The 57671-nt window shown below is 45.7% G+C and carries 59 protein-coding genes and 2 riboswitches (2 of these 61 only partly in view); of the genes, 20 read left to right on the top strand and 39 right to left on the bottom strand.

Annotated elements, in window-relative coordinates:
• Positions 1–183, bottom strand: the 5' portion of a protein-coding gene (locus QRD89_RS04055; protein WP_286096383.1) for a DUF2188 domain-containing protein. Its footprint begins 282 nt before the window's first position; 183 of the gene's 465 nt are visible here — the first part of the coding sequence; it begins with the start codon at positions 181–183; its stop codon lies beyond the left edge, outside the window.
• 209 nt (positions 184–392) lie between these two features.
• Between QRD89_RS04055 and pxpB the strand changes: the two genes are divergently transcribed.
• Genes pxpB through QRD89_RS04030 form a run of 5 tightly spaced genes read left to right on the top strand, consistent with a single transcriptional unit; the run spans position 393 to position 4909 of the window.
• A complete protein-coding gene (gene pxpB / locus QRD89_RS04050; protein ID WP_286096382.1) occupies positions 393–1106 on the top strand; it encodes a 5-oxoprolinase subunit PxpB in 714 nt (237 codons plus the stop codon).
• Entirely contained in the window at positions 1103–2104 is a 1002-nt protein-coding gene (locus QRD89_RS04045; RefSeq protein WP_286096381.1) for a 5-oxoprolinase subunit C family protein, read from the top strand. The genes pxpB and QRD89_RS04045 overlap by 4 nt, the downstream gene beginning before the upstream one ends.
• Positions 2105–2120: 16 nt before the next feature.
• A complete protein-coding gene (locus tag QRD89_RS04040; protein WP_008632861.1) occupies positions 2121–2894 on the top strand; it encodes a LamB/YcsF family protein in 774 nt (257 codons plus the stop codon).
• A gap of 21 nt (positions 2895–2915) precedes the next feature.
• Positions 2916–4109 carry an NRAMP family divalent metal transporter gene (locus QRD89_RS04035; RefSeq protein ID WP_026578634.1) on the top strand — a complete coding sequence of 398 codons (1194 nt, stop codon included), beginning with the start codon at positions 2916–2918 and terminating at the stop codon, positions 4107–4109.
• A gap of 11 nt (positions 4110–4120) precedes the next feature.
• Positions 4121–4909 carry a putative hydro-lyase gene (locus QRD89_RS04030; RefSeq protein ID WP_286096380.1) on the top strand — a complete coding sequence of 263 codons (789 nt, stop codon included), beginning with the start codon at positions 4121–4123 and terminating at the stop codon, positions 4907–4909.
• A gap of 43 nt (positions 4910–4952) precedes the next feature.
• Here the strand turns inward: QRD89_RS04030 and QRD89_RS04025 are convergent, their stop codons facing one another.
• The 9 genes from QRD89_RS04025 to QRD89_RS03985 form a co-directional block, all read right to left on the bottom strand.
• Entirely contained in the window at positions 4953–5492 is a 540-nt protein-coding gene (locus QRD89_RS04025) for a GNAT family N-acetyltransferase (protein ID WP_008632867.1), read from the bottom strand.
• Between the two features lie 137 nt (positions 5493–5629).
• Positions 5630–6604 carry a quinone oxidoreductase family protein gene (locus QRD89_RS04020; RefSeq protein ID WP_026578636.1) on the bottom strand — a complete coding sequence of 325 codons (975 nt, stop codon included), beginning with the start codon at positions 6602–6604 and terminating at the stop codon, positions 5630–5632.
• A 5-nt stretch (positions 6605–6609) separates the two neighbouring features.
• Complete coding sequence (locus QRD89_RS04015; RefSeq protein WP_008632870.1) at positions 6610–7392, bottom strand: enoyl-CoA hydratase/isomerase family protein; 783 nt, start codon at positions 7390–7392, stop codon at positions 6610–6612.
• Positions 7393–7409: 17 nt separating this feature from the next.
• Complete coding sequence (locus tag QRD89_RS04010) at positions 7410–9182, bottom strand: acyl-CoA dehydrogenase FadE (RefSeq protein WP_286096379.1); 1773 nt, start codon at positions 9180–9182, stop codon at positions 7410–7412.
• Positions 9163–9909 (bottom strand): 2-phosphosulfolactate phosphatase, encoded by a 747-nt coding sequence (locus QRD89_RS04005; protein ID WP_286096378.1) that lies wholly within the window; start codon positions 9907–9909, stop codon positions 9163–9165. The genes QRD89_RS04010 and QRD89_RS04005 overlap by 20 nt, the downstream gene beginning before the upstream one ends.
• Position 9910: 1 nt before the next feature.
• Positions 9911–10966, bottom strand: a complete 1056-nt coding sequence (locus QRD89_RS04000) for a phosphotransferase family protein (RefSeq protein WP_286096377.1) — start codon at positions 10964–10966, stop codon at positions 9911–9913.
• A 15-nt stretch (positions 10967–10981) separates the two neighbouring features.
• Positions 10982–11383 (bottom strand): acyl-CoA thioesterase, encoded by a 402-nt coding sequence (locus QRD89_RS03995; RefSeq protein WP_062515384.1) that lies wholly within the window; start codon positions 11381–11383, stop codon positions 10982–10984.
• 11 nt (positions 11384–11394) lie between these two features.
• On the bottom strand, positions 11395–12261 hold the full coding sequence (locus QRD89_RS03990; protein ID WP_201029322.1) for a 3-hydroxyacyl-CoA dehydrogenase family protein: 867 nt from the start codon (positions 12259–12261) through the stop codon (positions 11395–11397).
• A 22-nt stretch (positions 12262–12283) separates the two neighbouring features.
• On the bottom strand, positions 12284–13063 hold the full coding sequence (locus QRD89_RS03985) for an SDR family oxidoreductase (protein WP_286096376.1): 780 nt from the start codon (positions 13061–13063) through the stop codon (positions 12284–12286).
• A gap of 388 nt (positions 13064–13451) precedes the next feature.
• Here QRD89_RS03985 and QRD89_RS03980 point away from each other — a divergent pair, with 388 nt between their 5' ends.
• Positions 13452–13973 carry a CotY/CotZ family spore coat protein gene (locus QRD89_RS03980; RefSeq protein ID WP_008632890.1) on the top strand — a complete coding sequence of 174 codons (522 nt, stop codon included), beginning with the start codon at positions 13452–13454 and terminating at the stop codon, positions 13971–13973.
• Between the two features lie 47 nt (positions 13974–14020).
• On the opposite strand, the gene QRD89_RS03975 is transcribed toward QRD89_RS03980, so the two are convergent.
• A complete protein-coding gene (locus QRD89_RS03975) occupies positions 14021–14479 on the bottom strand; it encodes a DinB family protein (RefSeq protein ID WP_008632891.1) in 459 nt (152 codons plus the stop codon).
• 164 nt (positions 14480–14643) lie between these two features.
• Between QRD89_RS03975 and QRD89_RS03970 the strand changes: the two genes are divergently transcribed.
• Positions 14644–15477 (top strand): STAS domain-containing protein, encoded by an 834-nt coding sequence (locus tag QRD89_RS03970; protein WP_008632892.1) that lies wholly within the window; start codon positions 14644–14646, stop codon positions 15475–15477.
• 54 nt (positions 15478–15531) lie between these two features.
• Here QRD89_RS03970 and QRD89_RS03965 read toward each other — a convergent pair whose 3' ends face one another.
• From QRD89_RS03965 to QRD89_RS03940, 6 genes are all read right to left on the bottom strand, one after another.
• On the bottom strand, positions 15532–16794 hold the full coding sequence (locus QRD89_RS03965; RefSeq protein WP_026578641.1) for a glutamate-5-semialdehyde dehydrogenase: 1263 nt from the start codon (positions 16792–16794) through the stop codon (positions 15532–15534).
• 20 nt (positions 16795–16814) lie between these two features.
• Positions 16815–17942 (bottom strand): glutamate 5-kinase, encoded by a 1128-nt coding sequence (proB, locus tag QRD89_RS03960; protein WP_026578642.1) that lies wholly within the window; start codon positions 17940–17942, stop codon positions 16815–16817.
• 42 nt (positions 17943–17984) lie between these two features.
• Complete coding sequence (gene proC, locus QRD89_RS03955) at positions 17985–18827, bottom strand: pyrroline-5-carboxylate reductase (RefSeq protein WP_008636626.1); 843 nt, start codon at positions 18825–18827, stop codon at positions 17985–17987.
• Positions 18828–19142: 315 nt separating this feature from the next.
• Positions 19143–19481, bottom strand: coding sequence for a thioredoxin family protein (locus tag QRD89_RS03950; RefSeq protein ID WP_328700172.1), 339 nt, complete (start codon positions 19479–19481; stop codon positions 19143–19145).
• Positions 19482–19535: 54 nt separating this feature from the next.
• Positions 19536–20144: a DUF421 domain-containing protein gene (locus QRD89_RS03945; RefSeq protein ID WP_008636631.1), complete on the bottom strand. Its 609-nt coding sequence runs from the start codon at positions 20142–20144 to the stop codon at positions 19536–19538.
• A 413-nt stretch (positions 20145–20557) separates the two neighbouring features.
• On the bottom strand, positions 20558–21217 hold the full coding sequence (locus QRD89_RS03940; RefSeq protein WP_064503513.1) for a kinase: 660 nt from the start codon (positions 21215–21217) through the stop codon (positions 20558–20560).
• 192 nt (positions 21218–21409) lie between these two features.
• Here QRD89_RS03940 and QRD89_RS03935 point away from each other — a divergent pair, with 192 nt between their 5' ends.
• Positions 21410–21934: a ribonuclease H-like YkuK family protein gene (locus tag QRD89_RS03935; RefSeq protein ID WP_008636648.1), complete on the top strand. Its 525-nt coding sequence runs from the start codon at positions 21410–21412 to the stop codon at positions 21932–21934.
• A gap of 66 nt (positions 21935–22000) precedes the next feature.
• Positions 22001–22261, top strand: coding sequence for a DUF4190 domain-containing protein (locus QRD89_RS03930; protein ID WP_162129276.1), 261 nt, complete (start codon positions 22001–22003; stop codon positions 22259–22261).
• A gap of 39 nt (positions 22262–22300) precedes the next feature.
• Here the strand turns inward: QRD89_RS03930 and eutH are convergent, their stop codons facing one another.
• The 3 genes from eutH to QRD89_RS03915 all read right to left on the bottom strand — a co-directional run bounded on the left by eutH (position 22301) and on the right by QRD89_RS03915 (position 25045).
• On the bottom strand, positions 22301–23440 hold the full coding sequence (gene eutH / locus QRD89_RS03925) for an ethanolamine utilization protein EutH (RefSeq protein WP_286096375.1): 1140 nt from the start codon (positions 23438–23440) through the stop codon (positions 22301–22303).
• A gap of 62 nt (positions 23441–23502) precedes the next feature.
• Positions 23503–23976, bottom strand: a complete 474-nt coding sequence (gene msrA, locus QRD89_RS03920; RefSeq protein WP_008636656.1) for a peptide-methionine (S)-S-oxide reductase MsrA — start codon at positions 23974–23976, stop codon at positions 23503–23505.
• 117 nt (positions 23977–24093) lie between these two features.
• Positions 24094–24214, bottom strand: a riboswitch (SAM riboswitch).
• A gap of 135 nt (positions 24215–24349) precedes the next feature.
• Positions 24350–25045 (bottom strand): AIM24 family protein, encoded by a 696-nt coding sequence (locus QRD89_RS03915; protein WP_008636658.1) that lies wholly within the window; start codon positions 25043–25045, stop codon positions 24350–24352.
• A 164-nt stretch (positions 25046–25209) separates the two neighbouring features.
• Here QRD89_RS03915 and QRD89_RS03910 point away from each other — a divergent pair, with 164 nt between their 5' ends.
• Entirely contained in the window at positions 25210–25698 is a 489-nt protein-coding gene (locus QRD89_RS03910) for a DinB family protein (RefSeq protein ID WP_008636659.1), read from the top strand.
• Positions 25699–25733: 35 nt separating this feature from the next.
• Here the strand turns inward: QRD89_RS03910 and QRD89_RS03905 are convergent, their stop codons facing one another.
• Positions 25734–27224 (bottom strand): Na+/H+ antiporter NhaC family protein, encoded by a 1491-nt coding sequence (locus QRD89_RS03905; RefSeq protein WP_008636660.1) that lies wholly within the window; start codon positions 27222–27224, stop codon positions 25734–25736.
• A 349-nt stretch (positions 27225–27573) separates the two neighbouring features.
• On the opposite strand from QRD89_RS03905, the gene ppc reads away from it, so the two are divergent.
• The gene (gene ppc, locus QRD89_RS03900; protein WP_026578643.1) at positions 27574–30333 is read left to right on the top strand and encodes a phosphoenolpyruvate carboxylase; all 2760 of its coding nucleotides are present in this window, start codon (positions 27574–27576) and stop codon (positions 30331–30333) included.
• 82 nt (positions 30334–30415) lie between these two features.
• Here the strand turns inward: ppc and QRD89_RS03895 are convergent, their stop codons facing one another.
• The 3 genes from QRD89_RS03895 to QRD89_RS03885 all read right to left on the bottom strand — a co-directional run bounded on the left by QRD89_RS03895 (position 30416) and on the right by QRD89_RS03885 (position 33845).
• Positions 30416–31792, bottom strand: coding sequence for a Glu/Leu/Phe/Val family dehydrogenase (locus QRD89_RS03895; protein ID WP_286096374.1), 1377 nt, complete (start codon positions 31790–31792; stop codon positions 30416–30418).
• 152 nt (positions 31793–31944) lie between these two features.
• Complete coding sequence (fabI, locus tag QRD89_RS03890) at positions 31945–32724, bottom strand: enoyl-ACP reductase FabI (RefSeq protein WP_008636680.1); 780 nt, start codon at positions 32722–32724, stop codon at positions 31945–31947.
• 53 nt (positions 32725–32777) lie between these two features.
• Positions 32778–33845, bottom strand: coding sequence for a C45 family autoproteolytic acyltransferase/hydrolase (locus QRD89_RS03885; RefSeq protein WP_286096373.1), 1068 nt, complete (start codon positions 33843–33845; stop codon positions 32778–32780).
• A gap of 248 nt (positions 33846–34093) precedes the next feature.
• Here QRD89_RS03885 and QRD89_RS03880 point away from each other — a divergent pair, with 248 nt between their 5' ends.
• Positions 34094–35149 (top strand): NAD(P)/FAD-dependent oxidoreductase, encoded by a 1056-nt coding sequence (locus QRD89_RS03880; RefSeq protein WP_026578645.1) that lies wholly within the window; start codon positions 34094–34096, stop codon positions 35147–35149.
• A 46-nt stretch (positions 35150–35195) separates the two neighbouring features.
• On the opposite strand, the gene QRD89_RS03875 is transcribed toward QRD89_RS03880, so the two are convergent.
• The 3 genes from QRD89_RS03875 to QRD89_RS03865 all read right to left on the bottom strand — a co-directional run bounded on the left by QRD89_RS03875 (position 35196) and on the right by QRD89_RS03865 (position 38324).
• On the bottom strand, positions 35196–36134 hold the full coding sequence (locus QRD89_RS03875) for an ATP-grasp domain-containing protein (RefSeq protein ID WP_008636686.1): 939 nt from the start codon (positions 36132–36134) through the stop codon (positions 35196–35198).
• A gap of 210 nt (positions 36135–36344) precedes the next feature.
• Positions 36345–37790, bottom strand: a complete 1446-nt coding sequence (locus QRD89_RS03870; protein ID WP_286096372.1) for a carbon starvation CstA family protein — start codon at positions 37788–37790, stop codon at positions 36345–36347.
• 360 nt (positions 37791–38150) lie between these two features.
• Positions 38151–38324, bottom strand: coding sequence for an aspartyl-phosphate phosphatase Spo0E family protein (locus QRD89_RS03865; protein WP_008636690.1), 174 nt, complete (start codon positions 38322–38324; stop codon positions 38151–38153).
• 190 nt (positions 38325–38514) lie between these two features.
• Here QRD89_RS03865 and QRD89_RS03860 point away from each other — a divergent pair, with 190 nt between their 5' ends.
• Positions 38515–38895 carry a RidA family protein gene (locus QRD89_RS03860; RefSeq protein WP_026578646.1) on the top strand — a complete coding sequence of 127 codons (381 nt, stop codon included), beginning with the start codon at positions 38515–38517 and terminating at the stop codon, positions 38893–38895.
• A gap of 103 nt (positions 38896–38998) precedes the next feature.
• Here QRD89_RS03860 and QRD89_RS03855 read toward each other — a convergent pair whose 3' ends face one another.
• On the bottom strand, positions 38999–39229 hold the full coding sequence (locus QRD89_RS03855) for an excisionase family DNA-binding protein (protein WP_008636692.1): 231 nt from the start codon (positions 39227–39229) through the stop codon (positions 38999–39001).
• A 127-nt stretch (positions 39230–39356) separates the two neighbouring features.
• Between QRD89_RS03855 and QRD89_RS03850 the strand changes: the two genes are divergently transcribed.
• The 4 genes from QRD89_RS03850 to QRD89_RS03835 all read left to right on the top strand — a co-directional run bounded on the left by QRD89_RS03850 (position 39357) and on the right by QRD89_RS03835 (position 42645).
• Positions 39357–40202, top strand: a complete 846-nt coding sequence (locus QRD89_RS03850; RefSeq protein WP_286096371.1) for a DUF1206 domain-containing protein — start codon at positions 39357–39359, stop codon at positions 40200–40202.
• 212 nt (positions 40203–40414) lie between these two features.
• Positions 40415–40870, top strand: a complete 456-nt coding sequence (locus QRD89_RS03845; RefSeq protein ID WP_008636694.1) for a hypothetical protein — start codon at positions 40415–40417, stop codon at positions 40868–40870.
• Between the two features lie 106 nt (positions 40871–40976).
• Positions 40977–41717 (top strand): YybI family spore inner coat protein, encoded by a 741-nt coding sequence (locus tag QRD89_RS03840; protein ID WP_286096370.1) that lies wholly within the window; start codon positions 40977–40979, stop codon positions 41715–41717.
• Positions 41718–41826: 109 nt separating this feature from the next.
• Positions 41827–42645 carry an STAS domain-containing protein gene (locus QRD89_RS03835; protein ID WP_008636700.1) on the top strand — a complete coding sequence of 273 codons (819 nt, stop codon included), beginning with the start codon at positions 41827–41829 and terminating at the stop codon, positions 42643–42645.
• 45 nt (positions 42646–42690) lie between these two features.
• On the opposite strand, the gene QRD89_RS03830 is transcribed toward QRD89_RS03835, so the two are convergent.
• From QRD89_RS03830 to QRD89_RS03820, 3 genes are all read right to left on the bottom strand, one after another.
• Complete coding sequence (locus QRD89_RS03830) at positions 42691–43179, bottom strand: GNAT family N-acetyltransferase (protein WP_235601523.1); 489 nt, start codon at positions 43177–43179, stop codon at positions 42691–42693.
• 322 nt (positions 43180–43501) lie between these two features.
• On the bottom strand, positions 43502–44890 hold the full coding sequence (locus QRD89_RS03825) for a YjiH family protein (RefSeq protein ID WP_286096369.1): 1389 nt from the start codon (positions 44888–44890) through the stop codon (positions 43502–43504).
• Between the two features lie 174 nt (positions 44891–45064).
• Complete coding sequence (locus QRD89_RS03820; protein WP_286096368.1) at positions 45065–46129, bottom strand: AI-2E family transporter; 1065 nt, start codon at positions 46127–46129, stop codon at positions 45065–45067.
• A 333-nt stretch (positions 46130–46462) separates the two neighbouring features.
• Here QRD89_RS03820 and QRD89_RS03815 point away from each other — a divergent pair, with 333 nt between their 5' ends.
• The 3 genes from QRD89_RS03815 (at position 46463) to QRD89_RS03805 (ending at position 47631) form a co-directional block, all read left to right on the top strand.
• On the top strand, positions 46463–46618 hold the full coding sequence (locus QRD89_RS03815; protein WP_008636704.1) for a Fur-regulated basic protein FbpA: 156 nt from the start codon (positions 46463–46465) through the stop codon (positions 46616–46618).
• 28 nt (positions 46619–46646) lie between these two features.
• Positions 46647–46949 carry a MerR family transcriptional regulator gene (locus tag QRD89_RS03810; protein ID WP_008636705.1) on the top strand — a complete coding sequence of 101 codons (303 nt, stop codon included), beginning with the start codon at positions 46647–46649 and terminating at the stop codon, positions 46947–46949.
• Positions 46950–47100: 151 nt separating this feature from the next.
• Positions 47101–47631 carry a YceI family protein gene (locus QRD89_RS03805; RefSeq protein ID WP_008636706.1) on the top strand — a complete coding sequence of 177 codons (531 nt, stop codon included), beginning with the start codon at positions 47101–47103 and terminating at the stop codon, positions 47629–47631.
• A gap of 22 nt (positions 47632–47653) precedes the next feature.
• Here the strand turns inward: QRD89_RS03805 and QRD89_RS03800 are convergent, their stop codons facing one another.
• The 8 genes from QRD89_RS03800 to QRD89_RS03765 all read right to left on the bottom strand — a co-directional run.
• Positions 47654–47977, bottom strand: a complete 324-nt coding sequence (locus tag QRD89_RS03800) for a CHY zinc finger protein (protein ID WP_008636710.1) — start codon at positions 47975–47977, stop codon at positions 47654–47656.
• A 31-nt stretch (positions 47978–48008) separates the two neighbouring features.
• The gene (locus QRD89_RS03795) at positions 48009–49214 is read right to left on the bottom strand and encodes an MFS transporter (RefSeq protein WP_286096367.1); all 1206 of its coding nucleotides are present in this window, start codon (positions 49212–49214) and stop codon (positions 48009–48011) included.
• Positions 49215–49230: 16 nt separating this feature from the next.
• Positions 49231–50868 carry an SLC13 family permease gene (locus QRD89_RS03790; protein WP_286096366.1) on the bottom strand — a complete coding sequence of 546 codons (1638 nt, stop codon included), beginning with the start codon at positions 50866–50868 and terminating at the stop codon, positions 49231–49233.
• Positions 50869–51007: 139 nt separating this feature from the next.
• On the bottom strand, positions 51008–52285 hold the full coding sequence (locus QRD89_RS03785) for an exo-beta-N-acetylmuramidase NamZ family protein (protein WP_286096365.1): 1278 nt from the start codon (positions 52283–52285) through the stop codon (positions 51008–51010).
• 21 nt (positions 52286–52306) lie between these two features.
• Complete coding sequence (locus QRD89_RS03780) at positions 52307–54409, bottom strand: glycoside hydrolase family 3 protein (protein WP_502875650.1); 2103 nt, start codon at positions 54407–54409, stop codon at positions 52307–52309.
• A 462-nt stretch (positions 54410–54871) separates the two neighbouring features.
• Positions 54872–56191 (bottom strand): Na+/H+ antiporter NhaC family protein, encoded by a 1320-nt coding sequence (locus tag QRD89_RS03775; protein ID WP_008639831.1) that lies wholly within the window; start codon positions 56189–56191, stop codon positions 54872–54874.
• 117 nt (positions 56192–56308) lie between these two features.
• A riboswitch (SAM riboswitch) is annotated at positions 56309–56413 on the bottom strand.
• 68 nt (positions 56414–56481) lie between these two features.
• Entirely contained in the window at positions 56482–57558 is a 1077-nt protein-coding gene (locus QRD89_RS03770; protein WP_286096364.1) for an ABC transporter substrate-binding protein, read from the bottom strand.
• A gap of 17 nt (positions 57559–57575) precedes the next feature.
• Positions 57576–57671, bottom strand: partial view of an ABC transporter ATP-binding protein gene (locus QRD89_RS03765; protein ID WP_035388660.1) — the end only. Its footprint extends 678 nt past the window's final position; only the last 96 of its 774 coding nucleotides appear in the window; its start codon lies off the right edge, out of view; its stop codon occupies positions 57576–57578.

Genomic DNA, 57671 nt, shown 5'->3' with positions numbered 1-57671 from the left:
ATTGATTTCTTTCTCCTCCGCGTTTTCATACCATTCTTTCGCCTGTTCCGTAGCAATTGGAATGGCCTGATTTTCTTTATACCCTTCCTCTATCATTGCATTAGCAATGTCGATGGCTTTCTTGCGGACAGGTGTATCCAAGTTCTTTAAGGAACTTGGATAGTCATTGGTATCCCAAGGCATGGATAAACCCCTCTCATGTATTTTGTATTTTATAGATATAATTACCACCACTTTGAATTTATAAACAAACGTTACGATTGCTAAACTAATTTGAAAGCACGGCTGAAATAAGATACTATAAAAAAGTCTCCCATTTCAAACAATTTCGCCAATTATCCACTTTTTACTTTCCATCACTGATTATCGTACTTTACAAGGAGGTTTAACTATTGGACATCACATTCCATCCAGTAGGTGACCAGGCCGTACTACTTCAGCTTGGTGATACCATCGATGAACAAGTCAATCAACATGTAAGAAAAATCTCCGCACATTTCGACAAACACAAACCGGATTGGATGATAGAATACATCCCCGCGTTTACAACCATCACCATTACATATGATCCATTCTATATACGCAAGCGTCATGCCGCCGGTGTGCGCCCTTACCATTGGATATGTGAGCAGCTTCAACTTATCCTCAAGGAAAGGACGGAATACAAAGCAGAACATTCACGCACCATTGAAATTCCGGTCTGTTATGGAGGGGAATTCGGTCCTGATTTAGCTGCCGTAGCAGAGCACAACCGTTTATCAGAGGAAGAAGTGATACAAAAGCACATGGCGGGAGACTATCTCGTCTATATGATCGGTTTCGCTCCCGGATTCCCTTATATCGGGGGGATGGATCCTGAAATCGCTACTCCAAGAAGAGACGATCCACGCCTTGCGATCCCTGAAGGTTCCGTCGGTATAGCCGGAGGTCAGACTGGTGTATACCCGATAGAAACGCCTGGAGGTTGGCAGTTGATCGGCCGAACCCCTCTTTCTCTCTTCCAACCGGATCAAGATATCCCCTCCCTCCTTCAAGCGGGAGATCGAATCCGGTTCGTTCCAATTACAGAAGAAGAATACCAGGAAAGAAAGAGGGGTTCCCAATGATACAAGTGACAAAATCCGGTCTATTGACGACAATTCAGGACCTCGGCCGCTATGGGTTCCAAAAACATGGTGTGATTGCAAGCGGGGTGATGGATAAGGAAGCTCATAGAATCGCCAATTTTCTTGTCGGCAACGACTCCGGAGAGGCAACAATGGAAATTACGCTCCTCGGACCGGTACTTGAGTTTCAGACAGATGCATTAATCGCTGTATGTGGAGGGGATCTATCACCGATGGTTGACGGTGAACCTCTCCATACATGGAAGCCTGCTTTTATAAAAAAAGGAAGTGAATTGAGATTCGGGAAACCGAAACAAGGTTTTCGTTCCTATTTAGCTGTAGCAGGAGGCTTTGATGTTCCTGAAGTTCTTAACAGTCGTTCGACATACTTAAGAGCAGGAATCGGTGGATTTCAAGGACGGTCATTGGAAAAAGGGGATGAGCTTCCTATTGGTGAGCTTTCCCAAAAATCGGTTCACATGCTTCAACACTTGAAAGAAAGAAAGCATTCCGCATCCTTTTCAGAAGCGAATTGGTCAACTTCTGCGGAGTTCCGACTCTCTCCTTCTCCCGATGAACCCATCCGCATAATAAAAGGAAGAGAGTACGAATGGTTTGATGCAGAGAGCCGGGAAGCTATCTTAGAACACACCTTTAAAATTGACTCCAAGTCCGATCGGATGGGGTATCGATTGAAGGGAGAGAAGCTTCAACAATCGCATAAAAGAGATATGTTGTCAGAAGCAGTCATGTTCGGAACGATCCAAGTACCTCCAGAAGGAAATCCGATTGTATTATTGGCAGACAGACAAACGACAGGCGGTTACCCCAAAATTGCTCAAGTCATTACAACGGATCTTCCAAAGCTCGCCCAGAAACGACCAGGAGAAACGATCTCCTTCACTCTCGTTTCCCATGAGGAAGCAGAACATCTCTATATAGATCGTGAAAAGCAGCTGAAGCTGTTACAACAGAGTATTCAAAGGAAATTTAATTAGGAAAGGGTGATCCAATATGCATATCGTAGACTTAAATTGTGATATGGGAGAAAGCTTTGGAGCGTATAAAATGGGGCAGGATGAAGAAATCCTAACCTATGTCACATCAGCGAATATCGCCTGCGGTTATCATGCAGGCGACCCTTCGACTATGAGAGAAACAGTTAAAAAAGCCGCAGCAAACGGGGTCGGTATCGGGGCGCATCCAGGGCTGCCGGATCTTCAAGGCTTCGGAAGACGACCGATGGACCTTTCTCCTGCAGAAGCTTATGATTTAGTCGTCTATCAAATCGGTGCCCTTCAAGGTTTTGTTCATGCGGAAGGTGAGAAATTGCAGCACGTGAAGCCACACGGAGCGCTGTATAATATGGCTGCCAAAGATAAGACACTGGCAGAAGCAATTGCGAAAGCGGTCAGGGATGTAGATACCGGGCTGTTGTTATACGGCCTTGCTGGCAGCGAACTGATTGCAGCAGGCCGTACATATAACCTCCCTACAGCGAGCGAAGTATTCTCCGACCGCACGTATCAAGAGGATGGCAGCCTTACCTCAAGAAGGCTGCCGGATGCCTTGATCACTGATCGTAAACATGCGGTGGATCAAGTCATCCGCATGATTAAAGAAAACAAAGTGCACACAATGCAGAATGTGGATATTGACATCCAAGCTCAAACCATCTGCATTCACGGAGATGGCGCCCATGCTGTCGAATTTGCTAAGTACATTACCGGTGCATTGAAAGAATCAGATATAAAACTGCAGGCAAGTGGAAAATTCATTACTATTTAAGCAGCAGAAAGGAGCAGCTCCATGAAACAACAATCAAACAGAAGTCTCCTATTAGGCGCCGCGTTTTTGATGGCCACCTCAGCTATCGGACCCGGTTTCCTTACCCAGACTACGCATTTCACTCAACAATTAGCAGCAAGTTTCGGATTTGTCATCCTTATTTCCATCATTATCGATATCGGTGCCCAGCTCAATATTTGGCGCATTATTGCAATTGCCGAGAAACCAGCACAGGACATAGCGAACAGTCTGGTTCCAGGGCTCGGTGTTTTCTTATCCGTACTGATCGTCGCCGGTGGTCTAGCCTTCAACATCGGAAATATCGCCGGTGCAGGACTTGGAACCAACGTACTCTTCGGGATATCTCCTGAACTCGGGGCGCTCTTTAGTGGAATCGTTGCCGTCGGTGTCTTTCTCGTGCGGGAAGCTGGAAAAGTCATGGACCGATTCGCGCAGATTGCCGGGTTCGTCATGATTGCCTTGACGATCTTTGTCATGTTCTCAGCAGAACCACCGGTAGGAGAAGCGATCACGAAGACATTTGTACCGGATACGATTGATTTCCTGGCTATTACAACCCTCGTCGGAGGTACGGTCGGCGGCTATATCACGTTTGCCGGCGGCCACCGTCTCCTTGATGCGGGCGTCAAAGGGAAAGAATCTCTCGGTGAAGTTACGAAAAGCTCCGTTTCAGCAATCGGTATCGCATCCGTCATGAGGATCTTTCTCTTCCTCGCATCTCTCGGCGTTATCGCATCAGGTTTCACTTTAAACCCGGACAACCCTCCTGCTTCCGTATTTCAGGCGGCAGCTGGAAACGTAGGTTACAAAATATTCGGTGTTATCATGTGGGCAGCCGCGGTAACTTCTGTCGTAGGCGCTGCGTATACCTCCGTTTCCTTTATACGGACATTCAGTAAAACCATCGAAAAATATCATAAGTGGTTTATCGTTGCCTTTATCATCATTTCTACAAGCGTATTCGTTTCTATCGGACAACCGGTAAAAATCTTAATACTTGTCGGATCTTTAAATGGTTTGATTCTGCCGATCGCTTTAGGCGTCATGCTGGTTGCAGCAAACAACCGAAAAATTGTCGGTAAGGACTACAAACACCCAATATGGCTTACCGTGTTTGGCGTCATTATCGTTATAGCCATGGCTTACATGGGAGGCTTGTCCCTGTTCCAAGGTATACCCAAATTATTCCAGTAGGAGTGTTGTCATTGGAACCATCTATACTGTCCCCTTCAGAGGCGCGAGAAATGATCCGGGAAGGTAGTTGGAAAGGCCCTACCGCCGGAATGGCCAACGGTTTTGTACAGGGAAACCTTGCCGTTGTCCCCCGGGAACTGGCCTTTGATTTTCTTGTATTTTGCCAAAGAAACCCTAAACCGTGCCCGGTTCTTGATGTTACAGACCCGGGCAGCTTCGCCCCGTTGTTAACCGCTCCGGGAGCCGATCTTAGGAAAGACCTTCCTAAGTATCATATATATAAGGACGGCGTGTTGTCCGAGGTAACCACGGACATTACAAATGCCTGGACACAGGACATGGTCGGGTTTCTGCTTGGATGCAGTTTCACATTTGAACAGGCACTGCTTGAAAACAACATCCCCGTCCGTCATATCGAGGAAAATCGGAATGTACCAATGTACCGAACCTCCATCGAGTGCGTTCCGGCTGGTAACTTTCATGGTCCAATGGTTGTCAGCATGCGGCCGATGAAACAGGCGGACGCAATCCGGGCCGTTCAAGTAACAAGCCGATTTCCAAACGTTCACGGCGCTCCTGTACACATAGGTGACCCTGGCAAAATCGGAATTAAAGACTTAATTTCTCCCGACTTTGGAGAGTCTGTTACCATACACCGTGATGAAGTACCGGTTTTTTGGGCCTGCGGTGTTACCCCGCAAGCGGTGGCCATGCAGCAAAAACCCGATATCATGATTACACACGCTCCCGGCCACATGTTCATTACAGATATTAAAAACGAATCAACTGCCATTCTATAAAAAACCGCCTGGGTTGGTCCCCAGGCGGTTTTTTTGCTGTGTTCTACTCCCAATCTTTTGAAAGCATCCCATACACCACGTGGTTGGTGTAATTCCCATACAGTAATGCCGCGTCGCGGATGATCCCCTCCTGTACAAAGCCCAGGCGTTCCGGTACCGCTCTGCTTTTGATATTCCCTTCCGCCGCCCGGATTTCAATTCTGTTTAACCCTAATTCTTTGAACGCATAATCGAACAAGGCACGGCATGCCCTTGTCAATAAACCACGGCCCTTGAAATCTGTCCCCATCCAGTAGCCGACACTCGCCTTCTTATTCCCCCAATCATATTCATGGAACCCGAGAATACCAGCAATCTTCCCACTTTCCAGCAAACAGACGGTCAAACCATTGTTATCCGCATAGCTCTCCAAACACCCTTGGATATATTTTCTCGTATCCTCCGGTGACTTGGTGTAGTCGACCCAAGGAAGCCATGTCCTTATATGCTCACGAGAACGGTCCGACAATTCGTAAAGTTCTTCTGCATCCTCGAAACCAATCAGTTTTAAAGATAATTGCTCGTCTACTTTATGTATAAACACAGCCATCCTCCTCTTCTATCAGTAACCTTACTTATTCTGGATTCATTTCCAAATCTCCTGCTTTCGACAGATATCCCTACTTTCACAGCTCCAAGTGAAGAAAACAAAAAAAGAAGCAGGTTCCCCTGCTTCTCTCTTCAAGGTTTTAATACAATTTTACCTGTCGTTTGTCTCCCCTGCATCATCTCGTGGACACGCGCTGCTTCCTCAAGCTTGAATACTCCGCCGATAGTCAGCTTTAAATCTCCGGTATTCACTAACTGTAGAAGATGGTCAAGACTCTTCTCAAACAAGACCGGCTTCTTCATGATTTGAGGAAGAAAGAATCCGATGACAGAGAGGTTACGGTTCATGAGTCCAGATGGATACATCGTCGCAGGATTACCGCTTGCCACTCCATAAACGACGACGCGGCCGAAAGATCTCATACACTTCACCGTCTCAAGAAAAACTTCTCCACCGGCCATCTCCAGTGCAACGTCAACTCCTTTACCTCCCGTAACATCCATAACGTCTTCCCGCCAATGCTCATGTGTATAGTTAATGACATGATCGGCACCAAGGTCCCTGGCAAGAAGCAGTTTCTCTTCTGTACTTGCCGTAGCAATAACGTTTCCCGCTCCAAAATGCTTGGCGAGCTGAACCGCAAGAGAACCAACACCGCCGGCCGCGGCATGAATAAGGACGGTTTCTCCTTTTTCCATCCGTCCCATCGTCGTTAGAATATGGTAAGCAGTCAGTCCCTGAAGTGGTAAAGCGACAGCTGTTTCGTAGTCGACTCCGTCCGGGATTGGAATTAAGGTGCTCTCCTTCGTTTTCACAAACTCTGCATATCCACCTGATCCAATTAAAGTAACCACCCTGTCCCCTTCTTTAAAACGAGAGGCATCTGAACCCGTGCCTGCAACAACACCGGCTACCTCAGCTCCAGGTATGAAAGGGAGCGGGGTAGGTACGACATAGGCTCCTTCCCGTCTCGCAGTATCGGCGTAATTCACACCGACAGCCTCCACTTTCAGCAGCACCTCGTCCTTCTCCAATGTTGGTACGTCAATGGTTACCTCCTCAAGGACAGACGGACCTCCGTATGCTTTGAATTGTATGGCTTTCATTTCGTTCACCTCCCTGCAAATTCCGGCTTGCGTTTATTCTTGAACGCTTCGACGCCTTCTTTATGATCTTCGGTTGCGATCATCATCGTTTGTGAGATTCTTTCCTGCTCGAGAATGGCCGCAAGATCGGATTGATCCGCCTGGTCGACCACCCTTTTAATCATGCCGATTGCCCGTGCAGGCCCGTTGGCTATTTCAAGCGCGTATTCCATGGCCGCGCCCTCAAGATCATCGACTGGAAGAATCCGGTTTACCATACCCCAGTCATATGCCTGCTCCACGTTGATCGGTTCTGCGCGGAACAGTAACTCTTTGGCACGGTATGGACCAAGTACTTTCGTTAAGAAATAATGACCGCCACCATCAGAGATAAGGCCGACTTGAGCGAAGCTCATGACGAACTTGCTCTTTTCTGCTGCAAGAATTTGATCGCAAGCGAGAGCAAGGTTGAAACCGGCACCGGCTGCATATCCGTGAACGACAGCTATAACCGGCTTCGGAAGTGCTTTGATAGCCAATATCAATTGATTCAATTTCCCCACATGATCATACAGCTTAGCAGCACTCGCCTGCCCCATACCCTTCACATCACCTCCGGCGGAGAAAGATCTACCGGCACCTGATAGGACGACTGCCTTCACATCTTCTGATTCTTCCGCTTCCTTCAAAGCCTTCATTAAACCGGAAATCATTTGGTCGGAAAAGGCATTAAGCGCTTCCGGTCGGTTTAGCACACAATGCATAATCGGTCCGTTCACCTGTACAGTCAAATGTTCATTACCTCTCATTTTCTCCAACTCCTTCATTAGTTTGGATACTGTCTGAACTCAAGCAACGCTTCTGCAATTTCCCTGTTCCTTTGGATAGAATCCGGCCAGTGATACACACTTAACAGCCCGCTGACATTCCTGAGTGTATGAACTCTTTCTTCTCCCTCCAGCAGGTCCGACAAAAGGAATATTACGGAAGACTGAATGCGCAGGTTGGCGTCCTCCACTATCATATAGACAAGCTTCTTCTGCCAAGAAGCGTCCTTATGTTGTCTTTGCAAGGACTTCTTGACACGCCAGACAACCGATTGCGTTCGATATAATTCCATTGCAAGATCAGCAAGAGCCATCATTATTTCCTGATTTTCAGAGAGGGACTTTCCATATTTACGGACAGCCGAACCAGCCGTCACAAGAAATAAATCCCTGTATAAGGCTACCGCTTCTTCTGCATCACCAAGCTCTCCCGTAGACCTCATATATCCTCTATTCTTTAAAGAGTATTCTGCTTGTTCCAGAATAGATTGGAAGCTTGTCCTCTCCTTTTCTGCTGATTTCAAGAAAGATCCGGCGATCAGAAGACGGTTAATCTCGTTCGTTCCTTCGAAAATTCGATTGATGCGCGCATCCCTGTACATTTGTTCAATAGGATATTCTTTAATAAAACCGGCACCCCCATGAAGCTGGAGCGCTTCATCCACAACGGCATCCAAGGTCTCGGACCCCGCAACTTTACAAATCGCCGCTTCCATCTTATGCTCGTTCATCGCTCTAGCTGTCTCGGAAGGCTCCGCTGCTTCATCCAAATACCCAAGAGCAGATTCTATATGACCAGCTGTCCGATACAAAAGCGATTCAGAAGCGAAAATATCGCCGGCCATCCTGGCCAATTTTTCTTTAGTAGCAGGGAATGCCGAAATCGCTCTTCCAAACTGCTTCCGCTCCGAAGTATGCTGAACAGCCAGCTGCAGGGCCTGCTTCGCTGCACCGAGAGCAGCGAAACCTAAATTGAACCTCCCTAAATTCAATACATTTAAGGCGATCAGATGTCCTTTGCCGATTTCTCCAAGTACATTCTCGACCGGAACCTCACAATCCTCCATCACGACCGAGCAGGTGGAAGACCCTTTGATCCCCATCTTCTCTTCCTCAGGACCAATGGATAATCCAGGGAAATCCTTCTCTACAATGAAAGCAGTGAAGTCCTTCCCGTCCACTTTTGCGTACACAATGAACGTATCGGAAAAGGAAGCGTTGGTGATATATATTTTTGTACCGTTCAATAAGTAGTGGGACTTCTCTTCATTCATGACCGCTGTCGTTTTAGCCGCCAGCGCATCAGATCCCGCCTCCGGTTCTGTCAGGCAGTATGCTCCAATATACTCTCCACTGGCAAGTTTCGGAAGATAGTTCCTTTTCTGCTCCTCCGACCCGAAATAAGTGATCGGCAAGGTTGCGATGCACGTATGGTTCGAATGAGCGACACTGTATCCACCACCGCTGCCCAGCGCTTCCCCGACGATACCTTTACTCATTTTATCCAGACCCAGACCGCCAAACCGTTCGGGAATACTATGGGCAAGCAGCCCTAACTCTCCGGCTTCTTTCATTTTGGAGGCGACAAAAGCATAATCTCCACTTTCTATTCTCTTTCTATTTGGGTGTATTTCCCGGGTAATATATTGTCGAGCGGTGTCACCAATCATTTTGTGTTCTTCTGTTCGTTCTTCCGGTGTGAAAACAACATCCAGCGGCAGGTCACGTACAAGAAATTCCCCGCCGGCTACTTTATATTTTACTGGCGGCATGTCTTCCCTCCTTCAACACAGCTTCTTCCGCATCATAAGTAGGAATCGTATCAAAATGACCTTCTTCAGCCACAAACTCCACTTCTTCCGGATTTAACCCTTCCGATAGCAGCATTTGTCCGATACGACACTCCAAAAGCACCTCTGCTCTCGCAGTTCCCTTACTGTTGTAAAAATCGCGGGCAGCGATGGCAGCGTCGGAAAGCGTCCATACTCCTTCCTGCTCCATATAGGTTATAAGACTCCCGGCACCGTAGAAATCTTCAAGCGTAAAGTGACCGCTTGACCCGGAGCAGATGATAACGATTGTATCCTCTCCATGTAACCTGACAAGATGCTCAGCCATAGCTGGATTATTTAATAGGGAAGCAGCATAGAGACGCTTTGCTCTCCGGGATCGGTGCAGGGCGACGGTACCGTTGGTTGTGGACAAAATGAGATGATGATTCTTGATATGTGGCTTTAAATGAGTCCGAAGCGGTGGATGGAAGCCCTCTATTCCTTTTCCTTGATCTTCTCCGGCAAGCAAAAACGGCTCTTTCATAACAGCCGCCTTCTTCCTCGCCTGTTCTGCATCAAATACCGGGATGACAGCAGCAGCCCCGTCAGCCAGAGCCGCCGTTATGGTAGAGGTCGCAAACAAGACATCGAAAACAACGGCCACTTTCCCTTCCAGATCATCCGGGCGGATATCCTCTTTCTTAAAAATTACTTGGATTTTTCCCATATTATAATCCCGCCGTTTCTTCTGCATGTTCGATCAAATGATTGACGAACACGTTCATTCCCTCAAATCGGGGGTCGTCCGTCTGGCCCCGCTTATAACGGTAATAAATCTGCTGAATGATTCCTGCCAGTTTGAAATAAGCAAAGGTTACGTACACATGGATGTTGGACACATCCCGGCCGCTTTTCTCCGCATACCTGGATATGAACTGTTCCCTTGTATAGAAACCGTCCTGAATCGTAACAGAAGGTTTACCAAGTCCGGTTTTCAACGATTCCGGATCATCCGATTGAATCCAGTACCCCATCGCCGCTCCAAGATCAGCGAGAGGATCACCGACCGTTGTCATTTCCCAGTCAAATAGACCGACCATTCTGGATGGATCATCCTTCTGGAACATGGCATTATTCAGCTTGTAATCATAATGGATAATGGCAGCTTTATCAGACTCTGGGATATGATTAATCAGCCACTTCATTAATCTTTCCCCGGATACAACATCATCCGTGCGTGCTTTCTCATAGCGTTTGATCCAGCCGTGTACCTGTCTTTCCATAAAACCCTCCGGCTTTACCATGTCCTTCAAAGCCGTTTCTTTGTAAGGAATAGCATGCAGTTCTACGAGCCGGTCCACCATCGTTTCCGACAGAGCACGACCTAACTCCCGGGACGGTTTTATCCCTTCAGGAAAACTGGAATCAAAAACAACTCCTTCCCTTCTTTCCATCAAGAAGAAGGGACTCCCGATGACTTCTCCGGAATCATACATATACGGTTCAGGTGCCAAAGGAAAAAAGGGATGGAGAGCCTGAAGCACGGCAAACTCTCTTTCCATATCATGGGCTTTCGGAGCCACTGGACCAAGCGGAGGACGACGCAGCACGGCTTTCCACTCGTCACGAATGGAAAGCTCGTAAGTCAGATTCGAATGGCCGGTTCCAAATTGGCGGACGGCCAGTTCTCCTGAAGGCAGTTCCATGCGGTCTCTAAGCCACTGCTCGATCCGCTCGATTTCCAGTTCCTCTCCCGAACGGACAGGAAGTGTGTCTCTTTTCATATCCACGCCCCCACTCTATTCACTCATTACGTATCGATATTTTTCCAAATTGCTGCGCTGAGCTTCCGACAGCGGTAGACTTTTTCCATTGTCGAAATCGTATTGGACAACAATCGAAAGCCCTTTTGCTGCCGTCTCTTCCGTATCCTTATCTACCATTTCCTGTTCCAAATGAAAGCTTGAGCTCCCTATTTTTACGATACGGCTGCGAAGGAGGAGCGTTTGGCCGAAGTATACCTGCTTGAGAAAATCGCACGTCGCTGATGCTAATACGAAATTCCAGCGCTCCCCGACGAGATCACAGTCTGAAAAAAACTGGACCCTTGCATCTTCCATATAGATGAAGTAGTTGCTGTTGTTCACATGTCCAAGCAAATCGGTTTCACAAAATCGGATGGTCACTTCCCACTCATGCATCTCCTCCCTCCTCAACTCTTTACGGTGGAATCATACTGGTAGAATCCTTTACCGGTCTTTCTTCCCAACTCTCCCGCCTTCAGTTTCTCCTCCAACGTCTTAGAAGGTTTGACCGCCGGATCTCCGGTTTCTTCGTAATGCTGCTGCATGACATAATAACCGACATCAATTCCGGACAAGTCCATCAGTTCAAACGGACCTAGTGGATGACTCAACGCTTTTTTGACGATTTTATCAATATCCTTAAAGTCGGCATAGCCTTCTTCGTAAAGGTGCATCGCTTCTCTTTGAACAGCGAACAAGATACGGTTTGCAATGAATCCGGATATTTCCTTCTCCAGCAACACACCTGTTCTGTTCATGCGTTTGCAGACCTCCATGGCTGTTTCCACTGTGGAATCAGAGGTGTGTTCGCCTTTCACCACTTCCACACAGTCCATAACCAGCGGCGGAAAGAAGAAGTGCATATTGCAAACCTTATCCGGGCGCGTCGTCACATCTGCAATCAGCGAGCTGACAATAGTAGAAGAATTAGTAGCAAGAATCGTATGGGAGGGTACGATCGAGTCCAGCTGCCCGAACACTTCCCGCTTCACTTCCAGCTTCTCAACGACGGCTTCTATGACGATATCCGCCTGGCCGGCCGCTTCTCTTAAGTCCGTCGTGTAATGAAGACGTCCGAATGCTTCCCGGCAGTCTTCCGAAGAAATTTTCCCTTTATCGATCCACTTATCCATAATTCCTTTTAACTTCTCTTCGGCTTTATGAAGCGATGATTCCTCTTTATCATGAAGGTTCGTTTCATACCCTGCCAGAGCTCCAAGCATGGCGATCTGATGTCCCATACTCCCTGCACCTACGACCGTCAATCGTTCCATCTCTATCATCCTCCTTCATTAATTAACAGGATGCGTGCATCCCGCCATCTACGACAAGCACGTCACCGGTGACGTAATCAGATGCTTTGGATGCGAGGAACAGTGCCGCCCCTTTAAGGTCGGATTCTGAACCGAAGCGCCCGAGTGGGGTCCGGTCTAAAATGAACTCCCCTCCCTGATCCAATACTCCCTTGGACATCTTAGTCGGGAAGAACCCCGGGGCCAGTGCATTCACCTGAATATTGGACGAACCCCATTTAACAGCCAAATCCTTTGTGAAAGTGATGACGGCACCTTTACTTGCGTTGTACCCTACTGTTTCCATGAAGCGCGGGTCCGCACCGCCGAGCCCGGCCACGGAGGCAATATTGATGATCTTCCCGTACCCTTGCTCCACCATTACTTCCCCGGCTTTTTGTGACATTAGAAACGTCCCTGTGACATTGACGTTCATCACTTTCTGAAAAGCTTCCACCGGCATTTCCAGTGTAGGCGCCCCCCACGTTGCTCCACTGTTGTTAACGAGTATATCGATCGTTCCAAATTGCTCTCTTACTGCAGCAATGACTGCCTCTACCTGGGAGGGATCCGTTACATCACAGGCCATCCCCAGCGTCTTTACACCAGTTTTTTCTTTCAAAGAAGAAGCAACCGTCTCGCAGGCGTCCTGCTTTCTCGAACATACGACGATGTTCGCTCCTGCTTCCGCCAGGCCTGCAGCAATCTGCTCCCCAAGCCCGCGCCCGCCTCCTGTAACGATGGCGGTCTTCCCGCTTAAATCAAATAATTCCATAACGTGCATCGTTCAACCTCCTTTTAAACCGCTTACATTTCTGAATAACATACTAACCGTTCAGTATGTAACCATTTTATACCTATTTTTTAGAAAATTCAATAAAAATGAGTGGACATTCATTACTATCCAATTGAACTGCTATAAACCCCAAAAAAAGACACCTGCCCCATGCAGGTGTCCACACGCAGGGAAATACAATGGCGTGGTGAACCATTCTTCTACCTGCAGAAGCAAGTAGATAAAATAATATATGTTGTTCGAGCGATGCTAGAGACGGCTTCCACCTATTCTATCCGACATGAAAGGTTTTTTCATAGAAATAGACGTTTGTACAAGCGCAATCTAGTAATTTCCATAGACTGTTAAGGAATAACTTATAAAGGAGAGAAATTGAATGAGCTCTTGTCATTCTAGTGGTAAAGATAGCGGATGTGTACGTGATGTCATCAAGAAAATCATCGCTGCACAGGAGGAGGTTGCCGGCAGGGATCGCTGCTGCGATGTAAGCTGTGAGCGTTCCATCAGAGACCTGTTGTCTCCGGAATCAAACGGTAATGGACCTACGACTGTTCCGTTTATTCTTTACTGTAAAGATTGTAAACCGTTCATCGGAAGCAGCGTTGTCAGACGCCGCCTTCCTGGAGGGGGCGGAACGTACCTTGACTGCGTTCAAAGCCCGATCTTCAAAGCGAAGAAATTCGTTGATGGTAAGAAGAACTGTGTGAAGCTTGAATTGCTGCTTCCTGCAGATGCTAGTGGTAACCCATTAGATCTCGGTGGAGATACAGTTTGTGACTACTTCCCTACGACCAGTGTCCGTAACCTATTGGCTACAGGGGTGTGCATTACTGTAGATTTGGATTGTGTCTGCAGCATCACCTGCCTGGAAGCTACTACTCCACTTTTCGAAGATTAATTATTTGTTTAAGCAAGACGCGTGCGTGGGCATTCCACACACGCGTCTTAGCCTTTAACAACAGGATGAGTACTCCACCACTTCTTCTGCTTGCGGATACTGACGATCTGACCGATATGATAGGCGTTGTGGATAAATAAATGTGTTAGTGTCCCACCCCACTTCGTCAATTTCTCTTCACTGCACGCGGTTATTTCTTTTCGAAACTTCAACATGACTTTGCGGAAGTCGGCGATACACTCACTCCAGTCCATGGCATCACGGGCTTGAAATGTATTATAGTTTCTGGGCAGTTCCTGCACTTCTTCACCGAGAAACTTGCAGAGGTACCTTTCATTATAAAAGTAAAGATGATGGACAAGCTCAAAGATGGAATGACCGTCCTCTCCTTTGCGATGCACCTCTGCTTCCGTCAAATCTTTGACCGCTATCTCAAAACAAACGAACCAGTGATTCCTGTCATACACCGCCTCCAACTGTTCCAACAAAATACTTCTGATTGTCATGGTGTCACCTCCTAATCTCTTCTATTCCCCCATCCTGTCTGGCATATTCCGCTCCATAGTTATTACAGACGATTATTGTTGGAAATTTAGTAAAACCTCTATATAATGAATGTTATATAATTATAGTTTTCCCGACGGTAGAAACAAAAGAGAGGAGAAGGAAGATGCAGGTCAACCAGGCGTTTCGTGATTTTTTGTTATCCAAATCCTCTATACTTACGGAAGAATGGTATGAGTCTCTTGATAAATCAGGAACCGGCGTCTACGGCTCGACAGATATCGATACGATTACCAATCTGAAAGCACAGAACAACGAATTCCACACATACCTGTCTCAGCTGTTTATGATGGATATGGAAAGCTTTTATCTCCACATCCATGAATGGATTGTAAAAATAGGCAGCGACCCTCACCATCTGGAAACACCTACCCATGAGATCATGCGTGAATTCATGCGGGTCCGGCTGCAGTATCTTGATTTCCTGCAAGAGTTCAAAGCGAGAGATGGTATTCAAATTACGAGAGATCGTGAGGCGCTTTGGACACGTAAGTTGATAGAAGCGTTCGATCAGATTATGTACAAAGTTGCAGAAGAAAAGTCCAATCAGTTGAACACACAGATTCAGAAGCAGAAACACACGATTAATGAATTAAGTTCTCCTTTGATTCAATTATCCAATGGTAGGGCCTTACTGCCTCTTGTAGGCAACATCGATACAGCGAGAGCTAGCGCCATTTTGGATAATACCTTACAGAAATGCACCAGTCAGAGTGTCGCTGATTTATACATAGACCTCTCCGGTGTGTATCTAGTAGACACGATGGTTGCCCACCAGATCTTCCAATTGATTGATGGGCTGCGTCTGATTGGTGTGAGAACGACGGTCGTCGGCATCCGCCCTGAGATTGCTCAGACAGCGGTCCAGCTCGGAGTAGATTTCAGCAACGTCACTACGACGGCCACTCTCGCACAGGCGATGGTCGGTGAATCGTTTTAATTTCATAGAAAAAGGAAGCCGTAGAGTAGACGGCTTCCTTTTTTCATTCTGTTCTTATCTGATTTGGCCGGTTCCCTTCATAAGAAACTTCACTGTCGTCAATGCAGGCAATCCCATTGGACCACGCGCATGCAATTTTTGTGTGGAGATACCGATTTCCGCACCAAAACCTAACGCTCCTCCGTCCGTAAAACGCGTGGAAGCATTATGATAAAGTGCTGCCGCGTCCACCAATGCGAAGAAGGTATCGACGGACTCCTGATCTTCGGAAATGATTGCTTCCGAATGCTTCGTACCATATGCTTCAATATGAGCGATTGCTTCCGTGAGATCATCGACAGCTTTTACTGCAATATCTGTGCTCAAATATTCGTTTGCCCAGTCTTCTTCCCCTGCAGGAATCGTTCCTGGAATCGTTTTTTGAATATATTCGTCACCATGAACGGTAATGCCGTTCTGTTCGAAAGCAGCAATCAATGCTTCGGTATGCTGTTCCAACCACTCTTTGTGAACGACCAGCGTTTCCGCGGCATTACAAACAGCCGGACGATCTGTTTTTGCATTGACGAGAATTTGGATCGCTTTTTCTACATCGGCCGTCTGATCAATATAAACGTGACAGTTACCTACCCCTGTTTCAAGAACAGGGACCGTTGCATTCTCAACCACAGCTTGGATAAGCTTGCCGCCTCCGCGCGGAATCAGCACATCAATGTGCTCTTTCATCGTAAACAGCTCGTTGGTCGCCGCTCGATCAGTGGAAGCAATGAACTGGACAGCTTCCTTTGGTATTTTCGTTTCTGCTAAGCCTTTGTGCATGACTTGAACGATCGCTTCATTGGAATGGATGGCAGAAGAACCACCCTTCAGTACGATAGCGTTACCTGATTTAAGCGCAAGACCGGTAGCATCTACTGTTACATTAGGCCGAGCTTCATAAATCATGCCGATAACGCCCAATGGAACGGTTACCTTTTCCACTTTCAACCCGTTCTCAAGCGTCCAGTCGGATAGGACGCGGCGTGTAGGATCTTCCAGTTTAGCCACATCTCTAAGTCCCTGTGCAAAATCCGCAATTCTTTCTTTAGACAATGCCAATCGGTCCATGAAGGCTTCTGTGAAACCTTGCTCCCGGCCGTTTTGCAAATCCTTCTCGTTAGCGGCAAGAATGGTTTCATAGTCGCGCTCCAGCACATCAGCAAGATGGTTTAATGCTTCATCCTTTTCTTTTTCTGATAAAACCATCAACTTCTTGGATGCTTTTTTGGCTTCGATTGCTTGCTGCTCTACATTCACATTCTTTTTCGTTTGAGTCATCAAAGACCTCCTTGTTTATTTTACACACCTACGGGCAGGGCAACTTCCAAGTGGCAGACAAAGTCTTTCCGTTCAATTGCTGCTTGTTCATAAGACTCCAGTTCCGGTTCTGTAAGACCGATCATTTCTTCCATTTCTTCCGAAGAATAATTGACGACACCAAGACCCATTTCTTCACCATTCAGGTCATGGATACGGACAACAGCCCCTTTGTCAAAGCGTCCTTGGACATGATGGATGTTCGTCGGCATCAAGCTCTGCTTATTGTCGATGAATGTTTCCTGTGCACGGTGGTCAATGATTACTTCCCCTTCAGGACCGGAATTGAAAGCAATCCACTGTTTCTTATGATCCAAGTTTTCTGCTTCTTTGTCGGTTACGAAGTAGGTTCCCTTCGCCTTTTGATAAACGGCATCATAGACGATTCCCGGCGTCGTTGCTTTACCCAGGAAGGAAGAAATTCCGGATGCCATGGATATCTTAAAGGCATCAATCTTGGACTTCATTCCACCGGTGCCTACTGCACTTCCCGGATCACCGGCTGCAGCTTCGATTTCCGGTGTAATTTCGTGGACTTTATCGAGAAGTTCAGCATTTTCATTTTTACGTGGGTCGTCATCGAAAAGTCCATCAATGTCAGATAGAATGATTAGTTGATCTGCATCGACGAGTCCAGCTACTTTAGCAGAAAGCGTATCGTTGTCTCCGAACCGCAGTCGATCGATGGTAATGGTATCGTTCTCGTTTACAATCGGGATGATACCGCGTTCTAAGAGGACATTGATTGTGTTACGTGCATTGGTATAACGATTTTCGTCTGAGAAGTCGCTTCTAGTGATGAGAATTTGTGAGCCCATATAGCCGTGGGACAGGAAAAGATCGGAATAAGATTCCATCAATAATCCTTGGCCAATGGATGCTGCGGCTTGTTTTTCCGGAAGGGAACTTGGGCGTTCCAGACAACCGAGTTTGCGATAGCCTGCCGCTACGGCACCTGAGGATACGAGTAAAACTTCGTGGCCGTCGTCCTTCAAACGGACGACTTCATCTACTAATTTTTCTAATTTACGTCTGCTGATTTCACCATGCATACTGGTAAGAGAACTGCTGCCTATTTTAATTACTACCCTTTTTTTCTGTTGAGTCAACCTATCACTCCTATTTAACATTTTCGCATCTATTGATTCCGCTTATTTACTTCCTACAAGTAGTCCTTCTAATTCTTTACTTAGTTCCTTGGAACGTCCTGCTGCACCCAAGATTGCCTGGGAAATGGCATGACCTCCACCATTGGCATCCAAAGCTTCTAAACCTGCTGCAGTCGTACCGTTCGGGGATGTCACATTTTCACGCAGCTCCGTCGGGCTTTCTTCTCTTTCCAACATCATCTTGGCTGCTCCAAGTAATGTCTGTGCTCCGATCTCGCGTAAGGTTTCGCGGTCCATGCCTTCCGCACGTCCCGTTTCTTCAATATGCTCCATTAGATAATAGAAGTAAGCCGGTCCGCTACCCGCAATTCCAGTAAATACATCCATTTTGTCTTCATCAATAATGAAAACTTCTCCGATGGAACGAAGCAGGTCCTTAGCCACTGTGACATTCTCCATGTCTACGAATGCTCCCGGACAAATCGCCGTAGCGGATTCCCGAAGCATGCTCGATGTGTTCGGCATGACACGGATCACTTTCTGTCCTTCGTTTAAGCGCTCCTCCATATAAGATGTGGATATACCTGCAAGAACAGATACGAGCACTTGATCAGCAGTTAATTTATCTTTCAAGTCCGCTAAGACTCCATCAATATCTTTTGGCTTCATTGCAAGAATGAACTGGTCGATTTCCGAATAATCCAGATCATCTTTCAATACTGTACGCACGCCGTATTTATTATAAATTGTATTTAAACGTTGTTGATTACTTCGATTGGTTACAACGATGTTGTCCGCTGGAATATTGCCGGATTCCACCATTCCGGATATCATCGCTTCAGCCATTGAGCCTGCACCTAGAAAAGCAATCGTTTGTTTAATCATTTGGGTTAATCTCTCCCGTTCGCGTTTTTTGTTCGCTTTCTTCAAGACGTTTTTCATAATAACACTGGCAGATAGTTATTCAAGGGTTTTTCGGCAAGTCACCTCTCTAAGAGCCAATTAGTGAGTGTAAACGGTTTCAAGGAGAGATATATCCACTTCACACCGTCTCATCGTGAATAATCTCGGCTCATGATTGTATATGCGGGTTGAATTTTCTAGAAAATCCCGATAAGCGCAAATTGACTGAATTAACTGATAAATTTAAATGAGCCCAAATAAAAAAGACATCTGTTGATCCTACCTCAACAGATGCCCTTATTCTTCGTTAATAAAGTGATTCAGCTTTGCCAGCTGCGCGTTCAGTTCTCCTATAGGTACAAAACGTGCCTTTCGAAACCATTCTTTCCCTTCTGAATAAACAAGGACCGCCGGGACGGTCATGACTGAATACTGTCCGGCTACTTCAGGAAGTTGATCGGTATCGACATGTCTCGCCTCAATCTCTGGATAATCTTCCAGTAATTCCTCTACTTGAGGATACAGACCATGACAAACGGAACAGCCTTGTCGGGAAACGTAAAGGACGGACAAGCCTTTCCCTGCGACAAACTCATCCACTTCCTCTATAGAGTGTAATGATTTCAATATGCTCACCTCCCTTTTCATTATATCAGGATTCGGAATGTTTTACTTCTTGTAAAACTTGAATCACTGTAGTCGATCCGGAGGTGGCTGAATATGCTTCTTCTGTTCGACTTCTTGGAATATATCTGGATTACCCTTTCCATTCCTATCCTGTGTACCATTCAACTGCAGCGCCTGCAGAATACGATTCAACTCTGTGTGGATCATCTGAACATCTTGTTTCGTCGCAGGTTGCTTCAAGTCTTTCCATTCATAACCGATCTGTCCATTCGGTTCCAGGGTAGCCGTTTTCACATCTTGGATGGAGGTAACGTTCAATTGCCTCAGCTTCATCTCCAATTGATCCACAGTGAAGCGTAACTTCTTCATGTTTTTCTCATTCATACGACCATTTTCTATGATAGAGACGGATCGTCCTGTAAGAAATCTCTCCATAAAATCAAATTTTACCTGAGCGTATTCCATGAGCATCAGCGTCAATACCAGGACACCGCCTACCCCGAAGGTGACCCAGATATTTTTGCCGGCTACCGGCTGTATCAACAAGGATCCAATGGCAATCATAATTACTGTTTGGGACAAGGTCATTTGTGAAATCGACTTTCTGCCGGCTATTCTTAGAATAATGGTGCCGACAAATATGATCAAAATCGCTTTCCATATCCAATCCATCGCTCTCACCTCCCTATGTATGCTTTCCAAAATAAATTGGTTTATCCTGCAAGATGAATCATTATTATCCAATTTCCTCAATTATACTGATAAGCAACAGTATGCGTCTGTCGTGATTCGCAGGAGATGCTTTGCAGAAGGTGGGATTAACGCGGATCTTTTTCAAGCTCCAGAATAATTGAAAAAACCGGTATCGCCCGATACGTGATAACCCTTATAATGGAAGTAAGCCAAGGATAGGAGAGAATGCCGTGTACGCTTTTTATTTTGGAATCATTCTTGCCGTATCTGTCACAGCCCTCATCGGGACGGTTTGGATTGCCCGATCTGTGTCAAAAGAGGAGGAAAATCCCTCGTACGAAAATGATGTAAACAATCTGAAGGACGACCGGAGGAATTCCAGCAGCATTCCACTACTGTCGACGATATATGCCATTACTTTCGCTGTTACTATTGTGCTCGTATGGATTTTCATCTTTTGAGCAGCCGTCTTTTCGGGTTGTATCTATTACATGATCCGCGAGGCCGGTCGGATCAACCTGAAGCAGATAATGGTCTTCCGCCGGCCAATACCGTTCTCTGAACTTATGAATATCCTTTTGTGTTTCTGATGATTCCCGCTGAAAGCGCACATCCCTGTCGCAATCTAGAAATACAACATAATCAAGAAAGGTACGCCATTCTTCGCGCTGCAGGAAGACACCTTCTATGAAAATAACACAGGCTTCCGGAAGTCGCGTTTCCTTCCATTGATGGTCATCTGCATCAGGGGCATAGTAAGGAAGACAGACCTTATCCTTCTCGCGCACAAAGCGGAACAAATGCTCCTGCAGCCATTTCACTTTCCATTGAAAATAGTAGTATTCCTGCCAGGAAGGGTATCCCGTTTGATACCGGTCTTTCCAGTTTACGATGTGATCATCCAAATGAAAGACTACCGTATGGATTCCTTCTTCTTCAAATCTTTGACACAGGTGATGCACGAATGTCGTTTTTCCCGATCGGCTCCATCCATCAATTCCGACAATCACTCTGCCTTTTAAGCTTCGCTTCTTCTCCTCTGCCTCGTACATGCTGTTCCCCTCCCCTTTCCACTGCCCGAGGTATACCGGCCCCTCACAGAGCATAGAATGTACAACCATTGTCAGCAATCCACTCAAAACATATATTCCCAGTTATTTCTGTACATACTTCTATTAAACAGTAATGAGACAAAACTATGTAGTCCGATATTTTCTTTATAGAAAACAAAGGAGCTGTTTGATATGAATCCATTCGATATGTTTCAAAACCTTACCCATAAGAAAATGAGCTTTGCCGAAGCATTCTCGCATATTAAGACGTTCATGTTGAGCGACCCCCTTGCCAATTACCGCCTGATGCTTGGTACCGATTCTCAAGTACACCCTTCCCACACGTTGTTCATTACCGGAATTGTCATTCAAAGGGTAGGCAAAGGAGCTTGGGCGTGTTTCCGCAAAGAATCTGTTCCCAGGAAAATGACCACGCTCCATGAGCGCATTTCCTATGAAACTTCCCTTACAGAACAGGTAGCATCGCTGTTCACAGAAGAACGGAAGAACGAGCTGATAGAAATCGTTCTCCCCCACATTTATAAAGGGGCCACATTTACAATGGAAGGGCATCTGGACATCGGTTCCGGCGAGCGTAACAGGACCAGGGTGTATGTGAACGAAATGGTCGCAAGGATTGAATCCCTGGGAATGGAACCGAAAATCAAACCGGACTCCATTGTGGCCAGCAGTTATGCGAACCGATATACAAAATGAATGGACTCCTCCCTCTCTTCTTTTTGTTATACTTCTATTATAGAGAAACACAGGCAGAGGATGTTGATGATGAACGAAAAAGCAATGACGTCACTCGTTTTAGGCATTTTGTCGATCTTTTTACCTTTCCTCGGACTTATTACAGGAATCATGGGGATCATTTATGCCAACACCGTACTCAGCACGGGAGAGGAAGCGGAGGGAAGGAATTTAGCCATCAGCGGTAAGGTGTGCAGTATTATTGGTTTATGTCTGCAAATCCTTGTTATCATAACCGTTATTCTTGGGTATCTATTCTTCACACGATTGATTTTTGGATACAACTAAAGAGGCGCATACATCAAATGTATGCGCCTCTTTTCAGTTTCACAAAACATAATTTTTATTAGATGAGAGATGTACTGCAGAAGGTGTCGTTTTCTCTTCGACAGCATCTTTTCTGGTTATAAACAGGGCAAGCAGAACGGCCAGCATGCCGGCAGTAAGTTTGCCGATGATAACCGGCAGGATCATCTCCGGTTCAACCCCGGCAACGAAACCGAGATGGCTGCCGATGACGAAAGCCCCGCTCACCGCAAAGGCGGAATTGATCACCTTACCGCGCGGGTTCATCTCCTTCATCATTGCAAACATAGGCAGATGATGCGCTAAGGAAGCAAGCAGTCCGGTAAGCGCCGTTTCGTTCACGCCCAGTACACGGCTCCAAGCAGAGAAATACTTTCGGCAGTAGTGATTCAGAATGGTTACAAACGGATAGGCCCCAGCAAGCGTAATGGTAATCTTACCTACGATAATGATCCCTTCAGAAAAAGGAGCCATACCAGGGATCAGGACAAGCCCCGTCAATGTTTCAATGGCAATCAGCAACAATCCGATCAACAGGATCGCTTCCATACCCTTGCCTAAATAAGCGAACACTCTAATCGTAAGCCTACGAAACAGAAATAAACCTGCGCTGACAAGTACTGCTAATAAGATGGCAGGGAGTAACTGTTTGAACATCCACCCCCATTCAAATCCGGCGGACGCTCCTCCAACAAGGCAGCCGAGCGGAATGGTCGCTATACCAGCAAGGACTCCTTTGGCAAAGTAAGGACTGTCCTCCTTTTTGATGATCGTAAGCGCGACCGGAATCGTAAACACGAGTGTCGGTCCCATCATCGTTCCGAGGAGCGTCCAGGAAAACAGGGCGGCCCTGTCATCGACCGCCAGCGCCTCCGACAAAGGGTACGCCCCCATATCTATGGCAAGCACCATGGAAGCAAAGATGGAAGGATCTGCTCCAAACCACTGAAATGCCGGAGAAATTACGGGCGCCAGCCATTCGGACAGAACGGGAGCAAGAGAAATGATCCCAATCATGGATAAGGCGAGCGAACCCATCATCGTAAACGCTTCATAGAAACGTGCCCCGATTTTAAGGCGGTTATTTAGAAAATAATAATCAAATGCTCCGGCAACCATAAACAGGCACAGCAGAATTAGTACGCCGTCATTGAACCACAAAACCCCATCCCTCTCTTCCCTCTAAAAAAGACTCCCGGGCCCCAGGAGTCTTGATCCATTTATTATCCGATGCTGCATGCAGCAGAACCGTTTTTCTGCAAATATTTCTGATGGTATTCTTCCGCTTCAAAGAAGGAGGTCGCTTCTTCCACTTCCGTGACGATCGCCCGCTTGAACGTCCCCTTCTCCTCCCACTCTTTAATCTTCTCTTCCGCAATATATTTCTGACTCGCGTCGGAATAGAAAATCGCTGAGCGGTACTGATGTCCTACATCAATTCCCTGCTTGTTCTTAGAAGTAGGATCATGTGCTTCAAAGAAAATGTTAATTAATTCGGAATACGTAATTCTTGTCGGATCATATTCGATTCTGACGGCTTCCGCGTGCCCCGTTTTACCTGTTTTGACTTGTTCGTAGGTTGGATTCTCCAGTTTCCCGCCGATATAGCCGACCTTTGTAGCTGTTACGCCTTCAAATTTCTCAAAAAACGCCTCTACTCCCCAAAAACATCCTGCACCGAAAATAGCTGTTGCCATTTGACATCTTTCCCTTCCCTTAACGCAACTTCTATCGAGAGCCTTTACGGTATAGTAAACAAAAAGACCCCTTTTCTTATCCAGTAAGAAAAGGGGGTCGTAAATATCCGTACGATCCTCTCATCTCTTAGAGCAATAAATACTCTACAGGAATTGGCACCGTTCTCGTCAATTGTACAATTGATTCGATGGTTGCCGGGCATCAAAGGGCCAGTCCCTCCGCCTCTCTGGATAAGAAGTTTCCGTTATTATTTAATTTAAGTTAATTTACATACTACAACGTTTTTCCAACGAAGTAAAGGGGGAAGCTCATTTTTTTTTGTAAGGACTCTCCCTTCATTCTATGCAGGAACCACAACGGGAATGACGATAATCATCCTTGACTATTCGTTGTGTAAACTTCTTCAAACGGCTGAACGATAACAAATCCATCCCCTTCAAATTTCATCTGAATGGATTCCCCGCTCCCTCTGCCGATGAAAGTCTTGAAACTGACATCTGTCTTGAAAGCAGGCTCCAAATGCCCGGACCAGGCCACTGTTGCATGAGGATCGGTCAAAACAGGCTGACCGGGCTTCACTAATAAAGTCAGCGGTTCATAATGAGAAGTAATAGCTACACGACCACTCCCGGAGAGAGTAACGTTAAACAATCCGCCGGATACCATACCGGCTACTTTTTTCATCAATTTGATGTCCCAGTTTATGCTCGGTTCAAAGGCCAAAAGGTCATTGCCGTTCACCGTCAGCGTCTCATTGTCCAAGTCAAAGATTGTAATCTTCTTACCTTGATCAGCGAGGTATAATGCCCCCCTCCCTGTTGCTTTCATAAGAGAGCTTCCCTCTCCAGTCATCGCCTTCTTGAACAGGCGGCCCACTCCATGCTCCAATATTCCTTCCCTTTCAAATTTAATATCTCCGTTATAAGAAATCATAGACCCGGCTTTCGCCCACACCTGGTCCATCAAATTAACTTCCAATATCCTCGGGGTTTCCAATTCAAAGTAATCGTTTTCCGAATCGTCCTGCTTCGTCTGCCTGATAAATTCCTGTATTGAATAATTTCCCATCCTGATTCCTCCTTCAATGATTGGCCAATGTAGAAGCTCATGATTGTCATACGTTTCCATACCCGCTAATGTTTCAACTTACTCAAGTCCTTTTCTTTACGTATCAGCACTACTGTTATGGTAGACTCGGGTTACCATGTCATTACACAAAAGGAGAGCTATATATGTATGGTTTAGATGAGAAAAGAGAGCAGCTGCTCGAATATGTGAGGGAGATTCCCGCCTCCAAACATACGGTGAAACCGGCAGAAAATCGCTGGTCTATTATGGAAGTATTGGAGCATTTGTACTTAATCGAACAGTTCGTCATCCATCAGGTGAACAGATCACTTAAGCAAGGAGATCAGCAGCAGGTGACGGAAAAACCAGTCCATAAGGTAACCAACCGCTCTTACACATTGGAAGCTCCAGAGTCTGTTCGTCCAAAGGGTATTTTTCATAACCTGAAGGAAGCGGAAGACGGACTCAAAAAATCAAGGGAAGCTACATTATTCCTCATTCATAATAAAGAAAAAGAAACGTTGCAGAACCGAGCATTTCCACATCCTGCTCTTGGTGACATGAACCTGGAACAATGGGTCGAATTTATCGGCTGGCACGAACTTCGCCACCTCGATCAGATCAAAGAAATTAACCAATCTTTAAATACATGATTAACCCCCCCGGAGCTTTACTCCGGGGGGTTGTATTATGCTTGACCTTTGTAATCTTCAGGCTTAATTTCTTCTCCGTTCTTGCCGGTATAGCGAAGACCCCAGCCTGTCCAGGCAGCAATCAGCATGACAATCAACAGTCCCCAGCCCTGGAATACGAACGGGAATACTTCTCCGGGTCCGATAACAGGAAGGAAGTCATACTGCTCAGCCGCTCCTCTTACAGTCGTCCAGGCAAGCAGGACACCGCCGCTCCAAGGGAAGATATACCCGAGTGAAGAAGTGACAGTATCAAGAAAATTGGCACGTCTGTAAGGATGAATGTTCAACTCTTTTCCTAGCTTCCTCACAAACGGTGCAGCCGCAATTTCTGCCGCTGTATTAATGGTGATGAACATATTGAGAAACGCCACAATACCAAAAATCGACAGCTCTGCTCTGCGTACCACGTTATTGATAAGTCGAAGGAAAAAATTCTTGATAACATCCATCGTTCCAGCTACTTCCAGAAGGTAGGCAGCCGCCAAAATGAACAGGATGAGGACAGCCATGTTGAAGTAGCCGCCGATTCCATCGATCAATGCTCCTTCTACCACCGCTTCTCCAGCTTCATTTTTATAAATATGAAGCACTTCTGTCAAAGAAGTCCCTGATAGAAAGATGAATACGACGGATGCTAGAATTCCCCATGATAAAGAAGTCAATAAATGCTGACCGCTCAACGCCAGGTAAAGTACGAGCGCAAAAGGAATCAGCATGACAAGACCGTTCGGCGATACTTCATTCTGAAGCTGTGAGATGATGGCTTCGCTGCCGGTCTCCCCACCGCCTCCGAATGTAACGAATAAAATAAGTGCAGGTATTGCAGCTGCTATGGAATACTTAAATCTTGACCGTACAACACCTGGGACGTCCGCTTCCTGTGTCGTAGCTGACACGATCGTCGTATCAGAAACCGGAGCCAGGTTATCTCCAAATACCGCTCCACTCAATATTGCAGCCAGAAGCAGCACAGGATCTGCTCCCAGAATGACACCAGCCGGATACATCAACACACCAAACGTTGCTACTGTACCGTAACCTGTACCTACGGCTGTAGCAAATAATCCGGCAAGCAGGAAGGTGATTCCGACGAACATGCCCCCCTCAAGGCCGGTCTGAAACCCGAACCAGATAAGGCCATCCACCAGACCACCCGCAGAAAGCATATTTGCAAACATACCCGCCCAAAACCATGCAATGATGGCAACTATACCGACAGGCTGGGCCATACCTGTAATTAATGCTTGAGCATAGTCCGCCCATTTCGATCGGCAGAAAAACAAACCAAGTGCGATCCCGATCACCATACCAAGCACTAATCCCTGCTCCGTTACTAATTCTGTAACGCTTAGTACTATTGCCCAAATGATGAAGAACACCAAAGGAATCGTCGCAGCAAAGACTCCCCCGCGGAACTCTAATCGATCTACTGATTTTTCCCCTAATGCCTCGTCAACCACTTGATCCTTTTGTCTGTCTGACATCAGATGTCCTCCTTCTATCTCTTGTTCTGTCTAGTGATGCACTATTACAGTTTACCACCAAGTGTATAGACATATAAACAGCGAATTTTTAACACTTTAAAGCGTTTGGTTATATGTGTAAACGAATCTCCTTCCAGCTTCCAACTCTGGAAATTATCCCTCTTTACGCTGGATGAACGAGAAGCTAAAATAACACAAACAAACCGGGAATTTTCCGTCTTATCCTACTGTAAATGACAACTTTCTCACGGTCCGTAACGAGCATAAGTGTTTGACTATACAAATTATTCTGATAACATTATGAAACACAGCCATTACTCCATATTATTTCCAACAGGAAGGTGAAAATGTGACTACGAAAAGAAAAAGCAACGATCATACAACCCCTCTAAGACGCGACATCAGATCCCTCGGCAAAATGCTCGGGCATGTCCTCGTCCATCATGGAGGAGAAGAATTATTGAATAAAGTGGAAACGATTCGACAATGGACGAAAGACCTGAGAAGTAACCCGGACCCTGCCACTTATCAGCAATTGAAACAGGAAATTCAAAACCTCGAACCACCGATGCGGGCCCAGGTCATCCGCGCATTCTCAATCTATTTCCACCTCGTCAACATCGCTGAACAAAATCACCGGATCCGCCGCAGACGAGAATATCAGATAAGAGAGGATCATGGTGTCCAGCCCTTCTCTCTAGAAAGCGCCGTACTTAACCTGAAGAACAATAATTTCTCCAAAGATGTCATCCAGGATGTGCTCCACCATCTCTCCTTGGAATTGATCATCACTGCCCACCCGACGGAAGCGACGAAACGAACCGTTCTTGAGATACAGAAGCGGATCGCAACAATCCTTCAGAAACTTGACCATCCACAGTTGACGCAAAGAGAACGGGAAAGCCTTCAGGAAAGTCTTCAGAATGAAGTAACTGTCCTTTGGCAGACGGACGAGCTCAGAGAAAGAAAACCAACAGTAATGGATGAAGTAAGAAACGGCCTTTATTATTTTGACGAGACGCTGTTTGATGTCCTTCCGGAAATTCATCAGGAACTGGAAGCGAGGCTCGAAGAACAGTACCCGGACGAAGAATGGTCTGTACCGAATTTTCTCCGTTTCGGATCCTGGATTGGCGGAGACCGTGACGGAAATCCGAACGTCACCCCGGACATTACTTGGGAAACATTACAGAAGCAGCGTACCCTTGTACTCAAAAAATACAGAAACGTTCTCATAGAATTGATGAAACGGTTCAGTCAGTCTTCCGCTCTAGTGAACGTTTCCAACGAGCTTAAACAGGCGATCGAAAAAGAAGAAGCACTGCTTCCATCCGGCAAAAAGTGGCGGGTAGACAAAGAGATTTATCGAAGAAAGTTCGCCATCATTTTGGAAAGGCTGGAGCAGGTGGGTCAATCTGATACCGGATATACGCATGCGGAAGAGCTGTTGGACGACCTCCACCAAATTCAGAGAAGCGCTCAGGCACACCAACCTGGAAGCATTGAATTGAAGAAGTTGAAAAAGCTTATCCGCCAAGTCGAGTTGTTCGGCTTCCACCTGGCAACTTTGGATATCCGGAATCACAGCGGTGAGCACGAATCGGCTGTCAGCGAACTGTTACGTAAAGTCGGCATCGTTGACGATTACGCTGCCCTTTCCGAGCAGGAGAAGCTGAATACATTACAGGATGTTCTGAAAGATCCGCGTCCGATATCGCTTCTGAACGAGGATTATACCGAATCGACCCAGGAAATGCTCAACGTCTTTCATATGATTAGAAAAGCACACCTTGAATTCGGAAAACGATCCATTGAAGTTTATCTAATAAGTATGAGCGAATCCGCAAGCGATCTCCTGGAGGTGCTCGTTCTGGCCAAGGAAGCGGGCATTTACCGCCTTCATGCTGATGGATCCGTCGAAAGCAACTTGAATATTGCCCCATTATTGGAGACAGTGGATGATTTGGTCGCGGGACCAGATATTCTAAAAACACTGTTTGAAATGGACCTGTACAGTAAGCATTTAAACATCCGCGGCAACAAACAGGAAATCATGCTTGGATACTCGGATGGCAGTAAGGACGGTGGGACACTGACGGCCAACTGGAAGCTATATAAAGCGCAACAGGAAATCCATGATATGGCTCATGCCTATGACGTCAGCCTTAAATTCTTCCACGGACGCGGCGGCTCCCTCGGCCGGGGCGGCGGGCCACTTAACCGAAGCCTGCTTTCCCAGCCTGTGGAAACGCTTGGAGAAAGCGTGAAGATTACCGAACAAGGAGAAGTGTTATCCTCCCGCTATCTGCTTCGTGATATTGCTTATCGAAGCTTGGAGCAGGCAGCATCTACTCTGCTCGAGGGAGCTGCGAACGTTTCGAAAGAATCAGAACAAGGCCATCACCGGGAAGAAGTCTGGGAACAGGCGCTTGATGACATCTCGGATGTATCGCTTGAGAAATACCAATCGCTTGTTTTCGGTGACTCCGACTTCTTAACCTACTTCAACGAAGCGACACCACTTCAGGAAGTAAGCCAACTGAATATCGGCTCCCGGCCAAGCAAACGGAAAGACAGCTCCAAGTTCGAAAATCTGCGGGCTATTCCATGGGTATTCGCTTGGACGCAGAACCGCCAGCTGCTTCCTGCCTGGTACGCTTCCGGTACAGGATTGGCTTCTTATGTGGAGAAAAATGAAAACAATCTCGCTACATTAAAGCAAATGTACGAAAACTGGCCGTTCTTCCATTCCACCATCAACAACTTGCAGATGGCGTTAACGAAAGCGGATATTCAGACAGCAAAAGAATATACAGCCCTCGTAAATGACCAGAAACTCGGCGAACGTATCTTCAAGAATATCGTGGAGGAATATGAGCGAACGAAGGAAGTATTACTGAAGATTTCCGGTGATCAAGAACTGCTTGATCATCAGCCGACAATCAAAGAATCCGTCCGACTAAGAAATCCTTACGTGGATCCTCTTAACTTCCTGCAGGTAGATTTGATCAAGAAGCTTCGGGATGTCGATGGGGACGATGAAGAGACTCTGACAGAAGTGCTGCTGACGATCAGTGGAATCGCAGCCGGGCTTCGAAACACGGGTTGATTTCAGCACAATTTTATACTATCTAAAAACCCGGCCGTTACGGCCGGGTTTTCTTGTTTTAAGCGGTTAAAAAACGTTATCGTTAATATAACTTCCCTTGACGATACATAATAGTGGATAACTTCATGACAGAGTGTATATAACAATTTTGGCGCAGTGGAAACGGATCACCAAAAAATTGTGGGAGAATCGTATCCATCGTTCCTTTCATTTTCTGAAACAACCGCCGGAAAATTTCGTCCTCTTCCATAAACTGCGCTTCTTTCCCTTGTACCCATTCATAGTAAGAAACGATGACACCTCCAGCGTTTGCGAGAATGTCCGGAACAATCAGTACCCCTTTATCCGCTAAATATTTGTCTGCCTCCTCTGTTATCGGACCATTGGCACCTTCCACTATGATTCGTGCTTGGATGGAGTCTATATTGTCTTCACGAATTTGATCTTCGAGTGCAGCGAGAATCAATACATCGACATCGGCTGAAAGCAAATCGTCCCGTTCTCCAAGTTCTGCTTTAATCTCGTGAGCACGCAGTTCCTCCTCTGTTGCAGGAAGCTCCCCGTTGTTTTCTTTAGCAAAGTGTACAAGGGCCGGAACGTCCAATCCATCCTCATTGTAAAGCAGAATGTGGGCATCGCTGACTGCAACGATTTTATTCTGAAGATAATTGCACTGGTACGCTTCCAAAGCAGCAACCGACCCTAAGTTTCCAAAGCCTTGAACTGCTATCTTCAATTTCTTATCTGCATGTTCCAAAGCGGTTTTCGCAAAAATATTATCCGTATCAGACAGCCACTTCTTGTTTTCCTTCACGAAGTCATGCATCATGTAACGAAACGTGAAGTAAACGCCTTTCCCTGTCGCCTCCCGTCTTCCCAGAGAACCACCGTTGACAATGCTTTTCCCCGTAAAACTGTTCCGGTACGGCTCTCCGGGATGGGTACTCTTGAACTCGCCCATCATCCAGTCCATCTCTCTTTCTCCAGTTCCAACATCAGGAGCCGGTATATCCTTATCAGGGCCGATGATATCGTTAAAGTACTGGACGTATTTCCTACAAATGAGATGGAGTTCTTTCACAGAATAATCTTTCGGATTGATGACAACACCACCTTTGCCACCCCCGAAAGGCAGCTCATGAAGCGTGTTCTTAAGCGTCATCAGCTTGGCAAGATTGGCCACCTCTTCTTCATTCACGGACTCATGAAAACGAATCCCTCCTTTATAAGGGCCGACGGTGTCACTATGTTGTACCCGGAACGCCGGTATCCGGACGATCGTCCCGTTTTCAAGGGTAATTCGGAGAAATGATTTATGGACATGGTTCGGGGTAGACAATAGAGCAGACAAAGAGTGATAGGCCTGTTCCCTCGTCTGTGCTTTTAAATCCGGAAGAAACTCTTCATCTTCCATAATTGCTTTCAACGATTCTTCAATGATTGATTGTTGTTTATGCATGTATCAATATCCACCCTTCTATTCCTACTATTTATCCTTTAGTTCCATGTACCCCCACAATTTGCAGTGAAACGTTTTCAAGTAATTAAATGGTAAGGATTATAGCGAAGAGTATAGAAAGGCCCCCTCCGAAGATCGGAGGGGGTTAAGATTTATCCCAGGATGTTGTATCCGGAATCGACATATACAATTTCTCCCGTTACTCCACGGGAAAGGTGGCTCATCATTGCAAGAGACATATCCCCTACTTCTTCCTGAGTCACATTCTTCTTCAACGGAGACGTTTCTTCAATCTTGTGAAGGATTTCATTGAACGAAGGGACACCTTTTGCCGCCAGCGTACGGACAGCACCGGCTGAAATCGCGTTTACACGAATATTGTCACGTCCCATGTCTGCAGCCAGGTATTTAACAGTGGATTCCAGAGCGGCCTTGGCCACTCCCATTACGTTGTAGCCTTCTACTACCCGCTCTGCTCCAAGGTAACTCATGGCGATCAATGATCCACCTTCCGTCATATAAGGCTTACCCGCTTTCGCTACTGCAATCAAAGAATAGGCACTTGTGTCCTGTGCAAAAGCATAACCTTCTCTGGAAGTATCAAGGAACCCGCCTTTCAAGTCTTCTGCATGAGCGAAAGCGATGGAATGACAGATGCCGTGTATGACACCTACGCGATCGCCAATCGTTTTGAAGGCTTCCTGGATACTTTCATCGCTGTTAACATCACATTGTACAATAGCTTTCGCCTCGAAGTCGCTTTCTTTCAGAAGCTTCTCCAATTTCGCCTGGGAACGTTCTTTACGATAAGTAAAAATGACGTTCGCCCCTGCTTTATATAGGGATCTTGCTACGCCCCAAGCAAGGCTGCGATTGTTGGCAACTCCCATAACTACAATATTTTTATCTTTCATCTGTAATATATCTTCCATAGTGACCTCCAAGTACTCTACTGTTTTCTTCTATCTTATCATACAGAGCAACCCTATTTTTTTCCACTCCAATAAGCGCCGTCTTCCATATGGGCAAACGGAATATCCGTGTCGACCTCACCTTCTATCCTCTCGAATTCCAACTCGGCACCGGTCAACCATTTCCCGAAATCAATTTCTACTGGTTCTCTATCTCCACCGAGCGCCATCCACGCTTTTTGTTCCTGGGGAAGATAACCGGATGTGTGGATGGTTCCCGCCCAATTCCTATACTGTTTAGAGAAAACCCCTCGATCGGTATCATTCATTAAACGAAAGGCGTCCATGGCACTCTTTACTTCTGGCCGATTCGACTGGATGGCGTCCATCCGCTTCATCGAATCCACAAGGTGATTCCGGTTCTCTTTCGTCATGATTTCAAAGTGATTCGTGCACACATCGGACTGCCGGACCTCCACTCCCCTTGGAGAGGCTTCGACAATGTAGGTTTGATTGCTTCTATCAAAAACCGTATAACTAAACGAATGGCGATGGGGTATCTCCTTCAGCATGTCCACTGCTTCCTGTACATCAGCACAGGATTCCAAGATCATGCGTCCAATCATACAGCAGATGAAACCATCGCCCGGACGTTTGCGATGCATGAAATTATACCCCATCACCAACCCTTTTTCATTCATTCCATCCATTCTGCCGGTAATTCGCTGAGTTGGACCTATGATGGCGTACCCCTGATCGGTCGGTTGGAAAAGGCTGTACCTTCCTTCGTAAGTCTTCGGCATATAATCATAGTTGCGGATCATATAACCATCGCCTGTCATGATGGAGCACCCGGAACGTTTGTAATCGATTCTATATCCTCCAAATTCCATCAGCACCCGTTCCATGGGCCATCCCAATCCATCTCTTAAGCCGAGCAGTTCCTCCCATAAGCCTGGAGCAAATCGGACAATAGCTGCTTTCACTTCCTCTGTCTCCACGACAAATCTGGGCTTACGTACTTTCCATTGTTTCTCCCTATTCTTCACTGTCCAGCTCCCGGCGAGCTGTTGACCCTGATATAACCCGAAGTCATAATGCGAGCCCCTGAACGAAAGAATATCACTATATATCTTCTTCATCGTAAATTTTCCTTTCTCTATTACGTGCCTATCATCCAATGTATCATTTTTCCACCTCCCCGACAAAGCCTCTTTCCTCCCAGTTTCCCTCCGAAGATGCGACAATAAATGATTACTTCTTCTAGTTTTTCGACGTCATCTTTGGTAGTCTTAAAACTGGAGGAATTCAGTAAGCTTTTCCGGATATTTCTGAATGGAACGTGTCGTTTCATTCAGAAATTCATACTGCAAAGGGTGGTGGAACTAAGATGAAAGAAGTCGTTATTTTGGGGGGCGGCTACGGAGGTATGCACACACTGCACGGTCTGCTGGATAACATAGGAGATGATGTGCGCATCACCGTCGTGGACAGAAACCCTTATCATTCTTTAAAAACGGAATTTTATACGATTGCCGCCGGAACCGAATCGGACCGACATGCTCGTGTGGATTTCCCGAAACATGAACAAGTTCGCTACGTGTTTGATGAAATTGAAAAGATTGATGTTACGAATGAGCAGATCTTATTAAAAGGGAGCGAAAATGTTCCCTACGATTATTTACTTATAGGGCTCGGCTGTGAAGACAATTATCACGGCATCGTAGGAGCACAGGAATTCACAGAAAGTGTCCAGACGTTCTCAAAAGCCCGAAGCGCAGGATATGCGATAAATAATTTAGATGCTTATGGCAGCGTAACCGTGGTAGGAGCAGGGTTGAGCGGGATCGAAGTCGCTTCAGAAGTTCGTGAAAGCCGCTCAGACTTAAACATCCGCCTGCTGGATCGTGGGGAAACCGTCTTAAAAGCTTTTGATTCCAAGATTCAAAACTATGTAGAGAAATGGTTTAAAGAGAACGATGTAGAAGTGATTCATAATGCCAATGTGGAATATGTAGAGAAAGACGGCGTCTGTAACAACGGCGTTTGTTATATCAATGATGTAACCGTATGGACGGCAGGCGTACGCCCGAGTTACCTTGTCAGGGAACTGCCTTTTGATAAAGACGAACAGGAGAAAGTCATCGTCAATGACTATTACCAGGTACCTTCCCGTCCCAACGTGTATGTCGTAGGAGACTGCGCATCATCGGAACATTCTCCGAGTGCCCAGTTGGCAGGACAGCAGGGGGAGCGTGTCGCAGTCGTCTTAACAGCGATTCTTCAAGGAAAAGAACCGGACAGACCTTCCATCGTCAAACTCAAAGGAGCCCTTGGTTCTCTTGGTAAAAATGATGGATTCGGAAATATGCTTCAAAAGCCTATGACGGGAGTGCTTCCGCGTCTGGCGAAATCCGGAGTGCTGTGGTTAAGCAAACGTCACTAAAATAGGAAAGATCACACCCTAAAGGATGTGATCTTTTTTTCATTATTCATCGGACGGGGACTCTGTGGAGCAGCCTGCCAAGGTATTCAGCCAGTTCGAGCATGCCATATCTTCCCGCTTTCTCTTCCGCCTCCGAATTGTAATTCGTATTCGTATTTACATCATAGGTGTACAACCATCCATGCCTGTCCTGAATTGCTTCAATACCGGCAACCTGAATGTCATTCTCCCTTAAAAATCTTTCGTAACGGTCGATGATGTCGGGTTGATAGTTCTCCAACACTTCAAACTTTGCCGCTTGTGGAGCATCCGCCGGACAATAGGCATCCTCGATCGAACATGCGTCCGCAGGACAAAGCTCGAAGCCGTCAGACGTATCCACTCTTACGCCGTACAGAAACTTGCCGCCGACGAATTCATGACGAACGATATATGGTTCAGGTGCTTCTATATATTGCTGAATTAATGTTATACCATCAACTGGTTCTTCAAAGGCCGCACTGTCGAGGTATTCCTTCAGCGCTCCCACCGAATGGAAGAGTTGAACCCCCTGCCCTTTTCCTGCACGGTTGTGCTTCGTGATGAACGATTCGGATCCGAGGCGTTCCGCTGCTTTGATAATATTATCCTTCCCCACAGCCGATATAGTGGCAGGTGCTTCGATACCAGCCTGATTCAATGCCATATACTGATTGACTTTACTGACTTCCAGACGGAGGGCCCTGCTTCCGTTCACCACCGTCCTCCCGTGACGTTCCAGCCAGGCAAGTACAGCTTCTGTAAATTCCGGAGCATATCGATGATTTCTCGTATGGGAAGATGCGCTGATCCGATTATAAAAGATCCCTTCCGGCGGTTCGCTTGTCAAATCAAGCATTCCCTCGTCCAAATGCCATAGTTCATACGGTAGGTTCAACTCCTGCAGACGTTTGGTTAAATGGTCGGTCCATTCATCGTTCTCGTGAAGTACATAAATTTTGCTCATTGAACTGACTCCTCCCCAATCTTTTCTTCTATATTAACACAATAAACCGATAAATTTACTTGGTTATAGACATTTTTTGACTACTCTTTTCTTAAAAAACAAAAAGAAACCACCCTTCAAGGATGGTTTCTGCTGATTATGAAAGAAATATTTTCTCATAGGAAAGTGGGTGCTTTCCACATATCGCCGGTTAATCTCTCCTCCGATAGATTAACTTGCCTTTGCTGGCAGTGCATTACTCTTACCTTCTGATTTATGACGGATGAGCTGCCATACGAACCACGAAGCGACAGCAACCCAGATGATTGAGCCGATGACCATGGAAGTGGAGTAGGACATGCTGAAACCTTCCGGAGCATAAAAGATATAAGAACTTACAACAGCTGTCATGAACAAAGCGGGAACGCTGCAAATCCAATGAAACTTTTGATTCTTCAGCAAGTACATAGCTGCTGTCCATAACATAACGGTAGCCACAACCTGATTGGACCATCCAACGTAACGCCACAGGAAATTATAATTCATCTGTGTCAATAAGAATACTGGAATTGCTACAGGGATTGCAAACAAAGCTGCTGTCCATCTTCCGTCCAGTTTCTTACTGGTAACTTCCTTAACAAAGTCCATCAACATCATCCGCGAAGAGCGCAGTGCGGTATCTCCTGTTGTGATCGGGAGCAGGATGACACCAAGGACTGCCAGTATTCCTCCTAATGTACCAAGGGTTGTCGTACTGATTTCGTTTACGACGCCCGCTGGCCCTCCGGAGGCAAGTGCTGCCTGCAGGGACTCCGTACTGCCGAAGAAGGTCATACCGGCTGCCGCCCAGATCAAAGCAATGACCCCCTCAGCAATCATAGCTCCATAGAATACCTTTCTTCCTTCACTTTCTTTCTTCAATGTTCTGGCGAGTATCGGACTCTGGGTGCTGTGGAATCCTGAAATCGCTCCGCACGAAACAGTTACCATCAGCAACGGCCAGATTGGCAGTTCATCTGGATGGAGATTCTGCATCGTCAAGTTCGGCACAGAATAGTCGAAGAAAAACAAGCCGATTCCTATAGCAGCCGCCATAAAGATAAGAATAGCCCCGAACACTGGATAGATCCTGCCGATAATTTTATTGACAGGCAGGATGGTTGCTGCCAGAAAATAAGCAAATATGATAAAGATACACGTTAAGAATCCAAGAGGTGTAACCTCAGCCATCAGCTGTGCCGGACCTGCAGTAAAGGCAGCAGTAACGAGAACCATCAGAGCGATGGAAAGAACATTGATGACCGTTTTCGGGTATTTACCCAAATATTTTCCGACAAGGGCCGGGAATTGTGCTCCATTATGACGTAGGGACAGCATCCCGGAGAAATAGTCGTGAACCGCGCCTGCGAATATGGAACCGACTACGATCCACAAGAAGGCGATCGGTCCATATAACGCCCCCATGACGGCACCGAATATAGGGCCTAACCCAGCGATATTCAAAAGCTGTATGAGACTCGCTTTCCACCAACTCATCGGCATGTAATCAAAACCGTCGTGCTTTTCATAGGCCGGTGTCGCCTTTTGGTCATCAATCCCGAAAATTCGTTCTACCACCTTTGCATATATGAGATAACCTAATAATAGTAATACGATGGATGCGACAAATGTAATCATCGCTGAGCCCCCTCTCAAATGGAATGTAAGGAGTATTTTATCTGTGCAGATGTCGAAAAACAACCCATTTTCAGAATATTTATTTTTTTATCTTTTTTTTCTTATTTGGTAGCGGATACAATGGAACCAAATGAAAAATTCCATAGAAAAGGCCGCCGAAAACTGGGTTTCGGCGGCCTTTTCTATTTTAAAACTAATATTATAAGACAGAGCTAATCTGTCTTTTACTTTTATAATAACCTGCCACCCAGAGAATTGGTTAAGTTCCCGCAGTCGTATCGATTGCAGGGTGGCATTGCTTTTAAATTATCACACATCCAGCTCCGTAAGCAAGCAGCACCTATGTATATTAACATGCAATTAAGTGAGTTGTTCTTTTAATTCCAGTGATTGGCCACGGAATCTATTCAAAAGATCATCCAGCTCCTGAGATACTCGAAGCAATTCTTCATCGTTGGGATTCTGATTATATATATCATACATTCGGACTCTCAATTCTTCAATTTGTCTTTCAAGTTTTTCTTTGTAATTCATATACTCAGCTCCTTCTCATGTAGATTACCCTTTTATTTCCTATCTAAACATTATTTTAAGAAAACTTTTACTATTCAATGAATTTCCGTTTATGAACAGTGTCGAGAATTGCCCGGGAAATAAAAAAACGTTCTGTTATTTCTGACTTCATGTTAGGATATATGAAAACATACATATGGAGGAATGTTTCATGTTTAAAGCAATTTCGACTGAAAACGCACCAAGTGCCATCGGGCCATACTCCCAGGCTGCCGATCTCGGAAATCTGGTTTTCATTTCTGGACAGATTCCTCTTGATCCAAAAACGATGGAGTTCGTTTCGGACGAGGTGAAAGAACAGACGGCACAAGTAATGAAAAACATCGAGGCTATATTAACAGAAGCCGGACTAAGCTTCCGCAATGTCGTGAAAATGAATATCTTCCTGGATTCCATGGATGATTTCACCACTGTAAATGAAGTATATGCCGGCTTCCTAGAAGAGCCTTATCCCGCGAGGGCAGCTGTGGAAGTCAGCAAGCTTCCAAAAGGTGCAAAAGTCGAAATCGAAGCGATAGCTGTAAAATCTTAGCATTTACTCACAATATTCGAAGTAAGAGAAGTTTTTTTGTCCCATTACATTAAAAAATAGCTTTATGTGTAATTCGAAAAGCAGAGCATATGCTCTGCTTTTTTTAATCTTCGTCTTTGATGTCAGGATCTTCAGGAATGGGTTCGTTCAAATACGCCTGGATCATATCTCTGTATTTTTCCATTTGTTCCAAGTGATTGTTGAATTGATGTTTATTAATGAGAAACTGCGTCCCGTCATGGACGGTTTTTATCTTATGGTGATGGACGAGATGCGTTATATAGTCAGCAGGCAGATCAAGGTACTCTGCCGTTTCTTCAATCGTCATATACATCATTTATTCACCTTCTTCTTATTTATAATCATACCATTGGCGGATTCTTTTATCTATGCGGTTTCCTTTATTTATCCATAGGGAAAATAACCGAAGTATACAAGTATCAAGAAAGGACCGTGATGGAATGGATACGTCATTAAAAGACAATCGCCACGTCAGAAAAACGAAGGAAGATGTAAAGCCGTGGATCCGCAGAATCGGACGAATCGGCTACATGGCAAAGGGAATTGTGTACTTCCTTGTAGGGATATTGACGTTTATGGCGGTACTCGGCATAGGGGGAAAAACGACCGGGACAAGCGGTATGTTCCAGTCTTTGGCCGGGGTGAAGTTTGGGGAATGGCTGCTTTGGATGATCGGCATCGGACTGATAGGCTACATTTGCTGGGTTTTAGTAGAAGCGTTCTTCGATCCACAGAACAACGGATTAGATCCGAAAGGACTGATTATGAGAACCGGTTATGTTGTAAGTGGTGTCGTTTATGGTTCTCTTGCTTATCAAGCAATCCAAATAGCGATGCATGCAGGTTCCGGAGGCGGTGATTCTAAAAAGACTATTTCCGCCCAAATTATGTCGCAGCCACTTGGTGAATGGATCATCGGTGCAGTGGGAGTTATCATCATCGGGTATGGATTATATGAATTCTTTGGTGGCATAACCGGTAAATTCATGAAAAAATTATGGACGAAAGATATGGAAAAGAAAGAGGTGAACACGGCAAAAACAGCAGGAAAATACGGCCTTGCCGCCAGAGGTATTGTACTCGGAATTATAGGTTTCTTCTTTATTCAAACGGCACTTACTTCGGATCCGGACGAAGCGAAAGGCTTGGATGGCGCTTTATCGGAATTATCCCAGCAGCCATATGGAAGGTGGATTCTCGGCATCATAGCGGTAGGTTTAATCCTTTATGGTGTGTACCAGATTGTGAGAGGCAGATATATGCAGATGAACTTCGGCAGAAAATAAAAAGAGCCTTCCCTAGGGGAAGGCTCTTCGACTTTTGTTGCGAATATACCGACGCCACATCGTCGTTTAGCTTCCTCGGAAGCATGTACTTCGTCTTACACAAACAGCTCATCGCTTCATTACTATAGCACTCTGCCCTCACAAATGCAATCGTTTTTGCATCAGACGCCATGTGCTATACTGAAGACAAGTATAAACACCAGGAGGCAGCCATGCTTACATTTGAAGAGAAACTTGAAATCATTGAAGAATTTCCGGAATTGTCGAAACGGGAGATCTCACTCGGTCGAATCAATTTCCACTACGAGGAAAGCTTATACGAAAAACAAATTGTCGTTTACCGCCTTCATCCAAACGGGAACGGCTTCATCTATGCAGGAGAAATAGAAGACTATCCTGCTGATAACAAAGGGATGGTAAACATACGTGATATAAGTGCGGATGAACTCCGTTCTCTTATCCGCCGTTCCATTGACTCTCTCTCCCTCTCTCCTGCTGAGAAGAACCCGGTTATGGAGGAATGGTTGAATGACTACGACCAATCCCTTGTATTGATGCGGGAAGAAGATGGGTATCATGTGTATGCGGATGAACAGTTGGAAGGGGCTTTCAATACCTATAAAGAGGCAGCCAACTTCTTGGAACAAGAAGGATTTCACCGATTATAATGGAAACCCCGGCCAATCCGGGGTTTTTTATTTTTACATTTTTTATGATCATACCAATCAATGATTGCATATGGTATGGAAAGTGCCTTCGGAAGGTTTGATGCTCATGCACCCATACGTATATCACCGACAGAACGATTATACTTCTTCCATCTATTCTTATGCTCAAGGAGATGTTAACGGGGACTCCCTCGAAGACCAGGTTTATCTTGTCGGGCAGGAAACACCCGACAGCCCCTATATTACGAACATTACACTCGTCATTCAGGATGGCAGAAACAACAAGTTTCACTCAATCCCTTTAAAGACCAATACAGGCTATAATCCGCGCCTTTTCCTCGGAGATTTCACAGGAAGCGGTACAGATGACATCCTGGTAAGTATGGACTCTGGAGGGAGTGGAGGATTTGGGTATTTTTATATCTATTCTTTCCTAGCCAATCACCCCCGGCTTCTCTTCGATTATGAAGTGTTTGATCAAACATTTGACTACAGCGTTACCTATAAGGATAACTATTTGGTAGAAGTCATCAATAACACGCTCCACCTATCCTTTATGATCGACCTCAGCAATAGGGACAAACAATATTTAGCGGACATTTATAATGAAGACGGCGCATTGAAACAACCGCTTACAGGATCTGTTTCCGGACTTAATCAGCTCTACCCTATTGATTTCAACGGAGATGGAATTTATGAATTATATGCTCTGCAGCGAATCATCGGGCAATACAATGCAGATGGACTCGGTCTCATGCAGACACCTTTAAGTTGGAAAGACAACAACTTCTCCCCCTTCTTCGACAATCAGTATGCCGCCGTCTTAGGAACGGCAGTCAATGAATAGCTCCTGCTAAAAGCAGGGGCTTTTCGTATCTTCTATGAATATTATACAAATAAGTTATATTGGTATAAAATAGGGTACAAGAAAAAGAGGTTTTAGAAAGGAGTCTATTATGACGGCACTGAATCAGCGTTTTGCTCAATACTTAGCGGACAATCAGACCACATTAGTCAATGAACTGTTACCAAAAACATTGGACGAGCTGCAGATCAAATATACAGAATCAGAATTGAATTACCACTTCGAAATGCTCCGCCTGCTACTCGATCGCGTTGCGAAAAGTCTATTACAGCACCCAGACGAAACGAATGCTGCCGAAATCGGTTATGATATGGAGAACTATTTATATTCTCAAGGTATCCTGCTAAAACAAACCGTGGATGTGTTAAGTGTTTTCCGCTTAGCCTTGATCAGACATATGAGGAAATCAGAATTTATTTATGAAGCAAAAGTAGATGAAGGCTTTCTCGTAACAGAGGAAATCGTCGCAGCATTTGATGCAGCAATTCGTGCGACGACCGCGAATTATAATTGGACGAAAGAAAAAGAACATACGGAAATGGAAAACCATTTAAATGAAATTTCCACTCCCGTCGTTCTCATCGATGAATTTCAGGCCGTCCTTCCTCTTGTGGGCGAATTCTCTCCGGAGCGATTCGACATCGTGAAGGAACATACGTTGAACAAAGTAAAAGAGCACAGCCTCCGTCTTCTTTTTATCGATTTTTCAGGGATAGCTACGTTCGATGACGTCTTTATCAACGATTTATTTAATTTGACGAAGACGATTAAATTACTGGGAACTAGAACAGTGCTCACCGGCATTCGCACAGAAATGGCCATTGCTGCGATACAATCAGGCATGAATTTCAAAGACCTAGAAACGTTTAACGACTTAAAACAAGCGCTTGTTACCATTAATGACGCTTGAGGCAGTGTATCGAAAAGACGAGCAAGAAGCTTTCCGTCTAGGAGATTACCGGAAAGCTTCTTCTACGTTTTTCTTCAATGTTATCAATGTTCGTGGTTTCCCGCGGAACCATTCCACTACCTCCTCACCGATGAACTCAAAGCCATTTTTCTGAAAGAACCGCAGACTTTGGTCGTTATCTTCGAATACTTCTGCAAATATGTTAGAAATACCATATCGGTAATGGATGATTTCAATAAATTGCTGCAAAGCTTTTGTACCTATCCCGCTCCGCTGCCGATCACCGAGGACGATACCAATATAATCGCGGTCTTTAGCGCGATACAATTCTACCTTACCGATAATTTCTCCGTCGCATTCGATGGCTTTAAGGAGTAAATCAGGCTTTTCTCCCTTAAAGTACAAATCATATGACTGCAGAAACTGCTGATAGGTTCTCGGGACATCCACCCCAGTCTTTTGCTGTAACTCCTCATCCATCTCCCACCTATGTAAAGACCTAAGATGCCTTCTCTCCACTTCTACAATTTTCACTTCCAATGATCTTTCACCTCATTAATTATGATGCATCCTTTCGCTAGCTCGAACTCTCCTTTATATACTTCTCGATAAGCTCATCATTTACTACCTATATACTCTCCTTCTGAACTTGGTAAACATAGATAAGTAATAAAATGGAAATGTAACAAAAGAAAAGTTCCCTTCCCTGCAAAACAGGCACGGATATAAAACTACCAATTACCCCCTAAAGATATAGGTGAAAATCGAAAGCTATGGATGTAATGACCTCCCCTATATATAAATAAATAAGAAAAGCGCAGCTGAGCACAGCTGCGCTTTTCTGTATTTTGTTAGCTTAAAAGAATAAGATGTGCGCCAACAAAGCTGCTATCGGAAGTGTAATGATCGTACGCTGTAAAAATATCACAAACAGCTCAAAGAAATGTATAGGAATTTTGGATTTAATCAACAGAATACCTATCTCCGACATATAGATCAACTGCGTCAGACTCATAACACCAATGACGAATCGAGTCAGTTCTGATTCGATTCCACTCCCAATGACAGATGGAAGGAACATGTCCGCAAAACCGACAATCATGGCAGGAGCTGCTGCGGAGGCTTCTGGAATCTGCAGCCAGTTAAGAATTGGTACGAATGGATAAGAAAGAATAGTAAAGACCGGTGTAAACTCAGCCACCACTAACGCAACGGTTCCAAGCGCCATAACAAGGGGGATTAATCCAAACCAAATATCGACAACGTTATAGACACCCTTTTTCACGACTTGACCAGCGCTCTTCACTTCATCCGCCTTCTCTACCGCTTTCTCCAGTCCCCATCGGAACGACGAAACACCTTCTGGAACATCTTCACTGATCTGTTTACCAGCAGGCTCATAATACGTGTCTTTCTTTTTAGACAGTGGAGGAATTCTTGGGCAGATGACAGCCGCTACCAAACCACAGACGACGACTGTAAAATAGAAAGGTACGAACATATGGTCAATGGAAAGGAACTTTGCGATGACAAGGCTGAAAGCAATGGAGGCGATCGAGAAATTAGTCGCGACTACACTAGCTTCGCGCTTTGTATAATACCCTTTCTCATATTGCTGGGTCGTCAATAACACCCCGACCGGCGCACTGCCCATCCAGGAGGCAATGGCATCCACAGATGAACGTCCCGGAAGCTTAAATAAGCCGTACATCGCTTTCCGGACAACTGTACCGATCAAATCCATTAAACCGAATTCCAACAGCAGGGGCATAAACAGACTGGCAAAAAGAAACCAGACCATCAACACCGGTACAAGGTCGAAAAGCACGACCCCTCCGGTAAGTTCCGAAGAAATAATAGATGGTCCTGCACTTGTCAACGTCAAGACTGCGAATACCGCTCCAAGAACCCGCATAGACGCCCAGAAAGGACCGACATCAAATAAATGGGGAACGACATTTCCAGAACGAATCCCCTCTTCAGGAAGCAGTTTCACCAGAATGCTGCCTGCAGCAGATAGACAGATAATGACTGTCATAAACAAAGGAATTTGTTCGGAAAAGGCTCCCTGTAGAGCATCCGCCATGATCCCGAGACCAATGGTTACTTTTCCACCAATAGAAATAGGTACCATGAACAAAAGAACACCTATAAAAGAAGGAATGAGGAACTTTAACCATTGTTTAGTCGTATAAGAATTAGTCTGTTGCAGGGTTTCTGTAGATTTTGTATTTTCAATAGCCATACTGTTCCTCCTCTATGTTCAATCACATATATATAGTATCAATATTAAATAACTATACATTCCATTGCATAAAGATTCAACAGTAGATTAGAAGATTCTTCTTTTTTCTTCTTATTTTACGAAAAGACAAAAAACCGAGTACTCCTTCATAAGGAATACTCGGTTTCTATTGAACTAGGAAGGATGATACATCTTATAAAAACTATATCCGTGCTTTATTAACACTTTAATTACAGAATAGGTGGGCACAGCGATAATCATACCGACAATTCCATACAAAGGAGCTGCCACGACAAGAAGAAGGATGACGGTCAACGGATGAATGTTCAACCGTTCCCCAAAAACATAAGGTGCTACAAGATTACTCTCTAACTGCTGGACAACAACGATGGTCACTATAACATAGATAGCAAGATGGGGTTCCTGCATTAATGCGACCACGACTGCAGGAATGGAACCGATGACAGGCCCTACAAACGGGATGACACAAGTGAATGCCAGAAAAACACCCAGAACGAGCGCATAATCGAGGCCGATCAGCAGATACCCAATATACGTCAACACCCCGTCTACCGCGGCTATAGTCACCTGCCCGAGTATATAAGATGATATCGTGTAATCCAAATCTTTCAACAGCTTTTCTCCTCGCGGCTTATGCTCCGGACGGAAGGCCCGAGACAAAAACGGCACCAGCCTCTCCCCGTCTTTCAATAGGAAAAAAAGCACGAAAGGAACGATGATCATGACGGTGGCAGCCCCCGCAATAGTAGAGAACACGGTAGTGAGATGCTCGCCGATCTGCTCGGTCATTCCACCGAAATAATTCGTCACCTTCTGGGTGATAGAATTCATGGATACCATACCCATATCATTCTCCTCTATCTTCCTGCCGGCATGTTCGGCCGTATCCTTCACTTTTGACGGAAGGCTGGAAAGGTCGGTTACCTGTTGTTTAATCGTCTCTGCCAGGAATTTAAAACCGGTGTAGACTATTCCTCCTATGCAGGCAAAAAGCAGAAGGATAGCAGCGGGACGCGGAAGGAAAGGCACCCGTTCCAAAAGGTCAACAGCCGGCCTCAGCACATAAAACAAAAACCCCGCGATCAGCATGGGATAGAATAGCGTTTGAAAAATAGTTTTAATTGGTTCTAATAATTGCAGCTTCTCAAGAAAGAAATAAAAAATGAGCAGCAGGATCCCTGCCGTTATGTATTTGTAATAAGGCTGCTTCCACCACATAAAAAACATCTCCTCTCTATCCCATTCATTCACTAATTCAGATAAGAATAAACCGCCAAAAATACACCTGAAAAGATGTGCGCTTATTCCCCCTTTCTTCATTAATATATCCCCACTCCTCCAGAATAGAAATTAGGGAGGCCCCAGCCGCATGCGTAAGAAATTCTAACATGGCGTAAATTTTATGTTAGATTTTCTAACATAACAGGTGACAGAAAATTAAAAATGATTTATTCTGTTAACAACAACCAGAACAGGAAATGAATGATTAGTGCCGTCCTGTAGGTAGATCCCCCATGTTCACGAAAATCAAAGGATCGGGAGTGAACCTTCATGAAGAATCATTTAAGGACAGCTGTTGAAACTATGCGGGAACATTATATCCAAAAGCTGATCGAAGCCGGACAGTTCCATGCTTCGGACGAGGTTCTCCATTCACTTACACTGACAGAACTGGAAACCCTCGCAGCCAGAATCCACCGTCCATAGCTTCGCCAATCACCAAGGAGGAGAAGGGATGTCGTCCTACAAGCATAAAAAGGTCATATCAATCGGAACCGTTAATGAACTGACAGGATTATCGCTTCGACAAATACGGTACTATGAGGAGCGAGGATTAATATATCCGGAACGGACTAAGAGAGGAACAAGAAAATATTCCTTTGCGGACGTGGAAATGCTGCTCCAGATAGCAGACAAACGAGAAGAAGGGGTGCAAACCTATGAAATAAAACAGGATTTGCTGGAATCAAGCAAGGAAAAAGTAATGGAACGAATGCTGCGTGGTCAATTAAACGCACATTTCAAGCTTAACAAATAGGTTCAGGCAGCTCACAGACACCCCTAGGTCTGTGGGCTTTTTTTTACCTTTCTTAACAGTAACCGTGTAAATCAAAATATCTTGACTTCGAAATAAATAGAGAATAAGATAATAGTTAGAATTCAAAATATTCTTTAAGGAGAGTGTTCCCATGACTAAATTAGTATTAGATCCTGTGCACAGCAGTTTGAATTTCCAAATTAAACATATGATGGTATCCAAGGCTAAAGGAGAATTCGAGGAATTTAATGTTCAATTTTCCGGAGACCTGAATGATCTCTCATCTGCCAGCATCGCCGTAACAATTCCCGTTAAATCCATTAACACGAAGAACGAGCAAAGAGATGGACACCTGCGGTCCGGAGACTTCTTCGAGGCAGATCAATATCCGGAAATGACATTCAAGAGTACTTCCATCAAAGAAGTCTCGGAAGGAGAATTCGAAGTAACCGGAGACTTCACGATTAAAGAGACAACTAATAAAGAGACATTCACAGTCGAATACAACGGCACATCGAAGAGTCCTATGGACGGGAGCACGATCGCAGGCTTTGATGTCACCGGAAAAGTGAACCGAGAAAGCTACGGCTTGACTTACAATGCCGCAATAGAAACCGGCGGAATGCTGCTTGGCAGAGATGTGAAATTCGAAGGGAACTTTGAATTCGTCGTAGAACAATAAAAAAACCAAGACTGAGCAGCGCTCAGTCTTGATTCATTTCAAAATAATACGGATAATGCAGCCGGCATCCGGCATTAAAAGCATGCTTACAATTCGGACAAACAGAAGCCTTCATATAATTCTGTATGGACAGCTCGCTCTCACAGTTTCCACAGAGGACAGCAGCCTCGTCCCAGCGATTCCTCGGCCAGCGTGACTTCCCATGATCCTCTAATTCATCATGACAGAAGATACATGCATAGTACGTTTGGCAGCAGTGCATTTTAATCGCAATAATATCAGTCTCACTATGATAGTGTACGCACCTTGTATTCGTATCGACAAGCTTCCCTTTCACTTCCTCCATAACTGATCCCCACTTTCTCATCGCTATTGTATCACGTGCTGAGACCACGGCGGCGCAAGAGCCACATACAGAAGAACAGTACCAGAAAACTTATGCCTATACTTAATATTCCGAGCCATCCACTACCTTCCCACAAAACCCCGGCAGCCGTGCTCCCCACAGCGACCCCGGCGTAGTAGCTGATCAAATAGAATCCGGATGCTCCACTTCGATGATGCGTGGCAGATTTACTTACAAGCGCCGAAGCCATTGCATGGGCGACAAAGAACCCCATACAGAGCAGACAGAGACCAAATACAATCATGGAACCGGACGGTACAGCGGTCACCCCTGCTCCTGCAAGCATTACAAGGACAGCTAAATACATCACCCGCTTCATCCCTAAGGAGAGAGACATTCTCCCTGCCAGCGGCGGTGCGATAATCCCGAATAAATAAGCAAAATAGGTAAATGAAATGACCTCCAGCGTCCATCGAAAAGGCTCTCCTTGTAAGTAAAAGGGAAGGTATGTCCACACTGCCGTGAAAACGGCCTGCAGCAGGAAGCCCATTAAGAATAGAAAAAGCATGTTTCCGCTTCGCAAATGGACAAACAACCCTTGAAGATCCTTGACTATCGACTGATCCGTTTTTTCAAAGAAACGCTCGTTCGGTATGAGTACAAGGAACAGAAAAGCAGCAAGGACTCCGAAGAATGCAAACACCCAAATCGTCAACCGTAAATCAAAAACCCCTGCAAGATATCCCGCTCCCACTCTTCCGCCCATTCCTCCGAGTGCGTTACTCGAAATATACAGCGTCATAGCAAGACCGATATGTTTTGGTGATGTTTCTTCTCCTAAATACCCCATCGCTGCAGCAGGAATCCCTGCAAGGAAAAATCCCTGGATAACACGGAGAGCTACAATCCATTCGAAACTATCCACAAGAGGAATCAAACCCAGCGTAATCACGGTAACGAACAGGGAAAGCTTCATAACTGCCACCCTGCCATAGCGATCAGAAAGAAAGCCTAAAACGAACAATCCGACAACCATAGCGAGCACACAGGAGGACATGACGAAGCTTGATACTGTAGCAGAACGATCATAACTATCCGAAAGCAACGGGAGCAGTGGCTGAAAGACATACAATGTAGAAAAGGTCGATAAAGATGCAATCATTAATGCGGCTGTAATCCGCCAAAATCCAGACTCACGCGGTGTATAGGGGTGAGTCGTTTCTATCGCCACTCCCATATCAAATCACTCTTTTCTAGGATTGGAATTGACTTGGAAATTCGTTCAAATCGATCCCCCAGACGAACGGAAGATAGAAATAGATGGCAAGAGTAACCAGGATGACTGCAAGGATATTCAACCACAACCCAGCTTTCGCCATATCCGGGATACGCAAATAACCAGACCCGAAAACGACGGCGTTCGGCGGAGTCGCAACCGGGAGCATGAACGCACAACTTGCAGCAATCCCTGCAGCGATCATCAAACTGTAAGGGTGTACAGAAAGAGCACTCGCAAGGGAGGCCATAATCGGAAACATCATAGTTGCCGTGGCTGTATTGGATGTTATTTCTGTAAGGAATATAACCATCCCCGTTACGATAACGATAATCAAGAGCAGATGCACCCCTTGGAGTACAGTCAATTGATTACCTATCCATTCTGCCAGTCCGGTTTCCTGAAATCCTGAAGCAATGGCCAGCCCGGCACCGAATAACAGCAAGATCCCCCATGGCAGTCCTTTTGCTGTATCCCAATCCAGTAGATGTTCTCCTTTACGGTTTTTAGAGGGAAGGATGAACAGGATGACTGCAGCAATCATAGCGATCATCGTATCATTGATATTTTCATTAACCCGTACCAGAAGAAAGGAGCGGGATATCCAGGCTGCAGCTGTCACGGTAAAAACCAACAGCACCGTTTTTTCTTCAAAAGACATAACACCAAGCGACCTGCGTTCTTCTCTGATCACCTTCCTCCCTCCAGGCAGCTCCTTCATTTTCATAGGATAAGCGACCTTGACTAAATACACCCACGCAAGCGCTAACAACAGCAAAGATAATGGTACCCCGAACGTCATCCAACCTGCGAAAGATATCTCGATGGCATAGGTCTGTTCTACAACCGCCTTGAAGATCGTATTCGGCGGTGTACCGATTAGTGTCGCAAGTCCTCCGATCGACGCACTATACGCAATTCCGAGCATCACTGCCTTACCGAAAGGGAAAGAATCGTGATCGACCGTTTCTCCCTTCTTCTTCAACTGCTCCGCTGCTTGGTATATAACGGCCATACCAATCGGCACCATCATCATTGCCGTCGCTGTGTTGGAAATCCACATGGACAGCACACCGGTAGCAACCATAAACCCGAGTACAATTTGTTCGGTGCTCGTGCCGACGGAAGCTATGATAAACAGGGCCATCCGTTTATGTAAGTTCCATTTCTGCATAGTAAGGGCAATTAAAAAGCCCCCCATAAACAGAAAGATGGTGTCATCTCCGTAAGAAGATGCGGTCATTCCACTTTCCAACCCGCCGGTAACAGGAAACAATACGAGAGGAAGCAACGAGGTGGCTGGAATGGGAATTGCCTCTGTAATCCACCATGTAGCAATCCATAGTGTACTCGCAAGAATCGCTACAGCCTCCCTTGACAAACCTTCCGCATCCACAAACAGCAAGGCAAGAAGAAAAAGCATGGGTCCAAGAATCAAGCCGCTCTTTTGTCTCGGCTGCATGGAAGGTCCTGGTTTCCCTTCTTGTTCTCCATTTTCCTTGGTATAAGCAGAAGTATGATTCCCGGACACCATAAACTGCATCAGTGCCTTCGCTTCCTCATGCATCACCCAAAGCTTTTGCCAACTATTTTTGATAGCAACGGTCGCTCTCATACAATCAATCCTTCCCCATGTGGTAAGTGTAAGAATATTTACAAATTTTATCATAAAATCCATAAAATTGTCATAAAATCACTCTATAACCCTTCCTTAAAATAAATCCACATTCCTTCGGGAGGAATGTGGATTACTCTTACTTATACAGAAGAAAATGTTTTCTCGTCTTATTAAACTTTTTGAGGTCATCCTTCCAACGTTTCTCCATCTGTTCTACGGAATGCCCCTCATTAATTGATTCCCTTACCCATCCGTTCCCTATTAGTAGATCAAAGAACGAGATACCATTTGCATCTTCGGCACGAAATTCGAAATCATCAGGGTACATATCATGGATAGTTTTCACTAAGTGCAGACCTGTGTTAACAGGCTGGAACTCATCACGGTCCAGTATGTGAAGTTGGACCCCGTGGGATAATTTCCCGGCATGCTTAGAAAAAGACGGGGTAAATGAAGCCGCCCGGAACCTGACACCAGGAAGGTTCTTCTCGTTCATTGCTTCCGCCAATTGTTCGCTGTCTATGAAGGGGGCTCCGATCAACTCGAACGGCTTCGTAGTTCCTCTTCCTTCCGATACATTTGTCCCTTCAATCAATGCAGCCCCAGGATATACGTAAGCCGTATCTACCGTCGGCATGTTCGGCGAAGGCGCAACGAATGGCATGTCTGTATCATCATAATCCATTCCCCGCTTCCACCCTTCCATTTTCACAACGGTCAACTCTGCACCGATATCGAATTCTTTGTTAAACAGCTTCGCCAATTCTCCTGCCGTCATGCCATGCCTCAGTGGGATTGGATAATTTCCTACGAAAGACTGGTAGTCTGTATCAAGGACCGGACCCTCCACCTGGTCTCCACCGATCGGGTTCGGCCGGTCCAGGACGAAGAATGGAATGTCGTTTTCTTGTGCTGCTTCCATCGCATAAGCCATCGTGTAGATGTACGTATAGAAACGCGTTCCTACGTCCTGGATGTCGAATACGAGGACATCAATATTTTCAAGCATATCCGGAGTCGGTTTTTTCGTTTTACCGTATAAGCTGTACACAGGCAGACCAGTCTTCTCATCTTCGTAAAATTCCACATACTCGCCTGCCTGAGCGCTTCCCCGCACTCCATGTTCGGGACCATAAAGAGCCGTCAACTCTAAGTCTTCATCTTCGTAGAAAAGATCGACGACACTGTTCAAATCCTGATCTACTCCTGTCGGATTCGTGATTAACCCAATGCGCTTTCCTTCCAAAAGTTCTTTCTTATCATCGAGCAGCACTTCTACTCCAAGTTTGAATTCCTCCTGCTTCTTATGATGTCCCTTATGTTTACCACGGTTTCCTTGATGATCAGCGAGAACGACCGAAAAGGTGGACCAGGTTGTTAGCAGAACGACCACTAGTATAAACCACTTCCGCATAGCTATCCTCTCCCTTTCCTCTTAATAAGTGAGCCCCGTTCCATATTCGTACATCACCGATCCATCTTCATCAGGTATCGTGACAGGAAGCTTTCCTTGCGGTGAATTTTCACCAAATATGGTGGCAGCGGACGCCTTGAAACTGGCTGCTTTAAAGCCATATTGGGCGAGGTAAGCATCGACACCTGCATAACTCATGATGTCGTATGGATTCCGAATTCCAATACTGATGACAGGCGCTTCGCTCGCATCCATCACCTCATGGATCAATTTCATTTGTGGGTGATCGGCAGACCGTGTGGCGACATTATACGTGTAAGTACCAAAGATGATATAGTCCGCCTTTTTCACCATTTCCAACTGTCCTTCTGTCAATTCCGCGCTCGACGTTGATAAAACAGTAGTGGCACCGTGGCGTTCTCTGACGGCATCACCAAGCAAATCAATGAATGTATTTCCAATGACAAGTACCTCTTCCTCCTCTTCTGGTGTCACAGGTAATACCCCATCATTTTTGACCATGGTGATCGACTTCTCAGCAGCTTCTTTTTCCACCTGTTTATGCGCTTCGGAACCTACGATTTCTTCCGCGTATTGAACCTTCTCTTCCAGCGACTTCGGATTTTCGGAAGGAATGATTCCCCGCTTCACTTTCAACGTCAAGATACGTCGGGCAGAGTCCTCAATGGTTTCTTCCTTGATTTCCCCCGTTTCCACAGCTTCGTAAATACCTCCCGCTACTTCTTCAAGTCCTACAGGCATCAATACGATATCTGTTCCGGCGTTGATCGCCCGAATCACGGAATCTACCGGTCCGAAGTGGTCACTGATTGCTTTCATGTTGAGCGCATCGGTCACGACAATCCCTTCATAGCCCATCTCTTCACGAATTAAGCCGGTCAACACCTTCTCTGATAAGGTGGCAGGAAGAGCAATCGGCGTCCCATCCTTCTGAGAAATCACTTCGGTATCATCAATTTTCGGGAAAGTGACGTGTGCCGTCATGATTGCGTCAATACCTGCATCCATTGCTTGTTGGAAGGGATAGAGTTCCACTTCCTTGAGTCGGTCTAAATCGTGAGGCACTTCAGGAAGACCTAGATGAGAATCGACAGCGGTATCTCCATGGCCAGGGAAGTGCTTGGCCGTAGCAGCGACACCAGCTTGTTGTAATCCCCGCATATAAGCGGTTCCCATCGTTCCAACCAATCTTGGGTCTCCACCGAAGGAACGGACGCCGATAACCGGATTATCCGGATTATTGTTTACATCCATCACAGGAGCGAAATTCACATTGAATCCAAGCGCCGCAAGTTCTTCTCCAATGGCATTACCAACATTCTGAGCTAGCTCTTCCGAACGTGCTGCCCCAAGTGCCATATTTCCAGGCATATCTGTCCCGGATTGCAGCCTTGTGACGATTCCACCTTCCTGATCAATGGTCATAAGCAGTCCAAATTTCTCACTCGAACTCTGGTAATCGTCGACAAGCGTTGTCGTTTGCTCTGTGGTTACGACATTTTCACGGAAAAGAATGACTCCTCCCAAATGATATTGTTTTACCATCTGCCCTATTTCAGCATTCATTTCCGTGACATTTTTCCCCTTCCAAGTACGGAAGTCAGGCATCAACATCTGTCCGACTTTCTCCTCCATTGTCATTTTATCGATGGCATTCCTTACGATGTCATACTTCTTTCCTTTCTGCTTCATCAGTACAGGAGTAACCTCGGACTGCCCTTTATGCTTCTTTCGTTTGAAATGGACGGCGATCCGGTCCTGATCCTTCCCGCTGCGGACGGTAATCCACGCTCGCCCGGGTTTTCCGTGCCATGTTACTTTTCCATGTTCATCCACTTCCGCCACCCGTTTATTGTTGGACGACCACTTCAGATTCTCCTCGACCTTCTTGAAGTGACCATCTTTGTAAACACGCAGCACCTCCATCTGAACCGTATCCCCTTTAATTGTCCTGTCCGCTTCCGGTACGTTCTGCAAAAGAATTAACTCTGTTCCCTTGTTCGACTTTTTCCCGTCCGCCGATACCGGTCCGGTCATCGTTCCCGGAATCAACAGACAGAATGTAAGCAGCACAACAAACCAACCTCTTCTCCTGCCTTTCACTCTACATTCCTCCTTGCCTTTATTTATTTGTAAAAGTAAGACCGCTATCCCGCATGACGATCGAACTTTCCCAACAATGGCGGATCATGATGAGAGTCTTTATTATGGAAGCGTTTACAATATGTAGTAAAAGCGTACCGAATATAACTATAGTCGTCTATACCACATAAGACCCCTCTCTCTCTTTTTCGACTGTTTTTTTCATTCTATAGCCCCATTACAATAGATTCATTTTGAAATATAATATCAAATTCATGAACTATTTAAAGAATTAATATTTCATTCGAATTTGAAAAAATCTATTAAGTGACCAACTACCTCCGCCTTCCTTTATGGCCGCTCACCGGGCGCCCAGTGGAAAGGTCCCTTCTCCTGGAGCCCGATCTCTCCCCCAGCCATACCACCTTTTCCAAACGAAAAAGAAGCTCCCTATTTCAGGGAGCCTCTTCCAGTCAGAGAATATCAGGATCCTTTTTGAGCGGAAGGATCTGCTTTCTGAACCGTAAACTTAGGAAACTTGAAGACAATAGCAAGAATTCCGGACACGGCTGTTAAGATCGGATAAATACAAAACGGTACGATTGCAATAGGTGAAATCGATGCCACACCGGCTACAGCAAGGAGTTGGGCTCCGTAAGGAATGATTCCTTGAACAGAGCTTGCAAAGATGTCCAACAGGCTGGCGGATCTTCTCGGTTCAATGCCGTAATCATCAGAGATCTGTTTGGCTAATGGACCGGCCGTGATGATCGAAATCGTGTTGTTTGCAGTGGACAAATTGATCGCGGTTACGATACCGGCGATACCGAACTCTCCACCACGATTAGACCGGACACGTTTATTCACCGCTTCCAGTAGATACTCAATTCCGCCGTTATAACGGATCAGCTCTACAAGTCCTCCGAGCAGGATAGCGATCATAGACAACTCCTGCATGTTAGCGAAGCCGTCTCCGATCAGGTTAATCAGTTCCATCCCCGAGAATTTACCGAGAATCAAACCGACAATTCCGGCTGCTACCGTTCCGCCGATCAGAACGAATATGACGTTTACCCCAAGGATGGCGAACAGGAGCACTCCGAGATATGGAATGACTTCAAGGAAATTATACGAGTATGTTTCCCCAAGATCTGCACTCGCACTGGCTGTCCATACTGCAAAAATAACCGCTGTTACTATGGCAGCCGGAAGAACGATAAAGAAGTTCGCCTTGAACTTTTCTTTCATTTCCGTGCCTTGTGTTCGAACAGCTGCAATGGTTGTATCAGAAATGATGGAGAGGTTGTCCCCGAACATAGCCCCACTTACAATGGCTCCCATAATCAGCGCCACACCAATATCTGTTTGTTCTGCGACACCAAGTCCGATCGGGGCTAAAGCTACAACTGTCCCTGTGGAAGTACCCATGGAAATGGATATGAAACACCCAATGACGAACAGGCCGACGACCATCCATCCACCAGGCAGGTAGCTCAGGCCAAGGTTGACGGTGGAATCTACAGCCCCCATTCCCTGTGCGACGGAAGCAAATGCTCCCGCGAGCAGGAAGATCACAACCATCAAGATGATATTCGGGTGTCCTCCCCCTTTGGAGAGTGTCATGATTTTCGTTTCAAAATCTGTTTTTCGATCCATAAGCAGCGCTACCAGTATAGCTGCAAACAGAGCGACGAGTACAGGCATTTTGTAGAAGTCACCTGTCACGATCCCTGAACCAATGAACAATACAATAAATACTACAAATGGAATAAGTGCAAAAATATTTGCTTTCGGTTTTGTCATCTTTTCTGCCTCCTTCTTGGTGAACTCATGAATGTTTCTGTGATACAGACAAGACCAGGCCAAACAAATAAAAAAGAAGCCCTCTTTAGGATAAGAAGGCTTCTTTGTTTCCGTCCCCTCTTATCTGTCAGGTCTAAAACCTGCTGGATTTAGCACCGGCCAACTGTGTTGGTGGTTGCTGAAGCTTCTTAGGACCAGTTCCTCCACTTCTCTTGATAAGAACTATTCAATTGAGTCTCTCGTTACTTTACATCATTTTTTTCTCTCTGACAAGAGAAAAACTTGGAATGTTACTTTTTATCATACTCTCCGATAATGTCCACGGCTTTGGCTGCCAGAGAAGGGTCTACAGCCTCATCGAAATCTACTTCGCCGATGATGGCACCATTGGAGTTGTAAAAGTCGAACTGATCTTTAATATCCTCCACGAACATACTGCCGTCCGGATCCAGTCCTGTCACGCCGACTTTCTTCCATATTTCAGGATCCTTCAAAGCGGTGTGTTTTGTCATGATATCAATGACTTCATCAAGTCCCTCGCCGTGAAGAAATGCATCGTTGTAATCGCGTACCCCCTTCAAATAAGCAGCCATGAAGCGGAGCGATACGTCTGTTTCTTCTTCAACAAATTCCGGTGAGCCTAGAACCATCGCGATTTGTGCTTCTGGAGCATAATCCGTAGCATCACCGAACCGCACATGTAACCCCTGCGATTCTCCCTGTGTTATCAAAGGCTCTATCTGCAGGGCAGCATCTATGGATTTATTCCCCATCGCGGCCAGCATATTACCGAAATCCGACATTAAAACAACCTCTACGTCCTTCTCAGTCAAGCCGGCATGCTTCAGCATTTCATGAAAGATGTAATCATCCACGGCATTCTTTGAAGATACAGCAATCCGTTTTCCTTTAAAATCGGCATACTCCTTGATTTCATCCTGAAGGTCTTCTCTAATAACAAAACTGAAGTAGGAATTGCCATCGAAATAGTGCCCTTTATCAGCGATGATCTTCACATCGATTCCCTGAGCGATCGCATTGAAGAACGAAGCGGTGGAGACTCCGCCGGCGATGTCCACTTCACCGGAAGCAAGCGCCGGCAGCATATCATCACTGTTGGCGAATGTCGTAAATTCGATGTCTATGTTATAGTCATCGAAATATCCTTTCTCTTTCGCGATGTAAAATCCTGCACCGGACGCCGCACCGTCCTCTGCAATAACTACCTTCTGACGCTTCTCAAGCGGAGCCAGATCGCCGGATACGGTTTCTTTCTGCTTTCCTTGTTCAGACTCCTTATCACTGCAGCCTGCTGCTATACCCAAAAATAAAAAAAGAGAGATAAAGATCCATAATGATTTACGCATGGGATGTTTCCCCTTTCTTAAATCCTTGATCGTTGCACTTCTTCCTGAAGATGATTCCAGACCTCCACGAATTGTTCCGCCATGACAGGGTCAGCCCTGACCTGCTCCATATT

Source organism: Halobacillus sp. ACCC02827 (assembly GCF_030291935.1).
Lineage (GTDB): Bacteria > Bacillota > Bacilli > Bacillales > Halobacillaceae > Halobacillus.
The sequence above is the reverse complement of the archived record's forward strand: the minus strand, read 5'-3'. Positions and strand labels throughout refer to the sequence as shown.

What these genes read in the sequence shown, in the direction of transcription:
- QRD89_RS03970 (WP_008632892.1), top strand. Translation starts at nt 14,644, where the DNA reads ATGCAGGTCAACCAGGCGTTTCGTGATTTTTTGTTATCCAAATCCTCT.
- QRD89_RS03825 (WP_286096369.1), bottom strand. Translation starts at nt 44,890, where the DNA reads ATGGCTATTGAAAATACAAAATCTACAGAAACCCTGCAACAGACTAAT.
- QRD89_RS03965 (WP_026578641.1), bottom strand. Translation starts at nt 16,794, where the DNA reads ATGACTCAAACGAAAAAGAATGTGAATGTAGAGCAGCAAGCAATCGAA.
- QRD89_RS03770 (WP_286096364.1), bottom strand. Translation starts at nt 57,558, where the DNA reads ATGCGTAAATCATTATGGATCTTTATCTCTCTTTTTTTATTTTTGGGT.
- QRD89_RS03805 (WP_008636706.1), top strand. Translation starts at nt 47,101, where the DNA reads ATGACTAAATTAGTATTAGATCCTGTGCACAGCAGTTTGAATTTCCAA.
- fabI (WP_008636680.1), bottom strand. Translation starts at nt 32,724, where the DNA reads ATGGAAGATATATTACAGATGAAAGATAAAAATATTGTAGTTATGGGA.
- QRD89_RS03905 (WP_008636660.1), bottom strand. Translation starts at nt 27,224, where the DNA reads ATGTCAGACAGACAAAAGGATCAAGTGGTTGACGAGGCATTAGGGGAA.
- QRD89_RS03870 (WP_286096372.1), bottom strand. Translation starts at nt 37,790, where the DNA reads ATGATTACATTTGTCGCATCCATCGTATTACTATTATTAGGTTATCTC.
- QRD89_RS03860 (WP_026578646.1), top strand. Translation starts at nt 38,515, where the DNA reads ATGTTTAAAGCAATTTCGACTGAAAACGCACCAAGTGCCATCGGGCCA.
- QRD89_RS03940 (WP_064503513.1), bottom strand. Translation starts at nt 21,217, where the DNA reads ATGTACGAGGCAGAGGAGAAGAAGCGAAGCTTAAAAGGCAGAGTGATT.
- QRD89_RS03885 (WP_286096373.1), bottom strand. Translation starts at nt 33,845, where the DNA reads ATGAAGAAGATATATAGTGATATTCTTTCGTTCAGGGGCTCGCATTAT.
- QRD89_RS03930 (WP_162129276.1), top strand. Translation starts at nt 22,001, where the DNA reads ATGATGAACGAAAAAGCAATGACGTCACTCGTTTTAGGCATTTTGTCG.
- QRD89_RS03790 (WP_286096366.1), bottom strand. Translation starts at nt 50,868, where the DNA reads ATGAGAGCGACCGTTGCTATCAAAAATAGTTGGCAAAAGCTTTGGGTG.
- QRD89_RS03775 (WP_008639831.1), bottom strand. Translation starts at nt 56,191, where the DNA reads ATGACAAAACCGAAAGCAAATATTTTTGCACTTATTCCATTTGTAGTA.
- QRD89_RS03815 (WP_008636704.1), top strand. Translation starts at nt 46,463, where the DNA reads ATGAAGAATCATTTAAGGACAGCTGTTGAAACTATGCGGGAACATTAT.
- QRD89_RS03875 (WP_008636686.1), bottom strand. Translation starts at nt 36,134, where the DNA reads ATGAGCAAAATTTATGTACTTCACGAGAACGATGAATGGACCGACCAT.
- QRD89_RS03835 (WP_008636700.1), top strand. Translation starts at nt 41,827, where the DNA reads ATGACGGCACTGAATCAGCGTTTTGCTCAATACTTAGCGGACAATCAG.
- QRD89_RS03840 (WP_286096370.1), top strand. Translation starts at nt 40,977, where the DNA reads ATGCACCCATACGTATATCACCGACAGAACGATTATACTTCTTCCATC.
- QRD89_RS03855 (WP_008636692.1), bottom strand. Translation starts at nt 39,229, where the DNA reads ATGTATATGACGATTGAAGAAACGGCAGAGTACCTTGATCTGCCTGCT.
- QRD89_RS04020 (WP_026578636.1), bottom strand. Translation starts at nt 6,604, where the DNA reads ATGAAAGCCATACAATTCAAAGCATACGGAGGTCCGTCTGTCCTTGAG.
- QRD89_RS04045 (WP_286096381.1), top strand. Translation starts at nt 1,103, where the DNA reads ATGATACAAGTGACAAAATCCGGTCTATTGACGACAATTCAGGACCTC.
- QRD89_RS03895 (WP_286096374.1), bottom strand. Translation starts at nt 31,792, where the DNA reads ATGCATAAACAACAATCAATCATTGAAGAATCGTTGAAAGCAATTATG.
- QRD89_RS03980 (WP_008632890.1), top strand. Translation starts at nt 13,452, where the DNA reads ATGAGCTCTTGTCATTCTAGTGGTAAAGATAGCGGATGTGTACGTGAT.
- msrA (WP_008636656.1), bottom strand. Translation starts at nt 23,976, where the DNA reads ATGGCAACAGCTATTTTCGGTGCAGGATGTTTTTGGGGAGTAGAGGCG.
- QRD89_RS03915 (WP_008636658.1), bottom strand. Translation starts at nt 25,045, where the DNA reads ATGGGAAATTATTCAATACAGGAATTTATCAGGCAGACGAAGCAGGAC.
- QRD89_RS04010 (WP_286096379.1), bottom strand. Translation starts at nt 9,182, where the DNA reads ATGCCGCCAGTAAAATATAAAGTAGCCGGCGGGGAATTTCTTGTACGT.
- QRD89_RS03990 (WP_201029322.1), bottom strand. Translation starts at nt 12,261, where the DNA reads ATGGAACGATTGACGGTCGTAGGTGCAGGGAGTATGGGACATCAGATC.
- QRD89_RS03880 (WP_026578645.1), top strand. Translation starts at nt 34,094, where the DNA reads ATGAAAGAAGTCGTTATTTTGGGGGGCGGCTACGGAGGTATGCACACA.
- QRD89_RS03845 (WP_008636694.1), top strand. Translation starts at nt 40,415, where the DNA reads ATGCTTACATTTGAAGAGAAACTTGAAATCATTGAAGAATTTCCGGAA.
- QRD89_RS04040 (WP_008632861.1), top strand. Translation starts at nt 2,121, where the DNA reads ATGCATATCGTAGACTTAAATTGTGATATGGGAGAAAGCTTTGGAGCG.
- QRD89_RS04035 (WP_026578634.1), top strand. Translation starts at nt 2,916, where the DNA reads ATGAAACAACAATCAAACAGAAGTCTCCTATTAGGCGCCGCGTTTTTG.
- QRD89_RS03985 (WP_286096376.1), bottom strand. Translation starts at nt 13,063, where the DNA reads ATGCACGTTATGGAATTATTTGATTTAAGCGGGAAGACCGCCATCGTT.
- QRD89_RS03935 (WP_008636648.1), top strand. Translation starts at nt 21,410, where the DNA reads ATGAATCCATTCGATATGTTTCAAAACCTTACCCATAAGAAAATGAGC.
- QRD89_RS04005 (WP_286096378.1), bottom strand. Translation starts at nt 9,909, where the DNA reads ATGGGAAAAATCCAAGTAATTTTTAAGAAAGAGGATATCCGCCCGGAT.
- QRD89_RS04015 (WP_008632870.1), bottom strand. Translation starts at nt 7,392, where the DNA reads ATGAGAGGTAATGAACATTTGACTGTACAGGTGAACGGACCGATTATG.
- QRD89_RS03785 (WP_286096365.1), bottom strand. Translation starts at nt 52,285, where the DNA reads ATGCGGAAGTGGTTTATACTAGTGGTCGTTCTGCTAACAACCTGGTCC.
- QRD89_RS03795 (WP_286096367.1), bottom strand. Translation starts at nt 49,214, where the DNA reads ATGGGAGTGGCGATAGAAACGACTCACCCCTATACACCGCGTGAGTCT.
- QRD89_RS03810 (WP_008636705.1), top strand. Translation starts at nt 46,647, where the DNA reads ATGTCGTCCTACAAGCATAAAAAGGTCATATCAATCGGAACCGTTAAT.
- QRD89_RS03850 (WP_286096371.1), top strand. Translation starts at nt 39,357, where the DNA reads ATGGATACGTCATTAAAAGACAATCGCCACGTCAGAAAAACGAAGGAA.
- QRD89_RS03995 (WP_062515384.1), bottom strand. Translation starts at nt 11,383, where the DNA reads ATGCATGAGTGGGAAGTGACCATCCGATTTTGTGAAACCGATTTGCTT.
- QRD89_RS03800 (WP_008636710.1), bottom strand. Translation starts at nt 47,977, where the DNA reads ATGGAGGAAGTGAAAGGGAAGCTTGTCGATACGAATACAAGGTGCGTA.
- QRD89_RS03910 (WP_008636659.1), top strand. Translation starts at nt 25,210, where the DNA reads ATGTATGGTTTAGATGAGAAAAGAGAGCAGCTGCTCGAATATGTGAGG.
- proC (WP_008636626.1), bottom strand. Translation starts at nt 18,827, where the DNA reads ATGATTAAACAAACGATTGCTTTTCTAGGTGCAGGCTCAATGGCTGAA.
- QRD89_RS03865 (WP_008636690.1), bottom strand. Translation starts at nt 38,324, where the DNA reads ATGAATTACAAAGAAAAACTTGAAAGACAAATTGAAGAATTGAGAGTC.
- QRD89_RS03945 (WP_008636631.1), bottom strand. Translation starts at nt 20,144, where the DNA reads ATGGATTGGATATGGAAAGCGATTTTGATCATATTTGTCGGCACCATT.
- QRD89_RS03820 (WP_286096368.1), bottom strand. Translation starts at nt 46,129, where the DNA reads ATGTGGTGGAAGCAGCCTTATTACAAATACATAACGGCAGGGATCCTG.
- QRD89_RS03975 (WP_008632891.1), bottom strand. Translation starts at nt 14,479, where the DNA reads ATGACAATCAGAAGTATTTTGTTGGAACAGTTGGAGGCGGTGTATGAC.
- QRD89_RS04000 (WP_286096377.1), bottom strand. Translation starts at nt 10,966, where the DNA reads ATGAAAAGAGACACACTTCCTGTCCGTTCGGGAGAGGAACTGGAAATC.